50 protein-coding genes, 1 tRNA gene and 1 CRISPR repeat array (1 of these 52 running past the window's edge) are annotated in these 56651 nt (G+C 62.5%); of the genes, 13 read left to right on the forward strand and 38 right to left on the reverse strand.

All coding sequences use genetic code 11. From position 1 onward, the window contains the following. The first annotated feature begins 32 nt into the window (after nucleotides 1–32). Nucleotides 33–785: direct repeats of the CRISPR family, unit length 37 nt; unit sequence GTTTCAATCCACGCCCCCCGTTGCTGGGGGGCGAATG. Nucleotides 786–966: 181 nt separating this feature from the next. The 3 genes from cas2 to cas4 are packed head-to-tail and all read right to left on the reverse strand — an operon-like array spanning nucleotide 967 to nucleotide 2928. Then, nucleotides 967–1257: a CRISPR-associated endonuclease Cas2 gene (gene cas2, locus WBH99_RS06425; RefSeq protein ID WP_424219277.1), complete on the reverse strand. Its 291-nt coding sequence runs from the start codon at nucleotides 1255–1257 to the stop codon at nucleotides 967–969. Next, entirely contained in the window at nucleotides 1257–2285 is a 1029-nt protein-coding gene (gene cas1c / locus WBH99_RS06430; RefSeq protein ID WP_424219278.1) for a type I-C CRISPR-associated endonuclease Cas1c, read from the reverse strand. The genes cas2 and cas1c overlap by 1 nt, the downstream gene beginning before the upstream one ends. Nucleotide 2286: 1 nt before the next feature. Continuing rightward, the gene (cas4, locus tag WBH99_RS06435) at nucleotides 2287–2928 is read right to left on the reverse strand and encodes a CRISPR-associated protein Cas4 (protein WP_424219279.1); all 642 of its coding nucleotides are present in this window, start codon (nucleotides 2926–2928) and stop codon (nucleotides 2287–2289) included. A gap of 72 nt (nucleotides 2929–3000) precedes the next feature. Between cas4 and WBH99_RS06440 the strand changes: the two genes are divergently transcribed. Beyond that, on the forward strand, nucleotides 3001–3243 hold the full coding sequence (locus WBH99_RS06440) for an addiction module protein (RefSeq protein ID WP_424219280.1): 243 nt from the start codon (nucleotides 3001–3003) through the stop codon (nucleotides 3241–3243). Next, the gene (locus WBH99_RS06445) at nucleotides 3240–3533 is read left to right on the forward strand and encodes a type II toxin-antitoxin system RelE/ParE family toxin (protein ID WP_424219281.1); all 294 of its coding nucleotides are present in this window, start codon (nucleotides 3240–3242) and stop codon (nucleotides 3531–3533) included. The genes WBH99_RS06440 and WBH99_RS06445 overlap by 4 nt, the downstream gene beginning before the upstream one ends. Before the next feature lie 6 nt (nucleotides 3534–3539). Here the strand turns inward: WBH99_RS06445 and cas7c are convergent, their stop codons facing one another. From cas7c to WBH99_RS06475, 6 genes are all read right to left on the reverse strand, one after another. Next, nucleotides 3540–4421, reverse strand: a complete 882-nt coding sequence (gene cas7c, locus WBH99_RS06450; RefSeq protein WP_424219282.1) for a type I-C CRISPR-associated protein Cas7/Csd2 — start codon at nucleotides 4419–4421, stop codon at nucleotides 3540–3542. Next, the gene (gene cas8c, locus WBH99_RS06455) at nucleotides 4418–6166 is read right to left on the reverse strand and encodes a type I-C CRISPR-associated protein Cas8c/Csd1 (RefSeq protein WP_424219283.1); all 1749 of its coding nucleotides are present in this window, start codon (nucleotides 6164–6166) and stop codon (nucleotides 4418–4420) included. The genes cas7c and cas8c overlap by 4 nt, the downstream gene beginning before the upstream one ends. Beyond that, nucleotides 6163–6891, reverse strand: a complete 729-nt coding sequence (gene cas5c, locus WBH99_RS06460; RefSeq protein WP_424219284.1) for a type I-C CRISPR-associated protein Cas5c — start codon at nucleotides 6889–6891, stop codon at nucleotides 6163–6165. Before cas5c ends, cas8c begins: the two co-directional genes overlap by 4 nt. Continuing rightward, nucleotides 6881–9268 carry a CRISPR-associated endonuclease Cas3'' gene (locus WBH99_RS06465; RefSeq protein WP_424219285.1) on the reverse strand — a complete coding sequence of 796 codons (2388 nt, stop codon included), beginning with the start codon at nucleotides 9266–9268 and terminating at the stop codon, nucleotides 6881–6883. The genes cas5c and WBH99_RS06465 overlap by 11 nt, the downstream gene beginning before the upstream one ends. A gap of 133 nt (nucleotides 9269–9401) precedes the next feature. After that, a complete protein-coding gene (locus WBH99_RS06470) occupies nucleotides 9402–10364 on the reverse strand; it encodes a helix-turn-helix transcriptional regulator (protein WP_424219286.1) in 963 nt (320 codons plus the stop codon). Nucleotides 10365–10418: 54 nt separating this feature from the next. Beyond that, nucleotides 10419–11513, reverse strand: coding sequence for a patatin-like phospholipase family protein (locus WBH99_RS06475; RefSeq protein ID WP_424219287.1), 1095 nt, complete (start codon nucleotides 11511–11513; stop codon nucleotides 10419–10421). Nucleotides 11514–11622: 109 nt separating this feature from the next. Between WBH99_RS06475 and gpmI the strand changes: the two genes are divergently transcribed. Beyond that, a complete protein-coding gene (gpmI, locus tag WBH99_RS06480; protein WP_424219288.1) occupies nucleotides 11623–13263 on the forward strand; it encodes a 2,3-bisphosphoglycerate-independent phosphoglycerate mutase in 1641 nt (546 codons plus the stop codon). 86 nt (nucleotides 13264–13349) lie between these two features. Here the strand turns inward: gpmI and WBH99_RS06485 are convergent, their stop codons facing one another. The 12 genes from WBH99_RS06485 to WBH99_RS06540 form a co-directional block, all read right to left on the reverse strand. After that, on the reverse strand, nucleotides 13350–13952 hold the full coding sequence (locus tag WBH99_RS06485; protein ID WP_424219289.1) for an NUDIX domain-containing protein: 603 nt from the start codon (nucleotides 13950–13952) through the stop codon (nucleotides 13350–13352). 101 nt (nucleotides 13953–14053) lie between these two features. Continuing rightward, nucleotides 14054–14707, reverse strand: a complete 654-nt coding sequence (locus WBH99_RS06490) for a hypothetical protein (RefSeq protein WP_424219290.1) — start codon at nucleotides 14705–14707, stop codon at nucleotides 14054–14056. Between the two features lie 130 nt (nucleotides 14708–14837). After that, nucleotides 14838–16262: a dihydrolipoyl dehydrogenase gene (gene lpdA / locus WBH99_RS06495; RefSeq protein WP_424219291.1), complete on the reverse strand. Its 1425-nt coding sequence runs from the start codon at nucleotides 16260–16262 to the stop codon at nucleotides 14838–14840. 80 nt (nucleotides 16263–16342) lie between these two features. Continuing rightward, nucleotides 16343–17557 (reverse strand): 2-oxoglutarate dehydrogenase complex dihydrolipoyllysine-residue succinyltransferase, encoded by a 1215-nt coding sequence (odhB, locus tag WBH99_RS06500; protein WP_424219292.1) that lies wholly within the window; start codon nucleotides 17555–17557, stop codon nucleotides 16343–16345. A gap of 21 nt (nucleotides 17558–17578) precedes the next feature. Next, nucleotides 17579–20407 (reverse strand): 2-oxoglutarate dehydrogenase E1 component, encoded by a 2829-nt coding sequence (locus tag WBH99_RS06505; RefSeq protein WP_424219293.1) that lies wholly within the window; start codon nucleotides 20405–20407, stop codon nucleotides 17579–17581. Nucleotides 20408–20508: 101 nt separating this feature from the next. Continuing rightward, nucleotides 20509–21804: a citrate synthase gene (gene gltA / locus WBH99_RS06510; protein ID WP_424219294.1), complete on the reverse strand. Its 1296-nt coding sequence runs from the start codon at nucleotides 21802–21804 to the stop codon at nucleotides 20509–20511. A gap of 78 nt (nucleotides 21805–21882) precedes the next feature. Beyond that, entirely contained in the window at nucleotides 21883–22125 is a 243-nt protein-coding gene (locus WBH99_RS06515; RefSeq protein ID WP_424219295.1) for a succinate dehydrogenase assembly factor 2, read from the reverse strand. Continuing rightward, complete coding sequence (locus WBH99_RS06520) at nucleotides 22125–22835, reverse strand: succinate dehydrogenase iron-sulfur subunit (RefSeq protein WP_424219296.1); 711 nt, start codon at nucleotides 22833–22835, stop codon at nucleotides 22125–22127. Before WBH99_RS06520 ends, WBH99_RS06515 begins: the two co-directional genes overlap by 1 nt. 12 nt (nucleotides 22836–22847) lie before the next feature. Further along, complete coding sequence (gene sdhA / locus WBH99_RS06525) at nucleotides 22848–24632, reverse strand: succinate dehydrogenase flavoprotein subunit (protein ID WP_424219297.1); 1785 nt, start codon at nucleotides 24630–24632, stop codon at nucleotides 22848–22850. Nucleotides 24633–24634: 2 nt separating this feature from the next. Then, nucleotides 24635–24982 (reverse strand): succinate dehydrogenase, hydrophobic membrane anchor protein, encoded by a 348-nt coding sequence (gene sdhD, locus WBH99_RS06530; RefSeq protein WP_424219298.1) that lies wholly within the window; start codon nucleotides 24980–24982, stop codon nucleotides 24635–24637. Beyond that, the gene (gene sdhC / locus WBH99_RS06535; protein ID WP_424219299.1) at nucleotides 24976–25365 is read right to left on the reverse strand and encodes a succinate dehydrogenase, cytochrome b556 subunit; all 390 of its coding nucleotides are present in this window, start codon (nucleotides 25363–25365) and stop codon (nucleotides 24976–24978) included. The genes sdhD and sdhC overlap by 7 nt, the downstream gene beginning before the upstream one ends. A 128-nt stretch (nucleotides 25366–25493) precedes the next feature. Further along, nucleotides 25494–26270: a GntR family transcriptional regulator gene (locus WBH99_RS06540; protein ID WP_424219300.1), complete on the reverse strand. Its 777-nt coding sequence runs from the start codon at nucleotides 26268–26270 to the stop codon at nucleotides 25494–25496. A 198-nt stretch (nucleotides 26271–26468) separates the two neighbouring features. On the opposite strand from WBH99_RS06540, the gene WBH99_RS06545 reads away from it, so the two are divergent. The 3 genes from WBH99_RS06545 (at nucleotide 26469) to WBH99_RS06555 (ending at nucleotide 30290) form a co-directional block, all read left to right on the forward strand. Next, nucleotides 26469–27461, forward strand: coding sequence for a malate dehydrogenase (locus WBH99_RS06545; protein WP_424219301.1), 993 nt, complete (start codon nucleotides 26469–26471; stop codon nucleotides 27459–27461). 158 nt (nucleotides 27462–27619) lie between these two features. Further along, on the forward strand, nucleotides 27620–29275 hold the full coding sequence (locus WBH99_RS06550) for an NAD(P)/FAD-dependent oxidoreductase (protein WP_424219302.1): 1656 nt from the start codon (nucleotides 27620–27622) through the stop codon (nucleotides 29273–29275). A gap of 22 nt (nucleotides 29276–29297) precedes the next feature. Beyond that, the gene (locus WBH99_RS06555) at nucleotides 29298–30290 is read left to right on the forward strand and encodes an HpcH/HpaI aldolase/citrate lyase family protein (protein WP_424219303.1); all 993 of its coding nucleotides are present in this window, start codon (nucleotides 29298–29300) and stop codon (nucleotides 30288–30290) included. Between the two features lie 170 nt (nucleotides 30291–30460). Here the strand turns inward: WBH99_RS06555 and WBH99_RS06560 are convergent, their stop codons facing one another. Then, nucleotides 30461–31327, reverse strand: coding sequence for a DNA ligase (locus WBH99_RS06560; RefSeq protein ID WP_424219304.1), 867 nt, complete (start codon nucleotides 31325–31327; stop codon nucleotides 30461–30463). A gap of 138 nt (nucleotides 31328–31465) precedes the next feature. On the opposite strand from WBH99_RS06560, the gene WBH99_RS06565 reads away from it, so the two are divergent. Continuing rightward, a complete protein-coding gene (locus WBH99_RS06565) occupies nucleotides 31466–32098 on the forward strand; it encodes a DUF1415 domain-containing protein (RefSeq protein ID WP_424219305.1) in 633 nt (210 codons plus the stop codon). 113 nt (nucleotides 32099–32211) lie between these two features. Then, nucleotides 32212–32553 carry a zinc ribbon domain-containing protein YjdM gene (locus tag WBH99_RS06570; protein WP_424219306.1) on the forward strand — a complete coding sequence of 114 codons (342 nt, stop codon included), beginning with the start codon at nucleotides 32212–32214 and terminating at the stop codon, nucleotides 32551–32553. 69 nt (nucleotides 32554–32622) lie between these two features. Here WBH99_RS06570 and WBH99_RS06575 read toward each other — a convergent pair whose 3' ends face one another. Continuing rightward, nucleotides 32623–32982 (reverse strand): hypothetical protein, encoded by a 360-nt coding sequence (locus WBH99_RS06575; protein ID WP_424219307.1) that lies wholly within the window; start codon nucleotides 32980–32982, stop codon nucleotides 32623–32625. A 160-nt stretch (nucleotides 32983–33142) separates the two neighbouring features. Further along, nucleotides 33143–35752, reverse strand: a complete 2610-nt coding sequence (gene acnB, locus WBH99_RS06580) for a bifunctional aconitate hydratase 2/2-methylisocitrate dehydratase (RefSeq protein WP_424219308.1) — start codon at nucleotides 35750–35752, stop codon at nucleotides 33143–33145. A gap of 187 nt (nucleotides 35753–35939) precedes the next feature. Between acnB and WBH99_RS06585 the strand changes: the two genes are divergently transcribed. Further along, nucleotides 35940–37151 (forward strand): alkaline phosphatase family protein, encoded by a 1212-nt coding sequence (locus tag WBH99_RS06585; protein WP_424219309.1) that lies wholly within the window; start codon nucleotides 35940–35942, stop codon nucleotides 37149–37151. Between the two features lie 314 nt (nucleotides 37152–37465). On the opposite strand, the gene WBH99_RS06590 is transcribed toward WBH99_RS06585, so the two are convergent. Further along, on the reverse strand, nucleotides 37466–37684 hold the full coding sequence (locus WBH99_RS06590; protein ID WP_424219310.1) for an RNA-binding S4 domain-containing protein: 219 nt from the start codon (nucleotides 37682–37684) through the stop codon (nucleotides 37466–37468). A gap of 152 nt (nucleotides 37685–37836) precedes the next feature. On the opposite strand from WBH99_RS06590, the gene tal reads away from it, so the two are divergent. Further along, complete coding sequence (tal, locus tag WBH99_RS06595) at nucleotides 37837–38874, forward strand: transaldolase (protein ID WP_424219311.1); 1038 nt, start codon at nucleotides 37837–37839, stop codon at nucleotides 38872–38874. Between the two features lie 309 nt (nucleotides 38875–39183). On the opposite strand, the gene WBH99_RS06600 is transcribed toward tal, so the two are convergent. Continuing rightward, nucleotides 39184–39423: a hypothetical protein gene (locus tag WBH99_RS06600; protein WP_424219312.1), complete on the reverse strand. Its 240-nt coding sequence runs from the start codon at nucleotides 39421–39423 to the stop codon at nucleotides 39184–39186. A 401-nt stretch (nucleotides 39424–39824) separates the two neighbouring features. Between WBH99_RS06600 and WBH99_RS06605 the strand changes: the two genes are divergently transcribed. Then, complete coding sequence (locus tag WBH99_RS06605) at nucleotides 39825–40190, forward strand: hypothetical protein (protein WP_424219314.1); 366 nt, start codon at nucleotides 39825–39827, stop codon at nucleotides 40188–40190. A 191-nt stretch (nucleotides 40191–40381) separates the two neighbouring features. On the opposite strand, the gene WBH99_RS06610 is transcribed toward WBH99_RS06605, so the two are convergent. The 11 genes from WBH99_RS06610 to WBH99_RS06660 form a co-directional block, all read right to left on the reverse strand. Beyond that, a tRNA-Pro gene (locus WBH99_RS06610) sits at nucleotides 40382–40458 on the reverse strand. Nucleotides 40459–40535: 77 nt separating this feature from the next. Continuing rightward, complete coding sequence (locus tag WBH99_RS06615) at nucleotides 40536–42842, reverse strand: VC_2705 family sodium/solute symporter (RefSeq protein WP_424219315.1); 2307 nt, start codon at nucleotides 42840–42842, stop codon at nucleotides 40536–40538. After that, nucleotides 42843–43478, reverse strand: a complete 636-nt coding sequence (locus WBH99_RS06620) for a hypothetical protein (RefSeq protein ID WP_424219316.1) — start codon at nucleotides 43476–43478, stop codon at nucleotides 42843–42845. A 3-nt stretch (nucleotides 43479–43481) separates the two neighbouring features. After that, on the reverse strand, nucleotides 43482–45371 hold the full coding sequence (locus WBH99_RS06625) for a DUF294 nucleotidyltransferase-like domain-containing protein (protein ID WP_424219346.1): 1890 nt from the start codon (nucleotides 45369–45371) through the stop codon (nucleotides 43482–43484). Nucleotides 45372–45521: 150 nt separating this feature from the next. Continuing rightward, a complete protein-coding gene (locus WBH99_RS06630) occupies nucleotides 45522–47693 on the reverse strand; it encodes an exonuclease domain-containing protein (protein ID WP_424219317.1) in 2172 nt (723 codons plus the stop codon). 3 nt (nucleotides 47694–47696) lie between these two features. Beyond that, nucleotides 47697–48068, reverse strand: a complete 372-nt coding sequence (locus tag WBH99_RS06635) for a response regulator transcription factor (protein WP_424219318.1) — start codon at nucleotides 48066–48068, stop codon at nucleotides 47697–47699. A gap of 30 nt (nucleotides 48069–48098) precedes the next feature. Then, nucleotides 48099–50792, reverse strand: a complete 2694-nt coding sequence (locus WBH99_RS06640) for an ATP-binding protein (RefSeq protein ID WP_424219319.1) — start codon at nucleotides 50790–50792, stop codon at nucleotides 48099–48101. A gap of 6 nt (nucleotides 50793–50798) precedes the next feature. After that, nucleotides 50799–50987: a hypothetical protein gene (locus WBH99_RS06645; protein WP_424219320.1), complete on the reverse strand. Its 189-nt coding sequence runs from the start codon at nucleotides 50985–50987 to the stop codon at nucleotides 50799–50801. Next, nucleotides 50987–51112: a hypothetical protein gene (locus tag WBH99_RS06650; RefSeq protein ID WP_424219321.1), complete on the reverse strand. Its 126-nt coding sequence runs from the start codon at nucleotides 51110–51112 to the stop codon at nucleotides 50987–50989. The genes WBH99_RS06645 and WBH99_RS06650 overlap by 1 nt, the downstream gene beginning before the upstream one ends. Before the next feature lie 182 nt (nucleotides 51113–51294). Further along, complete coding sequence (acs, locus tag WBH99_RS06655) at nucleotides 51295–53256, reverse strand: acetate--CoA ligase (protein WP_424219322.1); 1962 nt, start codon at nucleotides 53254–53256, stop codon at nucleotides 51295–51297. 108 nt (nucleotides 53257–53364) lie between these two features. Beyond that, on the reverse strand, nucleotides 53365–53523 hold the full coding sequence (locus tag WBH99_RS06660) for a hypothetical protein (protein WP_424219323.1): 159 nt from the start codon (nucleotides 53521–53523) through the stop codon (nucleotides 53365–53367). Here WBH99_RS06660 and WBH99_RS06665 point away from each other — a divergent pair. Together WBH99_RS06665 and WBH99_RS06670 are read left to right on the forward strand one after the other, a co-directional pair. Continuing rightward, entirely contained in the window at nucleotides 53510–54013 is a 504-nt protein-coding gene (locus WBH99_RS06665) for a TIGR00645 family protein (protein WP_424219324.1), read from the forward strand. The two genes, WBH99_RS06660 and WBH99_RS06665, sit on opposite strands and share 14 nt — an antisense overlap. Nucleotides 54014–54051: 38 nt before the next feature. Next, nucleotides 54052–55596, forward strand: a complete 1545-nt coding sequence (locus tag WBH99_RS06670) for a fumarate hydratase (RefSeq protein ID WP_424219325.1) — start codon at nucleotides 54052–54054, stop codon at nucleotides 55594–55596. 112 nt (nucleotides 55597–55708) lie between these two features. Here the strand turns inward: WBH99_RS06670 and WBH99_RS06675 are convergent, their stop codons facing one another. After that, on the reverse strand, nucleotides 55709–56651 hold the 3' portion of the coding sequence (locus WBH99_RS06675; protein WP_424219326.1) for a diguanylate cyclase domain-containing protein. The gene runs 68 nt beyond the window's last position; only the last 943 of its 1011 coding nucleotides appear in the window; its start codon lies off the right edge, out of view; the stop codon is at nucleotides 55709–55711.

Genomic DNA, 56651 nt, shown 5'->3' on the forward strand with positions numbered 1-56651 from the left:
TGCCGGCGGATCGCGTCACCGCCACCGGTCACGTTTCAATCCACGCCCCCCGTTGCTGGGGGGCGAATGCATGGTCCGCATGGGGGCGAGCGCGGTGACGGATGTTTCAATCCACGCCCCCCGTTGCTGGGGGGCGAATGCCCGGCGGCGGTAATATTGGGATCAGCCTTGAGAGTTTCAATCCACGCCCCCCGTTGCTGGGGGGCGAATGGTTCAATGACGGAACGTTCCAACGCATTGATGGTGTTTCAATCCACGCCCCCCGTTGCTGGGGGGCGAATGGCGCGGACCGGCACAAATTGAAGGATGAATAGGTCGTTTCAATCCACGCCCCCCGTTGCTGGGGGGCGAATGCCCACACAAAAGCGGTGCTGGCGCGCCTGCAGGACGTTTCAATCCACGCCCCCCGTTGCTGGGGGGCGAATGTATAAATTGGACTAAATCGTTGTGGGAGTTGGCTGTTTCAATCCACGCCCCCCGTTGCTGGGGGGCGAATGACTCACCTCCATGGCCATCCACCCCTGGATGGTCAAGTTTCAATCCACGCCCCCCGTTGCTGGGGGGCGAATGAGCCCGGTGCGGGTGCCTTGTTTGTCAATGGTGAGGTTTCAATCCACGCCCCCCGTTGCTGGGGGGCGAATGAGCGTGGCACGAGCTTCGCAACCGGAAAGCCGGTGTTTCAATCCACGCCCCCCGTTGCTGGGGGGCGAATGGGTACGTCTGCGAGCATTGCGGCGCCCAGATCGACGTTTCAATCCACGCCCCCCGTTGCTGGGGGGCGAATGTCTTCCTTTCTAACCTCCGGAAGGCAAAGCGCAATCGGGTTGCGTTGCGCGAACCTCGTGTTTTTGCGCAGCGGGTATCTTACATCAATCCGGAATCCTGGAATTACCGTCGACAAATCAATGTGTTGCCGACTGCGCGAAGCTGCCGGGTGAAAGTTGCGTACTTGGGGTTCGCGGGCCATCACAGCACGAGGGGGGCATCGAAGTCGGTGGCGCGAAAACAGCCGTATTCTTTTACTTCGTAGCCGCGCAATTCGGCAATGCGGTAAAAGCGCAGGTTGTCTTCCTTGGGGTCGATTTCGGCGACCAGATCACGTTCGAGCGCTTCAAACTGCATCCGGTCGATCTGGCATTCGAAGACCGATTTTTGCACCCGCTGGCCGATGCCTTCGCACAGTTTGGCGACGCGGCGCAGGCGGCGCCGGCCTGCGCGGGTTTCGGTGTTGACGTCGTAGCAGACGATGACCAGCATCAGCGCACCAGATAGGGCAGGTATGCGTCGGTGTCGCCGCGCAGGGTACGCGCCAGCAAGCGGGCCTGGACATGCGGCAGCAGGCCGAAGGGCAGGCTTTCGGCCAACAGGGGGTGCGAGGTCACTTCCTGCTTGCGCTCCTGGTAGGCCACCAGCACGGCCTTGCGGGCATCGCCTTCGAGCAGGACCGCCCCGCCTTCACGCTCGACGAAATCATCGGCCCCGAGCTGACCGCGATTGATCAGCGATAGCGCCAGGCGGTCGGCATAGAAACGGAATTCCTCCATCAGGTCGAGGGCGAGCGCCGCCCGCCCCGGACGCAGGGCATGCAGGAAACCGACTTGCGGATCGAGCCCGGCGGCTTCGATGGCCGAGCGGCAATCATTCATCAAGAGCGCATAGAGGAAGGAGAGCAAGGCATTGACCCGGTCGCGGGGCGGTCGCCGGCTGCGCCCCTCCATGCGGAAAACGGCGCGGGCGGCGGGGCGGATGAGATGGTTGAGGGCGGCAAAATACTGGCGCGCCGCCTCGCCCTCGATGCCGCGCAGGGTGTCGAGATCCGCCGCCGCCGGCAGGGCGCGCAAGGCAGCCGCGAGATCAGCGGCGCCCCGCGCCAAAATCGCGGCATCTTCGTTCGCCTTGCTCTCCCGCGCGCCGCGCAGCAGCACCTGGCGGCAGTTTCTCACCTTGCCGGCAATGGCGTTGCGTGCCTGGCGAACGCTAAAGGCGGGATCTTCCGCCGCCCGATACTGTGCCCGCCGGAGCAGGACGTTGCCCGAAACCGGGCCTTCCAACCGGGCCTTGAAGCGTCCGTTGGCATCGAGCAGGATGAGCGCCACCCCCTCTTCCGCCAGGCGATGCATCAATGGCAGCGAAACCGTGACGTGCCCGAAGCAGACCACGGCGCCCAGGTGATGCAAGGGTACCCTTAGCCGGGTTTCGTGTTCGATCTCGAGACGCACGGTGTTGTTGTCGAGGTGCACATAACTTTCCGGCGTCGTCACATACAAGGTGTTGAGCAGTTGCATATCAGTCCTCCGGCTCGAACAGATGGGCGAGCGCGGCCGCGCGCGCCGGGTTGTCGCGCACCACCGCACCGGGTTGGCACAGGTCATGCAGCGAACAGGCGCGGCAATGCTCGTCGGCCCGGGGCGGCGGCGTGATGCCGCGGGCCAGCAGATCGCGCACCCCGGCCAGGGCGGCCAGGGTTTTGGCCCGCAAACCGGCGTCGATCGCAACCTTGCGCCGCCGGCGTGAGCTGGCGTAATACAAGGCGCCTTCCGGCACCGGCTTGTCGAACATTTCTTCCAGGCAGAGCGCCTGCGCCGCCAGTTGTACGTCGTCGCAGGCGGCAATGTCGGCCCGTTTGTGCCGGGCGCCGTGCTTGTACTCCACCGGGTAAGGGGTGCCATCGGGCAGGAATTCCACCACATCGGCCTTGCCCACAAGCCCGAGCCGGTCGCTAAAGAGCGGCAAGGCGCGCTCGATGCGCAAGCCATCGCGTAGCTCGAAACCCGGGTCATCCACCCGCTTGTGCAGGGCCTGGCCGCGCTGGGTGAACAGGTTGTCCTCGAACACCTGCTCGATGTGGATCAAGGCGCACTGGCGCGGGCAGTAGCACCAATGCTGGAGGGCGGAAAGGGGAATGGGTTCAAAAGGTTCGTCGCTCATCGCGCCCCCTCGCCAATGGCTTTGGCAACTTCCTTGCGGTAGCATTGCCCAAGAATCGAAGGAGGCCGCACCATGACCAACTCTCCCCTTGAAGACATCGAAGCCGCCGCGCTGCAACTGGCGAGCAGCGACCGCGCTAAATTGGCCGAACGCCTGCTGATCAGCCTGGAAGAAGACGACGAAATCCTCGCCTCCTGGGTCGAAGAAGCCGAACGGCGGGGCGAAGCGTACGAGCGCGGGGAAACTGAGGCCATCGACTTCGATGAGGCGATTGCCCAGGCGCGGGCGCGGATCACCAATCGCCGGGTGGCATGAAAGCGATATTCCTCAAGGCGGCCCAGGCCGAGTTGAACACCGCTATCGATTACTACACCGACCACGCGAGCGAACGAGTTGCCGAAGCCTTCCTGCAGGATGTGCTGCACACACGCCAGCGGCTGATCGACCACCCGGAACTCGGTAAATTTGTCTCCAAACGCCTGCGTGCCCTGGCTCTCAAGCATTTTCCCTATTTCCTGATTTACCGTTTTTCCAGCGACACCATCAGCATCCCTGCCGTCGCCCACCAACGCCGCCGGCCTGGGTATTGGGGCGGGCGGCGCTGAAGACACTTACACCCGCTTGATCAGCGTCACGCCGCTAGGCAAGTTCGCTTCGTCAATGCTCACCTCGTAGTCGGCAAAGCTGCGCGCCACCTCCACATCTGCCTTGCGTGCCACCTTGATGCGGTCGAACAGCGCATGCGCGTGGGCGTTGCCCAGTTCCGAATCGTGCTTGAAGACATACAGCCCGCGCGTCGCCATTTCGCCACGGGCGGCGGAGCGGTCGTGCTCGAACATGTTTTCCAGGGCCTGCCAGAGCAGTTCCAGATCGTCTTCGTCAAAGCCCGTCTGTTTGGCAAGGAAAGCCGACACGAAGCCGTGTGCCACATAAACGCCGTAAGGCACGGTGTGCTTGCGGCCCATGGTGCGGTTGTCGCCCTGCTGCTTCTCGGCCTCGGCTTCCGTCGCCACCGCCATACGGGTAATCGAATGTTCCTGGGCGATGATCGGATCGACTGAACGGGCAAAGGTCAGTTGCACCGGGCCGCGCACCTGGCCGCAATTGACGCCAATCGCCATCACCGCGCCGAAGGTGCGCACGTCGAAGAAGTTGGCGCACATCCACTGCCGCGCCTTGTCCACGGTATCGCCGCTGCCCTTGCGCTTCTTGTCGCCCTTGAGTTCTTCTTCGGCGCCAACGGCAACATAGGCCCTCTCGTGCGTCTGGTTGAGGACCGCCTTTTCCTTCACATAGATGTCGAAGAACGGCGTTTCGCCCTTCACCAGCCCGACGAAATTGCGCACCTTGCGCTTGAGCGACACATCGGTCACCAGCCCATGGCCGGATTCGGCATCCAGACGCGGCAGATTGCCGGCATCGGGGTCGCCGTTGGGGTTGCCGTCGCGCACATCGAAAACGAGAACGAAGTCATAGCGGTTGTTCAGGCTCATTGGGTTTCTCCCTGGGTGGATTCTTCGGATGGGGTGGGTTTGCGGAAAAAGTCCTGGCGTTGATGATAGTAGCCAAGGCAGAAGCGGCCTTGGTCGGGCAGGCTGAGGTGCCGGGGAAAATCGGCGATGCCATCGAGGATTTCGCCGAGCAGGCGTTCGAAATTCACCGCCCGGCCGCGATGGGTAAGCTTGGCCAGATGGTGGTTCTTCAAGCGCAAAAGCGTGGTGAAAACCGCCACTGGCGTACTCGACGCCGCGCCGTAGTAGCGTTCGCGGATGGTGGCGTTGAGGCCGGGGTTGGCTTCTTCCTGGATCTTTTCCAAGACCGCAAAAAGACGCCCCAGGCGATAAGCCGGATTGGGATTGGCTAGGTCGAGCATGTCGGAAAACTCCTGAACGAAAGAGGAATCGGAAGAACGGCGGGAACGGTTGAGGCAAGCCTTGATCGCCGCCGCCCGCAGGTAGGTGACGTTCTGCTCGGCACGGCAGCGTTGCACCGCCGCGTTGAGCCAGGTGGCCGGAAAGGGGCTCCCGGAGAGCATCGCCCGCATGATGTCGCCGCCGAGATTGGGCGGGATGTTGTCGGCCTTGCCCTGCCCGGCACAGGCCGCCAGCAGGCGGAACAGGCTGGGAAATTCCGGGTCCTTGCCGCCGCGCACCATCTTCAGATCCGCGAACCACTGGCGGATGCGCTGGGCGACTTCATGCAAGGGCGCGGCGTACCAGAAACGAACCGAAATCCGTGCGGCATTCGGCGCCAGTCCAAGGACATAGAAGCGGTTCTCGCCGCGCCCGCCATCGAACTGACCGGACTGGACGGCGCTCAGGACAGCGCGCACCCGTTCGATACGGGCATCCGGATCGTCCTGCTGTTCGCCGAAAACCGCAGCAAAGACCGACTCGGCCTCGGCGTCTTCCTTCTGTGCCCAGAACACCGTCGAGGTATCGCCCACCTGAAAGCGCTGCCGCGAATTGCGGTCGAGCAGGTGGTTCAGGGCGGTGGTGTAGGCAAAGGCGGCAAAGGGGCTGACCGGGGCGTTATCGCCTTGCTCCTTGTTGAACGAGGAAAAAGCATCGAGATTGAAGGAAACCAGCGTCGCGCCGGAACTCTGCGCCCCCCAGACACCCTTGATGACCGTGTGCAGCCGCTCCGTTGGCGCCGGCTCGCCAGTGACCAGGCAGATGGATTTCGCCGCCCCGGCCGTTTCGTCGCCGCGACACGCGCAGACGACGGCAGGCCGCTGGCAGATCAGGTCGACTTCGTCGTGCAAGCGAAAGGTCAGGACGGGATTACCTTCGAGAATGTCTGGCCAAAGCGGGTCACGGCGCAGTTCCGCCACCCCGCCGTTGGCGTAGAAACGCTCGATGGCCTGGATGCCCGCATCCTGCCGCGCCGATTCCGGCAAATCGGCAATGCGCTGGCGAAAGGCGGCATGTTGCTCGGCCACCCGCGCCGGCTTGCCACGCGTATCGACACCCAGCACATACTCGGCGCTATCCCACAGCAGGTTGGCCGCCACACCAGAAGATCGCTTGACCCCCATGGGCACCCGATAGCGCTGCCCCACTTTCTTCTTGCCTTCTCCTTGCCGGGTATCGACGATGCCCAAAGGTCTGCCATCTGCGGCCAGCTCGATGATGAAGGGGATTTCCTTCTCTTCCAGGCCAAAGGCTGGCAGGCGCCGGCCTGGATCAGGATCGGCTACCTTGCGCTGGTAGTAGTCATAGAGCGCTTGCAGGATCATCCCATCACCTGCGCGGTGGCAAGGTCGATCACCCCGCGCTGCATTGCGGCGCGGAAAAAGCGCGGCTTGGGGCCGCCCGCCGCAGTGAAGTCCAGGTCGAACAGCATCCAGCCGAGATCGCGGGTTTCGTCGATGGCCGGCGCCTCGTCGGCGGGCCGGTCGACCCGCCGGAAGCGGGCCGCGAATTCCCGGCAGCCGAGGTAGGGCTGATTGACGCATTGCCCCTTTTCCGCCCGGCGCTCGAACATCTCACGGTACTTGGCCGGGTTACCGAGGGCATCGTCGCCGACCGGCACCAGTTCGGCATGAATGCGGTAGGCCACATCGCGCAGGAACAGGCCGGCGCGCTGCTGCCGGTCTTCCTCCACGAACAAGGCGAGCTTGCCCTTGCCGGCGCCCATCGCCGTCTGGGCATTGCGCACCGATACCTTGGATGCCACCTCATTGCGCCGCACGCTGATCCAGCGGATCGGCTTGAGCACCTCGATGCGCTTCACCTCCCAGCGGATAGCCGGCTTCCACAAAATGGCCTCGAACACCGAGCGCGCGGCAGAAGGCGTCATCACATCATAGGAAACCCGCTCGACCTTCATCTCCGGGCGGGTAAAGCAGGCGAAATCACCTGCGACTTCGAGACAAAAACTTGCCATCATTCCTCCTTTGGCAGGGTCAGAGTTTGCTTGACGAAAAGTCTTACTGACTATCCTTATCAGCTCAAAAAACAAGCTCTCCCGGGTCCCCCGGCACACCATCGACATCGATCCCCAGCACCGGGTCGTAAAGCACATCATTGTTCGCCGACTGCACGTACAAGCCCGGGAAGTCGCCGCCCAGGGCTTCGATGTCGCCTTGCTTGAGCAGGCGCTGTAGGTCGCTGTTGTAGAGGGTCACGCCGTAGCGTTGCAGCTTGCGCAGCAGCCAGCGCTCCGGGCCGTTCTTCTTGAGGGTGTTCAAGCACATGCCGATGCGATCGTCGTCCGGATCGCGCCGGTAGCGGACGAAGACAGTAGCGCCGTCCTGTTCGTCGATCAGCCGGAAACGCTCGGCGGCAGTGCGGAACATCACGTCGGCCTCACGACCTACGCGCAGCAGCCGGCAGATGTCTTTTTCATCGAGCCGCGCATCGCCATAGAGCCTGCGGAAGAACTCGCCGAAGCGCTCGACGCCCATCGGCTCGGCTGTCGCCGGAAGGCCGCCCCAGAGCATCCGGGTCGCCTGTTCCGCCAGGCGCAGCAGGCCCGGCGGGGCCGGCTTGGGCGGCACGAAGACATGCACCTCGCCACATTCCAGCCGCCCTTCGCGGTTACAGCGCCCGGCGGCCTGGGCGATGGAATCGAGTCCGGCCAGCGCCCGGAAGACCACGGGAAAGTCGATGTCGACGCCAGCTTCCACCAGTTGCGTGCTGACCACCCGGATCGGTTTGGCCGCCTCTCCCGCGTTCAAAGCCCGCCGCCGTTCGGCCAGTTCGGCCTTGATCGCCTGGAGGGTGTCGCTGCGATGCTCGGCGCACATCAGGCCGGACAGGTGCCAGAGCCCTTCGGGGTTTTCCATCTTGAGTTGCCGGTAGAGATCGCGGGCATCGGCGCGGCGGCCGACGATGGCGAGCACGGCCTCATGGCGGGCGATTTCCGATGCCAGATCGTCCCAGCTGCGCGTCGCGTTCAGATCGGCAGGGAGATGTACCCGCACCCGCTTTAGATCGGCATAAAGGCCGGGCACGTCGTCGACGATCTCGCGCACCTCGCCGGCCGTAAAGCCGCGCAAGGCCCTGGCCTGATCGAAGCCGGTTCGGCTTTCCAGGGTCGGCTGGGTGGCGGTGCACAACAGCAGCGTGACGCCGTAATCCTTGACCAGCAGGCGCAACACGTCGACCACCGGCTGCAGGTAGGCAAGCGGCAGCAACTGCGCTTCGTCGAGGACGATGACGCTACCGACCAGGTTGTGCAGCTTGCGGCAGCGCGAGGTGCGATGGGCAAACAGGCTTTCCAGCAATTGCACGTTGGTGGTGACGACCAAGGGCGCATCCCAGTTCTCACAGGCCAGTCGCGAGCGGGCGGTTTCCTGGGTTGCGTCGACTTCGACGTTGCTGTGGTGCTCGATGACGTTCTCGTCGCCAAAAATGTCCCGGAAGATTCCGGCCGTCTGCTCGATGATGCTGGTGTAGGGAATGGCATAGACGATGCGCCGCTGGCCATGGCAAACCGCGTGGCGCAGCGCAAACGCCAGGCTGGAGAGCGTCTTGCCGCCGCCGGTCGGCACCGTCAGGCTGAACACGCCGGGCGCCAGTTCCGCCTTGGCAAGGCAGGCGCGCAGGACTTCGGCACGCTTGCGATTGACCTTGCTGTCGGCTTCGCCGCGCAGGGCGACAGCCTCAGCCATTTTTTCCAGATGGGCGGCCAGGCGGCCTTGCAGCGCGTCGAGGCCGGGAAAGCCTTGCCGCGCCTCGTTCTTGCCCGGCGACATGAAGGCTTCGGTATCGAGGAAATCGGCATCCACCAGGCAGGAAAAAAGCATACGCACCCAGAGCGCGAAGCGGCCGGGAATGGGATCGTCCTTGTCGTCGTCGCGGTGGCGCAACAGGTCTGCCATGTCGGGCAAGGGAGCGGCGGGTTTGAGAAGGTATTCGGGAATCGGGGCGGCGCAAGCCGTCGCCAGTTCCCTTTGGGCGTCTTCGGAAGCCAAGCGGTACTCGAGGCTTTTGTTTTCCCCGGCCCAATCCGAGAGTCCGGCGTGGTGCCCGGCAATGAGGTAGGAGAGCACGCGAGCGACGACTGGGCCCGAGCGTTTATCCACTTCTTTTAGATAGCGCTCTGCCCACAGGGCGCCGGCCGCCGAATGGGTTTTGTCGGTTCCGGCAACGCGCCCCTCGATATGGGCATCCGGGTCGCCGCATTGGCGGATGTAGCGCTGAAAGCCTTCGCGGAATTTGCCCAGGTCGTGCCAGAGTCCGGCCAGGGCGGCCCAGGGGGCCGACTGGAAAGTCGCCGCGAACTCGCCCGCCAGCCGGGCGACCGCCACTGCATGGTGCGACAGGGGATGCGCCAGCAGCCGCTCCCCATCCTTCCGGATATGGGCAATGAACTCGCAGGCGGCGAGGTCCATTGCATCACCTGCCCCGCTTTCCATTCTGTCCATGAGCGTCAATGCCTTCGATTCCTCCATGCCGTCCTCCCGAGTTTGTTGCCAAGCCTACCTTCCCACGGTCTCAAAACCTGAGACTGAGCCAGGAGAGCGTTCAGTATTTTTCGAGGCTCTGTTTCAGGAGACGGATCACCTTGGCACGCAACTCCGGGGGAGCGACGACCTGACAGTCGGGACCGTGTTTGAGGATGTCCAGGATGAGCCCCGTATCCTGGCTATAGGGCAGGCGCAGTTGATAACTGCCATCGGCCAGGAACTGTCCCTCCTGGGCCGGGTGCCATTGCTCGGTGGCAACCCAGCGGGCCTGCCTTGCACTGAAAACCAGGGTGGCCCAGGTGAGCTGCTGACCGGCAAAGATTCCGTAACCCGCGCCGAGAAAATCATCCAGCACTTCCTCGGCCAGTTCCCGGGCCTGAACATCCGTGGGTTGGGTCTCGAGGATGGCGTCTACGGCAAAGCTGCGCAGGGCATCCTTCTGGTGACACCAGGCATCCAGATACCAGTTGCCCCGGTAATGGACCAGCCGTTGCGGCGACACCTCGCGTTGGCTGAGTTCGCCACTGCTCCGGGCCTGATAGCGGATCAACAGCCGCTGACGTTCCATGACTGCCGCCGCAAGGGTCTGGAAATGCCTTGGGGTGCAACTGCGGCTGGCCACCTGGAGAATGCGGACCCGGCGCGCCACCTCCCCGGCCGGGCTGGCGGCGCTACCCAGCATCTTGAGCAGACGTTCCCGCAACGGTTCGATGTGTTCTGCCAGCACGCCTCCTGTGTCCATGGCGCGGAGCAATGCCTTTAGGCTCAAGAGCGCATGGATTTCCCGGGGGGAAAACCAGAGCCCGGGTAGTTCCTGGCACTCAGCCGTGCGATCCAGACGATATTGCCGGGTTTCCTCATCCTTGATCAGAGGCAGCCCCAGGCGCTCCTGGGCCACGGCCAGATCGCGATACAAGGTTGCCCGGGAAACCTCCAGACGCTCCATGAGCTCACTGAAACTGACGCTGCGGCGACTACGCAGCATGCGCTCGATGATGTGGATCCGCTCGGTCCTCTGCATGGCTGCCTCCGTAAAACCAGAAGCATAATCCATGCGGCATCGAAGCCGATACGGCTACATCCCGAACCGGCCGGTCAGGTCGAAGGAGGTTTCCTTGCCCACCTGGGGGCCATGGGCGGCGAGCCAGCGGCCGGCTTCTTCGTAGCCGATGTCGTGAAGCTTTTTCAGAAAGGGCCAGTCGGCGGCCACCTTGGTGGCGCTGCCGAACAGGCGCTGCAGGTCATGGGCTTCGATCAGGTGGAAGCGGGTTTCCAGCATGTGCCGCTCGAAGCCCGAGGGTTCATGCCGGGCGCGGCCCAGAAGGCGCTTCAGGCTGAGGCGGCCCAGCCAGCCTTGGGCGGCTTCCCCGGCATGGCCGCGGCTGTAGTCGATGACGTTGGCAAAGAGCAGCATCTCCCGCAGCAGGCTGGTGTTGAAGGCCAGCTCCAGGGTGCGGGCACGGATTTCCTCCGCCGTGCGGGGGGTCTCCCCATATACCGGCGGGGCAAGCAGGATCAGCAGGATGTCCCGGGCACTGCATTCGTAGAACAGGGGAAAGACCGCCGGGTTGGCCGCGTAGCCGCCATCCCAGTAGGGTTCCCCGTCGATCACGATGGCGTGGTGCAGCATCGGCAGGCAGGCCGAGGCGAGCACGGCGTCCACGCTCAGCTCTTTGTTGCGGAACAGGCGCAGCTTGCCGGTATTGGCGTTGGTGGCAGCCAGGAACAGGCGCAGCGGGCTGTGGCGGGCCAGGCCGACAAAATCCACTCGTTCTTCGAGCAGTTTTCGCAGCGGATTGAAGTTGAAAGGATTGAGTTGATAGGGAGAGAGGTACTGAGTCCAGTTGAGCATGAAGCGGGTGGCGGGCAGCAGGGCCACGCCCTCGCCTCCGGCCACGGGTACCGAAAGGTCCTGGGGAATACTGTCGGCAATGGCGCGCCAGAACTCGGCCAGGGCCTGCCGGGCGCCGTCCCGGCCGCCGCGCATCAGGCCGTCGGCCAGGACCACGCCGTTCATGGCGCCGGCACTGGTGCCGCTGATGCCTTCAAAATCGAACCGTCCATCTTCGAGCAGGCGGTCCAGAACGCCCCAGCTGTAGGCGCCATGGGCACCGCCGCCCTGGAGTCCGAGGTTGATCACGGGTTTTGTGGCGGATGTGGCATGACTCATGGAATCCCTCCTTGCGTTGACGGCAGCACCTTGCGGCTAGGATACTTCGCCCGGCCTGGAATCCTGCAAGGGATTTCCAGGATTTTCTGCATTTCCTCAGGATTACCGCATGCTGCCAAAGCTTTCTACCTTCCCCGGGGTGCCCGGCCCCGTGGTCATCATCGTCCTGGACGGCTATGGCCTGCCCAGGACCGACCTGGGCAGCGCCATCGCCGCCGCCCGGAAACCCACCCTGGACAAGCTCTTCGCCCAGTATCCCAACATCCGCCTGAAGGCGCATGGCACCGCCGTCGGGATGCCTTCCGACGACGACATGGGCAATTCCGAGGTGGGCCACAACGCCATCGGCGCAGGGCAAGTCTATTCCCAGGGGGCTGCCCTGGTGGCGGATGCCATCGAATCGGGCCGCATCTGGCAGGGCGAGGCCTGGCGGCAGATCGTGGCAGGGGCCAAGGCCGGACGCGGGGTGATCCACTTTCTCGGGCTCTTTTCCGACGGCAATGTGCATAGCCACATCGACCACCTGAAAGCCATGATCGTCCAGGCCAAGGCCGAGGGGGTGAAGAAGGTGCGCATCCACGCCCTCCTCGATGGCCGGGACGTGCCCGAGACCAGCGCCCTGGATTACCTTTTGCCCTTCGAGGCTTTTCTGAAGGAGGTCTCAGATGCCACTTTCGATGCCCGGATCGCCTCGGGCGGTGGCCGCCAGGTCATCACCATGGACCGCTACGAAGCCAACTGGGCCATGGTGGAAGCAGGCTGGAAGACCCATGTACTCGGCCAGGGCCAGCCCTTTCCGAGCGCCGTGGCAGCCGTGAATGCCCTGCGCGCCGCCCAGCCCGGAACCATCGATCAGGACTTGCCCCCGTTCGTGATCGTGGAAAACGGCGAGCCCGTCGGCACCATCGAAGATGGCGATGCGGTGGTGTTCTTCAATTTCCGCGGTGACCGGGCGATCGAGATCAGCCGCGCCTTTGAAGACAGCGATTTCGACAAGTTCGACCGGCGGCGCGTGCCCCAGGTCCGCTATGCCGGCATGTTGCAATATGACGGCGACCTGCAACTCCCGAAGCGTTTCCTGGTGCCGCCCCCGGCCATCCAGAACACGATGGGCGAGTGGTTCGCCAAAACCGGCATCCCTCAATTCGCCTGCTCGGAAACCCAGAAATTCGGCCATGTCACCTATTTCTGGAACGGCAACCGTTCGGGCAGGTTCGAAGGCGAGACCTGGCAGGAGGTGCCCAGCGACGTGGTGCCCTTCGAGCAGCGCCCCTGGATGAAATCCGCCGAGATCGCCGATGCCATGATCGCCGCCATCCAAAGCGGCAAGTACCGGGTGCTGCGGTGCAATTTCGCCAATGGCGACATGGTCGGCCACACCGGCAACTTTCGCGCCACCACCCTGGCCATCGAGGCGGTGGACCTCGCCCTGGAACGCCTGTTGCCGGTAATCGACGCCGCCGGCGGGGTGGCCCTGATCACTGCCGACCACGGCAATGCCGACGAAATGTTCGAGCTCGACAAGAAGACCGGGCAGCCCGCCCCCGACAAGGACGGCGCCTACCAGGCCAAGACCGCCCACACCTTGAACCCGGTGCCCTTGATCCTCTATGACAACGTCAGCGGCGGAAAACTCACCCTGAAGCAGACGGAAAACGCGCGCCTCTCCAACATCGCCGCCACCGTCGCCCACCTGATCGGCCGGGAAAAACACGAGAGCTGGGACGAAAGCCTGCTGATGGTCTGCTGATGGTCTGCTGATGGTCTGCTGATGGTCAGAAAGCCGGCAGATCAAGGCATGCCCCTGGCAAGCAACGAGACCATGCTCCCGCCGTTTCAGACGCTCAGGACAAATCCAGGTGCGGTTGGGTCAAGTGCAGTCAAGTGCAGTTGGGTCATATACAAGGCCGTTATCGTCTTGGCGTCAGTGATTTCACCGTTCAGGATGCCCGCTTGTATCTGCTTCAGGCTGAACGAGAAAATTTCGATGAACTCCCCCTCTTCTTGCATCGGGTCTGAAATTTTCACCAACCCGCGCGCAAGAAATACCTCGATCCGCTCATCCGAGTAACCGATGCAAGGATGCAAGGTGCCCAGATGCGTCCAGGACCCCGCCTCATAGCCGGTTTCTTCACGAAGCTCCCTGATGGCCGTCCTCTCCATACTTTCACCTGCATCTATCTTGCCGGCGGGCAATTCCAGGAAAGTCCGTCCCAGGGGATAGCGGAACTGACGCTCGAACAGCAGTTCGCCGCTTTCCAGAACAGGGACGATCACGACGGCCCCGGGATGCTTGATGTATTCCCGGACCGACTCTTTGCCGTCAGGCAAGCGAACCCGATCCCGCCTGACGTGCAAAAGGTTGCCCTCAAAGATGAGCTCGGAATCCAGCTGCTGTTCATCCAATCCTTGCGAAGGTTTCCACTCCGGTTCGCTCACAACGCTTCACTCCTTATCGGTCAAGTGCTGCGCCCGGCCGGGCGCAGCAAAGAAAACCGGCCCAACAGGGCCGGCGAAGGTGTACGGACGGCAAAACACTGTCAGAGGGAAAGCACGCCCTGATAGGCCGCCACGCCGCCTTGAGCCAGGACGGGACTGACATCCTGACGAGCCTGGGCCTGCACATCCTGGCGCACCCGGGACGCCTGCGCCGCCCCCTCGGCCTGACTATCCGGCATGGGAGCCCCAACCGACACCCGAGCCATGGGGTCCGCTGCAACAGCGGGACGTGCCATGGGATCCGCCGGGGTCACGGCAGTGGGCGCTGCTGCCATCCGTTCCGGCTGCGGCCTCGGGGTTGCTGCGCCGGTGGGCTGAGTCACGCTGGCCTGCTGCAGGGGAAGGGATTGGGCAGCCATGCCGGCCGGTGCTGCTGTAGTGAAGCCTGGGGCTTCGTTACGGACAGGTCTGGTTTGCGCCGCATTCTGCACCGGTACGTTCTGCGGGGCCGATGCCGATTGCTGGGCAGCCGCACGAGCCAGCTCCGGGTTTTGTTGTTCGGTTGCCAGCATGGATTGCCCCGCTGCACTCAAACTGACCTTGGTACTGGAAGGAGGCTGGCTGGCGGCATTCCCTGCATCGACACCCGCAGGACCACGACCTGCCGGCGCACTGACACCCGCTGCCGCGCCGGCAGGAGATGAAGCGGGGACTGAACCATACAGCGCCTGCAGCCCTGAACGATTGATTTCCATGATGTGACCTCTCGTGAAAATACCGACTTACGGTTTCATCCTAGCCCAAAGTCTGGATTTCCAACAGCCCTGCAATGTAAAAGGCGAGGTCTCCCGCCTTTGTTCGATCTGCCTGACCAAGCCGGCGTCATCAGAAATGCAGGGCTCGCTTGTCGCAGGACAGGGCCGCTTCGTGCACCACTTCCGACAGGGTCGGGTGAGCGTGGCAGATGCGGGCCAGGTCTTCGGAAGCTCCCCCGAATTCCATGGCCACCACGGCTTCGGCGATCAACTCGGAAGCCCCGGCGCCGATGATGTGCACGCCCAGGATGCGGTCGGTCCTGGCATCGGCCAGCATCTTCACGAAGCCTTCGGGAGCGCCCATGCCCAGGGCGCGGCCATTGGCGAGGAAGGGAATCTTGCCGACCTTGTAGGCGACGCCTTCGGCCTTGAGCTGCTGCTCGGTCTTGCCGACCCAGGCCATTTCGGGGCTGGTGTAGATGACGAAGGGAATCGTGTCGAAATTGCAGTGGCCTGCCTGCCCCGCGATCAGTTCGGCCACCATCACGCCCTCTTCCATGGCCTTGTGGGCCAGCATGGGACCACGCACCACGTCGCCCACGGCCCAGATGCCGGCCACATTGGTCTTGCAGTGCTCATCCACCTCGATCATGCCGCGCTCGTCGAGCTTGAGACCCACGGCTTCGGCATCGAGGCCGTCGGTGTTGGGGATGCGGCCGACGGAGACGATCAGGCGATCCGCATCGAGCTTGTGTTCCTTGCCTTCCTTGTCGACATAGGCGATGGAAACCCCCTTCTTGCTGGTCTTCACTTCGCCGATCCTGACGCCCATGTTGAGCGACAGACCTTGCTTGGTGAGCAGCTTCAGGGCTTCCCTGGACAGATCCACGTCGGCTGCCGCGAGGAAGTCGGGAGCGGCTTCGAGGATGGTCACTTCGGAGCCCAGACGGCGCCAGACGGACCCCATTTCCAGACCGATGACGCCGGCGCCGATGATGGCCAGCTTCCTGGGCACGGCGTCGATGTCGAGCGCGCCGATGTTGTCGCAAATCAGCTTGTTGTCCACGGCGATGCCGGGCAGGTGACGGGCCTTGGAGCCGGTGGCGACGATGACCTGCCTGGCCTCGACCACTTCCTCGCCGACCTTGACCTGCCAACCGGCAGCGCCCTGGCCCACGAAGGCGCCGTGACCCTTCAGCAGGGTGACGTTGTTCTTCTTGAACAGGCCCTTGATGCCGGCCGTCAGCTTGTCAACAATCTCGGACTTGCGGCCGATCATCCTGGGCACGTCGATCCTGGGGGTGCCCACGGAAATACCCTGTTCGGCAAAAGCGTGGCCGGCTTCCTCGAACAGATGGGAGGTGTGCAGCAGGGCCTTGGAGGGGATGCAGCCCACGTTCAGGCAGGTGCCGCCCAGGCGGGGTTCGCCCTTGGGATCGGCATAGGGGTTGGATTCACAGCAGGCGGTGTTGAAACCCAGTTGGGCAGCACGAATGGCGGCCACGTAGCCGCCAGGGCCACCGCCGATGACGAGTACGTCGAATTGTTGGGACATAGCGTATCTCCAGTTCAATTTGCAAAAAAAGGGTGAGGCGAAGGCGATGCCTTCGACCCCACCCCTTTCAGTTCAGCGGATCAAACCCCCAGCAGCAGGCGGGTGGGATCTTCCAGGGCTTCCTTCATGGTCACCAGACCCAGCACGGCTTCGCGGCCATCGATGATGCGGTGGTCGTAGGACATGGCCAGGTAGTTGATGGGGCGCACCACCACTTGACCATTTTCGACCACGGCACGGTCCTTGGTGGCATGAATGCCGAGGATCGCGGACTGGGGCGGATTGATGATCGGTGTGGAGAGCATGGAACCGAACACGCCGCCGTTGGAAATGGAGAAGGTGCCGCCGGTCAGGTCTTCGATGGTCAGCTTGCCATCCTTGGCCTTGTTGCCGAATTCACCAATCTTCTTCTCGATGTCGGCGATGGACATTTCGGAGGCATTGCGCAGGATCGGCACCACCAGACCACGAGGGGAACCCACCGCGATACCGATGTCGATGTAGCCGTGGTAGACGATGTCGTTGCCATCGACGGAAGCGTTCAGGATCGGGAACTTTTCCAGGGCGGCGCAGGCGGCCTTGACGAAGAAACCCATGAAGCCCAGACGCACACCGTGGGTCTTCTCGAACTTTTCACCATACTGCTTCCTGAGCGCCATGATCGGGCCCATGTTCACCTCGTTGAACGTGGTCAGGATGGCGTTTTCGTTCTTGGATTGCAGCAGACGCTCGGCGATGCGGGCGCGCAGACGGCTCATGGGCACGCGCTGTTCGACACGCTCACCCAGAGGGATGGCCACGGCGGCGGGGGTGGCGGCAGCAGCAGCAGTGGCAACGGCAGCAGCCTTGGGGGTAGCGGCCACCGCGTCCTCCTTGGTGACTCGCCCGCCACGACCGGAACCGGACAGCTCAGCCGCAGCAATCCCCTTCTCCTCCAGAATCTTGCGGGCGGAGGGGCTGGCGGTACCGGCCGGAGCAGCGGCAGCGGGCGCAGCCGCCGGAGCGGCGGTAACGGCAGGGGCCGCGGTAACGGGAGCCGCGGCGACTGCCGCCTTGGCTTCGGTATCGATTTTGGCAATGACTTCGTCGGAAACCACGCTGTCGCCATCCACCTTGATGATTTCAACCAGCACGCCGGCGTCGGGGGCGGGAACTTCCAGCACCACCTTGTCGGTTTCGATGTCGACCAGGATTTCGTCACGTGCAACGGCGTCGCCCACCTTCTTCTTCCAGGAGGACAGTGTGCCTTCGGCCACGGATTCGGAGAGCTGCGGGACTTTGACTTCGATGATCATATTCACTCCTCGTATCTTGTTTTAGTAGTCGATCTTGCCCATGGCGGACTCGATCAATGCCTTGTGCTGCTCGTTGTGCTTGGCCAGATAGCCGACGGCCGGGGAAGCAGAAGCAGGACGTGAGACCAGCAACAGATGCTGCTTGGGTCCTACGGAACGAACCAGGTGTTGGCGCGAGGCGAACCAGTACCAGGCCCCTTGATTGCGGGGTTCTTCCTGACACCAGACGATCTCGGTGGCCTTGGGATACCTGGCCATTTCGGCGGCAAAGGACTCTTCCGGGAAGGGATAGAGCTGCTCGATCCGCACGATGGCGATGTGGTTGAGTTCCCTTTCCCGGCGCGCAGCGAGCAGATCGTAGTAGATCTTGCCGGCACAGAGCACGACGCGGGTGACCTTCCTGGCGTCGATGGCATCGATTTCGCCGATCACCCGCTGGAATTCGCCATTGGCCAGCTCTTCCATGGTGGAGACGGCGTCCTTGTGGCGCAGCAGGGACTTGGGCGTCATCACCACCAGGGGCTTCCTTTGCTTGCGCACGGCCTGACGGCGCAGCAGGTGGTAGATCTGGGAAGGCGTGGTGGGCACGCAGACTTCCATGTTCATCTCGGCACAGGCCTGCATGTAGCGTTCCAGGCGGGCGGAAGAGTGTTCCGGACCCTGACCTTCGTAGCCATGGGGCAGCAGCATCACCAGACCACAACCACGACCCCACTTGGCCTCACCGGAGGTGATGAACTGGTCGATCACCACCTGGGCACCGTTGGCAAAGTCACCAAACTGGGCTTCCCAGATGATCAGTTCATTGGGCTCTGCAGAGGCATAGCCGTATTCAAAGGCCAGCACGCCCTCTTCAGACAGCACGGAATCAAAACACTGGAAGCGCCCCTGCTTGTCCTGCAGGTGAGCCAGGGGATGGTAGGTCCCCTCGGACCAATGGGTCCGGTTCTGGTCATGGAAGGCGACATGGCGATGGAAGAAGGTCCCGCGCCCCACGTCCTCACCGGACAGGCGCACCCCAAAGCCTTCGGTGAGCAAGGTGGCATAGGCCAGGTTTTCAGCCATGCCCCAGTCGAAGGGCTGCTTGCCCTCACCCATGGCGCGCCGGTCGTCGATGATCTTCTTGACCCGGCTGTGCAGGGCAAAGCCTTCGGGCAGGGTGGTGAGGCGCTCGGACAGGCGCTCGATTTCCTGCACGGGCACCCGGGTGTCGCAGGTCTCGATGTACTTCCTGGTCTGGTAGGGCTTCCAGTCCTGGGCATGGGTGCGCTTGTAGTCGGAGAGCACGGGGTTGTACAGCAGCTCGCCCTTGTCCAGGTGGGCGCGGTAGTCCTGGATCATTTGCTCCGGCTCGTCGGCCGCCAGGGTGCCCTCGGCCACCAGCTTGTCGGCATACACCTTGCGGGTGCCGGGATGAGCCTGCACCTTCTTGTACATCAGGGGCTGGGTCACCATGGGCTCGTCCTGCTCGTTGTGGCCCAGCTTGCGGAAACAGAAAATGTCGATGACCACATCCTTGCCGAACTGCTGACGGTAATCCACGGCCAGCCTCGTCACCAGGGCCACGGCCTCGACATCGTCGCCATTGACGTGGAAGATGGGCGCCTCGGCCATCTTGAAAATTTCGGTACAGTAGTAACCGGAGCGATAGTCGCGCGGATCGGAAGTGGTAAAGCCGATCTGGTTGTTCACCACGATGTGGATCGTGCCGCCCGTGCCATAGCCCCGGGTCTGGGCGAAGTTGAGCATTTCCTGGTTCACGCCCTGGCCGGCCACGGCGGCATCGCCATGGATCAACAGGGGCACGATCTCCTTCTTGCCGTCGGGGCCGTAGCGCAGCTGCCGGGCATAAACGGAGCCCTCGACCACGGGGTTGATGATTTCCAGGTGGGACGGGTTGAAGGCCAGGGCCAGGTGCACCGGACCGCCAGGCGTGCCCACGTCGGAGGAATAGCCCATGTGGTACTTCACGTCGCCAGCCGACAGGTCGGAGGCCTTCTTGCCTTCGAATTCGGCAAACAGCAGGGAGGGCGGCTTGCCCAGGACATTCACCAGCACGTTGAGACGGCCGCGGTGAGCCATGCCGATCACGATTTCCTGCACGCCATGGGCGCCGGCGACGCGGATCAGCTCATCCATCGAGGCAATCAGGGATTCGCCGCCTTCGAGGGAGAAGCGCTTCTGGCCCACATACCTGGTGTGCAGGTAGCGTTCCAGGGTCTCCGCAGCCGTGACCCGCTCCAGCAGGCGCTGCTTGTCTTCCTTGCTGTAGCTGCCATGGGCACGAATCGGCTCCAGGCGTTCCTGCAGCCAGCGTTTTTCCTGGGTGGAGGTCAGGTACATGTACTCCACACCGATGGAACCACAGTAGGTTTCCCTGGCGGCTTCGATGATCCTGGCCAGGGGCGCGTGATCGGTCCCCATGCGAAAGGAACCGGTGTTGAAACTGCGGTTCAGATCCGCAGGGGTGAGGTCGTAGTGGGCAAGTTCGAGCTCGGGCACCACGGTCGGCTCCTGACGCTTCAGCGGGTCCAGGTCGGCCTTGCGGTTGCCCAGGAAGCGGTAGGCATTGATCAGTTGCAACACCGCCACCTGTTTGCCGTCATCGACCGCGGCCGGGGCAGCCTGGCGGAACCCGCCCTGCCTGGCCTGTTCGGCAAAGGCGGCAATGACCGGCGCATGGGGAACATCTTTGGCGACATAACCGGGTTGCTGAGCCAACTTGTCGAAGTAGGCGCGCCACTCGTCCGGCACGGCGGCGGGATCTTCCAGATAGTTTTCGTAAAGTTCTTCGACAAAAGGTGCGTTGCCGCCAAAGAACAGGGAGTTTTCTTGCTTCTGCATCATCATCCTAGCGTCCCCTTTTGGGATGGGTTCTCTGTTTTATGATTTCGGCCTGTAGCCGGTTATATTGAAAAAAAGGCGGCGCAGGCGCCGCCTTTTGCTGCCGCTCAGCGCTTGTCCAACGGCACCACATCGCGCTTGGCTGCGCCGATGTAAAGCTGGCGGGGACGACCGATCTTGTATTCGGGATCGGTGATCATTTCTTCCCACTGAGTCATCCAGCCCACGGTGCGTGCCAGGGCGAAGATGCAGGTGAACATGGAGGTGGGAATGCCGATCGCCTTTTGCACGATGCCGGAATAGAAGTCCACATTCGGGTAGAGCTTCTTCTCGACGAAGTATTCGTCTTCCAGGGCGATCTTCTCCAGTTCCCGCGCCAGTTTGAACAGGCGGTCGTTTTCCAGGCCCAGCTCCTTCAGCACGTCGTCACAGACCTTGCGCATCAGCTTGGCGCGGGGATCGAAGTTCTTGTAGACGCGGTGGCCGAAACCCATCAGCTTGAAGGGGTCGTTTTTGTCCTTGGCACGGGCGATGTACTCGGGCACGCGGGACACGTCACCGATTTCTTCGAGCATTTCCAGACAGGCTTCGTTGGCACCGCCGTGCGCGGGGCCCCACAGACAGGCGATACCGGCAGCGATACAGGCGAAGGGATTGGCGCCGGAGGAACCGGCGAGCCGCACGGTGGAGGTGGAGGCATTTTGCTCATGGTCGGCATGGAGCGTGAAGATCACGTCCAGGGCGCGCACCAGCACGGGGTTGGGCTGGTATTCCTCGCAAGGGGTGCCGAACATCATGTGCATGAAGTTCTCGGTGTAGCTCAGGTCGTTGCGGGGATACATGAAGGGCGCGCCGGTGTTGTACTTGTAAGCCATGGCCACGATGGTCGGCAGCTTGGCAACGATGCGGTTGAAGCTGATGCTGCGATGCTCGGCATCGGAGAAATCGGCGGCATCGTGATAGAAGGCGGACAGGGCGCCGACCACGCCCGTCATCACGGCCATGGGGTGAGCGTCACGACGGAAACCGTTGTAGAAACGGGTCATCTGGTCGTGCACCATCGTGTGCTTCTTGATGATGTTCTCGAAGTCGGTCTTCTGTTTGGCATTGGGAAGTTCGCCGTTCTTGAGCAGGTAGGCGACTTCCAGGAAATTACAGTTCTCGGCCAGTTGCTCGATGGGGTAGCCGCGATACAGCAGCTCGCCCTTGTCGCCGTCGATGAAGGTGATCCTGGACTTGCAGCTGGCAGTCGACAAAAAGCCGGAATCGTAGGTAAAGAGGCCCGTTCTGCTGCCCAGGGTACGGATGTCGATGCATTCGTTACCCAGGGTAGGGGTCATGATCGGAAACTCGACAGGTGCTTGCCCATCGATGCTCAGTGTTGCCTTGCGTTCGGTCGTCATAGTGTCTTCTCTGTTCAGGTATTTGATTGCACTGCCAAATAAAGCAGGCAAACACTCAGGGTAGAGCGTTTGCCTTACTCAACTCTTACGCAACATCGCCACGATCGGTGCCAGGCGCGGGTCTTCGCACACTTCCTGGCCACTGATCAGATGCCACAACTCCAGGTCCTCAAAATCTGCAAGTTCGACAAACGCCTGCTGCTCGGCCGCCGACAGGCTTTGGAACTGTTCGTCCAGAAAGCGGGTCAGGGCAATATCCACCTCCAGCATACCCCGGCGGATACTGCGCCAGCGCAAGCGTTCGTAAGCGGCTCTTTCCATCAGATGGCCCGCTTGACCATCATTTCCTTGATCTTGCCGATGGCCTGGGTGGGATTCAGGCCCTTGGGGCAGACATCGACACAGTTCATGATGGTGTGGCAGCGGAACAGCCGGTATGGATCTTCCAGGTTGTCCAGCCGCTCACTGGTGGCCTGGTCGCGGGTATCGGCCAGGAAACGGTAGGCCGCCAGCAATCCGGCGGGACCCACGAATTTGTCGGGATTCCACCAGAAGGACGGGCAGGAGGTGGAACAGCAGGCACAGAGGATGCACTCATAGAGGCCGTTCAACTCTTCCCGGTCTTCCGGCGACTGCAGCCGCTCCCGCTCGGGCGGAGGATCGTTGTTGATCAGGTAGGGCTTGATGGAGTGATACTGCTTGAAGAACTGGGTCATATCCACGATCAGGTCGCGGATCACCGGCAGACCGGGTAGCGGACGCAGCACGATGGGCTGCTTCAGGCTGTCGATGTCGGTCAGGCAGGCCAGGCCGTTCTTGCCATTGATGTTCATGGCGTCGGAACCACACACCCCTTCGCGGCAGGAACGGCGGTAGGCGATGCTGTCGTCCTTGGCCTTGAGCTTGGTGAGGGCATCCAGAAGCTTGTGATCCGTGGAATCCAGTTCCACGGAGATGTCCTGCATATAAGGACGCTCATCCTTGTCCGGATCGTAGCGGTAAATGCTGAATTGAACCGTGCGTTTCGTCATGCTGGACTCCAATTAGTACGAGCGGGTCTTGAGTTCGACCGACTCAACCGTCAGGGGATTGAGATTGACCGGCTTGTATTCGATCTTGTTGCCTTCACGGTGCCAGAGGGTATGCTTCAACCATTCCTTGTCGTTACGGCCGTTGGGGAATTCGGGGGAATCCACGGCGTCATCCCGCACATGGGCGCCGCGGGATTCCTTGCGGGCCTCGGCGGAGATCATGGTGGCCTTGGCGACTTCGATCAGGTTCTCGGTCTCCAGGGCTTCCATGCGGGCCGTGTTCCAGACCAGGGACTTGTCCTTGATTTCCAGGTTCATGACCTGCTTCTCGACTTCGAGAATCTGGGCAGCTCCCTTTTTCAGCATGTCGGCAAAGCGGAACACGCCGGCGTGATCCTGCATGGTGCGCTGGATGGCCAGACGCGCTTCCGCCACGCTGGAACCGCCCTTGCGGTTGTCGATGGCGGCGACGCGCGACAAGGAATAGTCGGCCGCATCCTTGGGCAGGTCCCGGTGGGCCTTGCTGCCCTTGATGTCTTCCACGGCGGAGTCGCCGGCAGACTTGCCGAACACCAGCAGGTCGAGGAGGGAGTTGGTCCCCAGCCGGTTGGCGCCATGCACGGAGGCGCAGGCGCACTCACCGGCGGCGTAGAGGCCGGGCACCACGGCATTGAAATCGCCGTTCCGGGGCATGACCACCCGGCCATGATAATCGGTGGGGATGCCCCCCATCTGGTAGTGGCAGGTCGGCACGACGGGGATCGGTGCCTTGATGGGATCGACCCCGGCGAACTGGATCGAGATTTCCCGGATGCCGGGCAGGCGCTTCATGATGGTAGCCGGATCGAGGTGGGTGATGTCCAGCAGCACGTAGTCCTTGTTGGGACCGCAGCCGCGGCCTTCCTTGATTTCGGTGGCCATGGCGCGGGACACCACGTCACGGGAGGCGAGATCCTTGGCGTTGGGCGCATAGCGCTCCATGAAGCGTTCCTTGTTGCTGTTGCGCAGGATGCCGCCTTCGCCACGCACGCCTTCGGTGATCAGCACGCCGGCACCGGCCACGCCGGTGGGGTGGAACTGCCAGAATTCCATGTCTTCCAGGGGAATGCCGGCACGGGCGGCCATGCCCAGGCCGTCGCCGGTGTTGATGAAGGCATTGGTGGAAGAGTAGAAGATGCGCCCGGCGCCGCCGGTGGCAAAAATGGTGGCGCGGGTGTGGAAGATCACGACCTGGCCGGTTTCCATTTCCATGGCGGTGACGCCGACCACATGACCTTCGCTGTCACGGATCAGGTCGAGCGCCATCCATTCCACGAAGAACTGGGTATTGGCCTTGACGTTGCGCTGATACATGGCGTGCAGCATGGCGTGGCCGGTGCGGTCGGCGGCGGCACAGGAACGGCGCACGGGCTTCTCGCCGAAGTTGGACATGTGGCCGCCAAAGGGGCGCTGGTAGATCTTGCCACTATCGGTGCGGTCAAAGGGCATGCCGTAGTGTTCGAGTTCCACGACCACTTCCACGGCCTTCTTGCACATGAATTCGATGGCGTCCTGGTCGCCGAGCCAGTCGGAACCCTTGACGGTATCGTACATGTGCCAGCGCCAGTGATCCTCCTCGGAGTTGCCCAGGGAAGCAGCGACACCGCCCTGCGCCGCCACGGTATGGGAGCGGGTGGGAAAGACCTTGGAGAGCACGGCGGTCTTGAGGCCGGCTTCGGACAATTGAATGGCGGAACGCAGGCCGGCGCCGCCGGCACCCACGATCACCGCATCAAACTTGAGGACAGGGATATTCACGCTTACAGTCTCCAGAGAATCGAGGCAGCCCAGCCGGTGTAACCCACCAGCGCCAGGATGGTCAGCACATGCAGGGTCAGGCGCACGCCGGTGGGCTGAACATAGTCCATCCACAGGTCACGCATGCCGATCCAGGCGTGATAGAAGAGGCTGACGACAAACAGGAAGGTGGCGAACTTGATGAAGCCGTGGGCAAACACGCCACGCCAGGCTTCGAAATCACCGGGACGAACCAGCAGCAGCACGGCTGCCATCAGGATGGAATAAACCGCCATCACCACCGCCGTAGCACGCTGGGCGATCCAATCCTTGAGGCCGTAATGGGCCCCGACCACGATACGATTCACCACAGCAGCACCCCCCACAGAACGACGGTCAGGGTCAGACTCACTGCGAACACGATCACAGCAGACTGACGGGCAGACGGAAGATCGACTCCCACATGCATGTCCAGCAGCAGATAACGGATGCCGGCGCAAAAATGGTGCATGTAAGCCCAGATCAGACCCGCCAGAATCAGCTTCACCACGGGATGTCCGAGCGCCGCCTGGAAGGTGGCGAAGGTTTCGGGAGAGGTCACGCTGGCCTGAAAAATCCAGAGCAACAGGGGCAACATGAGAAAAATACCGACGCCGCTGACGCGGTGGAGAATGGAAAGCTTGCCCGGCAGGGGCAATTTGATGCTGGCGATGTCCAGATTTTTTGGACGCTTCTTGATGCTCATCTCTGCCATGAATGTCATCCTTGGAGATTGTGGAACAGGCGGTAAACCGCCAAGAGTGGTACAAAAAAGAGCCGTAATTATACATTCAAAGAATCCGGAAAGCGGCGCCCATCTTGTGATTTACCCGTGATTCCCCCCTAACCGAGCTCATTGAAATAGTGATATTGCGCCGTGGCATAACGGCCGCGGCGCCATTCCACCGGCCGGTCGCCATAGGTGTAGGTCACCCGCTCCACCAGCAGCAAAGGGGTGCCTTCGGGCACCTCCAGCAGACTCGAAGCCCGGGCATCCGCCGCCACGGCACGCAAGCGCTCCTCGGCACGGATCATGCGGACGCCGAACTGGGACTCGAAAACGCTGTACAGGGAACGATCGGAATGCTTGAGCATGTCCAGCGTGAGGGTGCCGAAGATGTCGGCCGGCAGGATGATTTCATCGAGCACCACCGGATCGCCACTGAAACGCAACAGGCGCTCCAGCACGACCACGGCATCACCCGCCTGAATCTGCAACACCCGCGCCACCGCTTCATCGGCCTCATCGGCCCGGCAACCGAGGGGTTCGCTACGGGCCTGGCGCACTTTGCCATCATCGGGCGTAAGCCGCAAAAAGCGATAAAAGGAACGCGGATCATTGTGAGAAGCAACGAAAGTCCCCTTGCCCTGGCGCCGCACCAGCAGATTCTCTGCCGCCATTTCGTCGATGGCCTTGCGCACCGTGCCCTGGCTGACGCCAAAGCGCACCGCCAGTTCCGATTCACTGGGGATGGCCGCGCCAGGCGCCCACTCCCCTGCCCCCAGGGCGCGCACCATCAATTCCTTGATCTGGCGATACAAGGGGCTGAAGGCCGGCGCAACCAACGCCTGCCGCGAAGATGGGCGCAAGGGAGTCTTCTTGAGGGTGGAGCGGGACATGGGCGACGATTTCATCACAATTCCCGGGCGCCGTCCAATCATTGCTATCTTATATAAGACAGCTGATCGTGCATTGACACTCCCCGGGCGAACTTCTACCATGGCCGGCTTGCGCCCATGGGCTTTAGCCTGAGGTTCGAGCGCACCCACGATCCCCGGGATCATTCGAACAAAACCTTGTCTCTACAGGAGTGTTACATGTCCAAAGCCCCCATGCGCGTTGCCGTGACCGGTGCCGCCGGCCAAATCGGCTACAGCCTGCTGTTCCGTATCGCTTCCGGCGAAATGCTGGGTAAAGACCAGCCGGTGATCCTGCAACTCCTCGACCTGCCCCAGGCCCAGAAGGCCGTGCAGGGCGTGATGATGGAACTGGACGACTGCGCCTTTCCCCTGCTCGCCGGCATGGTTGCGACGGACGACCCCAATGTGGCCTTCAAGGATGCCGACATCTGCCTGCTGGTGGGTGCCCGTCCCCGTGGCCCCGGCATGGAACGGGCCGATCTGCTGACCGCCAACGGCGCCATCTTCACCGTGCAGGGCAAGGCCATCGCCGAGAATGCCAAGGAAGACGTGAAGGTTCTGGTGGTGGGCAACCCCTGCAACACCAATGCCTACATCGCCCGTTCCGCCGCCCTCAAGGTGGGCCGCACCAACCCTGCCAACTACCACGGCATGCTGCGCCTGGACCATAATCGTGCCCTGACCCAGTTGGCCCAGAAGATCGGCCGTCCTGTTTCCTCCCTGAAGCAGCTGGTGGTCTGGGGCAACCACTCTCCCAGCATGTATGCCGACTACCGTTTTTGCACCTCCAACGGCGAAAGCGTCAAGGATCTGATCAACGATCCCGTCTGGAACAACGACGTGTTCCTGCCCACCGTGGGCAAGCGCGGCGCCGCCATCATCGAGGCCCGCGGCCTGTCTTCTGCTGCTTCCGCCGCCAATGCCGCCATCGACCACATCCGCGACTGGCACCTCGGTTCCACCGAGTGGGTCACCATGGGCATCCCCGCGCCGGCCGACAATGGCTACGGCATCCCCGAAGGCCTGGTGTTCGGCCTGCCCTGCGAGTGCAAGAACGGCTCCTACTCCCTGATCAAGGGCTTGGAGATCGACGAGTATTCCAGGGGCAAGATCGCCATCACCTTGAAGGAACTGGAAGACGAGCGCGCCGCCGTTGCTGCCATGCTGTAATCTGGCCCGGTACTGATCCGATACTGATCCGATACTGATCCGATACCGGCTCGGTACCCTCTCGAAAGCCGCAGCTTGCTGCGGCTTTTTTCATACGGCCGGTTTCCCCTCGCGCCTGGCGTAAAATAGGCGCCCCCGAAAGATCACGGATTTCCCCCATGCTGCGCCTCACCGAAGTCAAGCTCCCCCTCGACCATCCCGAAAGCGGGCTCCAGGCGGCCATCCTCGCCAAACTGGGTATCCCGGCCGAGGAACTGCTGGGCTTTACCGTCTTTCGCCGCGCCTGCGACGCCCGCAAATCTTCCAGCATTTTCCTGATTTACAGCCTGGATGTGCAGGTCGCCAACGAGGCGGCAGTGCTCGAGCGCTTTGCCGGCAATCCCCAGGTCAGCCTGGCGCCCGATACCACCTACCACTTCGTGGCCCAGGCTGCGGTTACGGAAACCCGCCGCCCCATCGTCATCGGCACCGGCCCCTGTGGCCTCTTTGCCGGCCTGCTGCTGGCTCAGATGGGCTTTCGGCCGATCCTCCTCGAGCGCGGCAAGGCGGTGCGGGAGCGCACCAAGGACACCTGGGGCCTGTGGCGTCAGGGCCGGCTCGACCCCAATTCCAACGTCCAGTTCGGCGAGGGCGGCGCCGGCACCTTCTCGGACGGCAAGCTCTACAGCCAGATCAAGGACCCACGCCATCTCGCCCGCAAGGTGCTGACCGAGTTCGTTACCGCCGGCGCCCCGGAAGAAATCCTCTACGTCAGCAAGCCCCACATCGGCACCTTCCGCCTCGTGAAAATGGTCGAGAACATGCGCGCCACCATGCAGGCCCTGGGCGCGGAATTCCGCTTTCAGAGCAAGGTGGAGAAAATCCTGGTGGAGACCGATGCCAGCGGCCAACGCCAGGTGAAAGGCGTGCAGCTTGACAACGGCGAGACCCTCCATGGCGAACAGGTGATCCTGGCCGTAGGTCACAGCGCCCGGGATACCTTCCAGATGCTGTTCGATCAGGGCGTCTTCATGAAGGCCAAGCCCTTTTCCATCGGCGTGCGCATCGAGCACCCGCAAACCCTGATCGACAAGGCCCGCTTCGGCCGCTTCGCCGGCCATCCCCTGTTGGGCGCCGCCGACTACAAACTCGTGCATCACGCCGATAACGGCCGCACCGCCTATAGTTTTTGCATGTGCCCCGGCGGCCAGGTGGTGGCCGCCACCTCCGAGCCGGGCCGGGTGGTCACCAACGGCATGAGCCAGTATTCCCGCGCCGAGCGCAACGCCAACAGCGCCCTGGTGGTGGATGTGTCGCCCGAACGGGATTTCCCCGGCCACCCCCTGGCCGGCATCGAATTCCAGCGTTACTGGGAAGCAAAAGCCTTTGCAGCCGGTGGCGGCAGCTATGCGGCGCCCGCCCAGTTGCTCGGCGATTTCCTGGCCGGCCGGCCTTCCACCGCCTTTGGCAGCGTCTTACCCTCCTACCAGCCCGGGGTGCACCTCACCGACCTCTCCCTCTGCCTGCCGGAGTTCGTGGTCGACACCCTGCGCCAGGCTTTGCCCGCCTTCGGCCGCAAGATTCGCGGCTTCGACATGGCCGATGCGATCCTGACCGGAGTGGAAACCCGCACCTCCTCGCCGGTGCGCATCGAGCGCAAGCCGGACGATCTGCAGAGCATCAACACCCGCGGCCTGTATCCGGCCGGCGAGGGTGCCGGTTACGCCGGCGGCATTCTTTCCGCCGCGATCGACGGCATCGAGGTGGCCGAAGCCGTGGCCCTGAACATGACCACAGGCATGACCACTGGCATGACCCAGCCCCGAACTCGTTAACAACCATTACCGGAGACTCTCCATGCGCCATCCCGACGACGTACTGTTTGCCGGCGAAAAACCCTTTCCCAGCCTGCCCGTGGTGGATCACTACGCCGGCTCGGAAAAGCTGATCAGCAAGGCCCTGGCCCTGCAGCAGGAACTCGGGCCGGTGTTCGACATCACCTGCGACTGCGAGGATGGGGCCCGCGCCGGGGCCGAGGCCGAACATGCCGAAATGTGCGCCCGTCTGATCATGAGCGAAGCCAACCGCTTTCACCGGGTCGGCGCCCGCATCCATGACATCACCCACCCCCACTGGGAACAGGATCTGGAAATCCTGGTGGGCGGCGCCGGTAGCCGGCTACCCTTCATCACCCTGCCCAAGCCCCGCTCCGCCGAGGATGTGCGCCGCCAGATTCATGTGCTACGCCAGACCGAGACCCTCCACGGCCTCAAACACAGCATTCCCGTACATGTGCTGATCGAGACCCACGGCGCCCTGCGGGAAGTCTGGCAAATCGCCGCTCTGGAGGGGGTGGAAAGCCTCGATTTCGGCCTCATGGATTTCGTCTCCGGCCACCACGGCGCCATCCCCGGCAGCGCCATGAAGAGTCCCGGCCAGTTCGAGCATCCCCTGATCGTCCGCGCCAAGTGCGAGATCGCCGCGGCCGCCCTGGGTTCTGGCGTGGTGCCCAGCCACAATGTCACCACCGAACTCAATGACCCGGACATCATCCGCAGCGACGCCAGCCGGGCCCGGCTGGAATTCGGTTTCCTGCGCATGTGGAGCATCCACCCCCGGCAGATCGAACCCATTCTCGCCGCCATGCGCCCGGACTTCTCCGAAATCGAGACCGCCGGGGAAATCCTCTGCGCCGCCCAGGAGGCGGACTGGGGCCCGATCCAGCACGCCGGCAAGCTACACGACCGGGCTTCCTACCGCTATTACTGGGAATCTCTCAAGCGGGCCGCCGCCACCGGCATGAGCCTGCCTCCTGATCTACGCCAGCGCTTCTTCGCCGGATGCCCTTGACTGAACCTGCGGCGGGCGCCGGCATCAGCCCCGCCGCCCTCTGCCGCACATCGCCCACCCCATCATCGGCGCTGCCACCCACGGCAAGGGCATCCATGACCGCTTCTTCGAGCCGCAGTTCAATCGCCACCGCCCGCTCCTGACCGCGGCCTGGCCGCCGGCTTCCGGGGCTACAGCGGCTGATAGCGCCGCAAGTAGCGGGCAAAGCGTGGCACTCCGTCCCGGCTGAGTTCCCGGTAACGATAGGTGATCACGCTTCCCAATGGAGGCGGCTGGCGCCGCTCGGCATGACTGAAGCCGCTGCCTATCCTGAACACCCGGCCCTCGGGAGTTTTGACCTGTAGAGCCCCCAACATGCCGGCGAACCTCCCCTTGCCCGGCAGATGTCCGATCACGGTGGCTTCCGCATCCCGTTCCGGCGTCACCTTCAACAGCACCTCGCTGCGCCCCGTCACATAAGGCGCATCCGCCCGATGCAGCATCAACCCCTCTCCGCCGCCGGCCAGGACTTCACGCAAACGTTTTTTCAAGGCCACCGCATCGGCGACCCGGAACTGGGGGGCCACCTGCAGCCAGGGCTGTCCAATCCGGTGCGCGATGCCACGCAAGGCCTCCAGCCGCATGGTGAAACTGCCGGCCCCGCCCGGCAGCTCGAACAGCATGTAACGCACCTGGCGCCACTCGGCATCCACGGGCTGCTCCTTGCGCACAATCCCCAGCAGCTTTTGAAATTGACCGCGCCCCAGCCATAACTCCCCATCCAGAGGCTGATTCGGCAAGGCCGCGGTCAGCCAGGCCGGCGCCGCGACCACCCGCCCACTGCGAAACCGCAGTTGCCGGCCATCCCAATAAGCCCTGACTCCATCATATTTTTCACTGACCCAGTAGCCCGGCAAATCCAGCTTGCCTTTACCTTTGCCTTCACCTTCACCTTCACCTTCATACACCTGCGCCAGCAACAACGCCGGCCCCTCCGCTTGCGCCAGCGCCAGCCCCATCCACACACTCAATACCACCCAGCACAACCACTTTTGCATGGGCTCCCCCTGTTCAATCACTCCAGCGGATATATTAACGTCATGAAGCCTGAAGGCTGCGGCATTTACCAAAAAAAAGCAGCGAGATGGGATAGAATCCAGCGCCATACCACCCTCCCTGCTCTCCTCGAACACCCCATGAACGACACGACCTCCCAGGATGCCAGGATCATCGACGCCACCCGCCAGTGGCTGGAAAAGGCCGTCATCGGTCTCAACCTCTGTCCGTTTGCCAAGTCCGTCTATGTCAAACATCAGGTGCGCCTGCGGGTCAGCCATGCCCGGCATCTGGATGCCTTTCTCGAACAACTGGACGAGGAACTGGAATTTCTCGCCGCCGCCGACCCGGACGCCGTCGACACCACCTTGCTCATCCACCCCACCCTGTTCCCGGATTTCGAACCCTTTTACGACATGGTGGGCATGGCCGAAGAGGCGGTGCGAGAACACGACCTCGAAGGCGTGCTGCAGGTGGCGAGTTTCCACCCCCGCTTCCAGTTCGAGGGCACCCAGCCCGACGACATCGGCAACTACACCAACCGCGCGCCCTACCCCACCTTGCACCTGATCCGCGAAGCCAGCCTGGAAAAGGCCCTGGCCACCTACCCGGACCCGGAAGCCATCTACGAGCGCAACATCGAGACCCTGGAAAAAATGGGCCGGGAAGGCTGGCAGGCCCTCGGCATCCCCAGCGCCGAGGGGAGGCCCGAAGACAGCCCCAAAGACAGCCCCGAAGACAGCCCCAAAGACAGCCCCGAATCTGGCCAATGAGCGGGCCCATGAGCGGGCCGATCATCAAGACAAGAGGCATCGGCCGCGACGCAGGATAGCCGGATCGGTTATCCTCTCGCCTTTTCCGAACCCTTGAAACGAGAGCGCCGATCATGCCCGCCTATCCTGCCTGTCCCCAATGCACCCTGGAAAACACCTACCCGGATGGCGACAACTACGTTTGTGCTGACTGTGGTTTCGAGTGGCCCCAGGCCGAAAACGCCACAACCGACGAGGACGACGGCGCAGTGGTAAAGGACGCCAACGGCAATGTGCTGACGAATGGAGATTCGGTGGTGCTGATCAAGGACCTGAAGGTGAAAGGCTCCTCCATCACCCTCAAGGTAGGCACCAAGGTCAAGAGCATCCGCCTCGTGGGCGGCGATCATGAAGTCGACTGCAAAATGGATGCCGGCCAGTTCATGCTCAAGGCCTGTTACCTGAAAAAGGTCTGATCCTCCGGCTCCCGCGCGCGGGCGGAGCCGAAGCTCGTTCCGGCCTCAGTCTCAATCTCAGCCTCAGCCTCAGTTCCGGCCCAGCGCCCACTTCCCCGCCCCGCCCAGGGCAGCGGCAAAAGCCACCAGCAACAGGAAAAGGCCGTGCAGCTCGCCCAGTACCGGCGCCCCGTTCAGCCAGCTCAGGATCAACGGCCCGCCGATGATGAGGGCCAGGATGAAACTGGCCACCGGCATCCACAGCCCCAGCACCATCAGCACGCCGCACAATGTCTCGGTCAAATTCAGCCCCCAGACCATGGCCTGATTCAAATTACCTGGAAAAGCCAGGTGCCGCAGTACCGCGAACCCCTCCAGAAAAGCCATGCCCCCCACCGCCAACCGCAGCAACAGCAAGGCCCAGTCGATACGTGCTTTGGAAACCGCCATGAGAATCGGACCCCCGGAAAAGAAAAGTGCGGCAGTATGTTGATTACATGGCCTGCCAGTCAAGCAGCGCACCGGGAATCCCCCATGGAAAAAATCCCCTGCCGGTTTCCCGACAGGGGATTTTTGCACTCGACCGGTAACACCGGCTGATTTTCGCAGCTTACATCTCGACCGTTTCCGCCTTTTCCACAAACTCCGGAATCTGGTCGAAGTTCATGTAGCGATAGACTTCACCGGCCCTGGCGTTCACCCGCTTGATCTGCTCCATGTATTCCTCGACGGTCACGATGCGGCCGACCAGGGCGCACATGGCGGCCAATTCGGCAGAGCCGAGATAAACCTGGGTGTCGATGCCGAGGCGATTCGGGAAGTTGCGGGTCGAGGTGGAGATCGCCGTGGAACCCTTGCGGATCTGGGCCTGGTTACCCATGCACAGCGAGCAGCCCGGCATTTCCATGCGCGCGCCGGTCTTGCCGAGGATGGCGTAATAGCCCTCTTCGGTCAGGATCAGCGCATCCATCTTGGTCGGCGGCGCGATCCACAGACGGGTCGGGATGTCGGACTTGCCTTCGAGGACCTTGCCGGCGGCACGGAAGTGGCCGATGTTGGTCATGCACGAACCGATGAAGACTTCGTCGATCCTGGCACCGGCGACTTCGGACAGGACCTTGACGTCGTCCGGGTCGTTCGGGCAGGCCACGATGGGCTCGGTGATCTCGGCCAGATCGATTTCGATGACCGCCGCGTACCGGGCGCCGGCATCCGCCTTGAGCAGCGTGCCGTTGGCGATCCACTCTTCCATGGCCTTGATGCGGCGCTTCAGGGTGCGGGCATCCTGGTAGCCTTCGGCAATCATCCACTTCATCAGCGTGATGTTCGAACGCATGTACTCGACGATCGGCTCCTTGTTCAGCGCCACCGTACAGGCAGCAGCAGAACGCTCGGCGGAAGCGTCGGTCAGCTCGAAGGCTTGCTCCACCTTCAGGTCGGGCAGCCCTTCGATTTCGAGGATGCGGCCCGAGAAGATGTTCTTCTTGCCCTTCTTCTCGACCGTCAAGAGCCCGGCCTTGATGGCATACAGCGGAATGGCGTTGACCAGATCGCGCAGGGTGATGCCTTCTTGCATCTTGCCCTTGAAGCGGACCAGCACCGATTCCGGCATGTCGAGCGGCATGACGCCGGTGGCAGCGGCAAAGGCAACCAGACCGGAACCGGCGGGGAAGCTGATGCCGATGGGAAAGCGCGTGTGCGAGTCACCACCGGTACCCACGGTATCCGGCAGCAACAGGCGGTTCAGCCAGGAGTGGATGACGCCATCGCCCGGGCGCAGGGAAACCCCGCCGCGAGTCGAGATGAAAGACGGCAGTTCGCGGTGCATCTTCACATCCACCGGCTTCGGATAGGCCGCGGTATGGCAGAAGGACTGCATGACGAGATCGGCGGAAAAGCCGAGGCAGGCCAGATCCTTGAGTTCGTCGCGGGTCATCGGCCCGGTGGTGTCCTGGGAACCGACGGTGGTCATCCTGGGTTCGCAGTAGGTACCGGGCAGGACGCCCTTGCCCTCGGGCAGGCCGCAGGCCTTGCCGACCATCTTCTGGGCCAGCGAGTAGCCCTTGCCATCGTCGACCGGGTTTTGCGGCAGACGGAACAGGGTCGATTGCGGCAGGCCGAGGAATTCGCGCGCCTTGGTGGTCAGGCCGCGACCGATGATCAGGGGAATGCGGCCGCCGGCACGGACTTCGTCGAGGATGACCAGGGTCTTCAGCTGCGACTCGGCGATCACCTCGCCCTTCTTGAGGGCGGTGACCTTGCCGGTGGCGTGGTCGATCTTGAGCTCGATCTCGTCACCCATTTCCATCTGGCTGACATCGATTTCGATGGGCAAGGCACCGGCATCTTCCATGGTATTGAAGAAGATCGGGGCGATCTTGGAACCCAGACAGACGCCGCCAAAGCGCTTGTTGGGTACAAACGGAATGTCCTGGCCCGTGAACCACAGCACCGAGTTGGTGGCGGACTTGCGGGAAGAACCGGTACCGACCACGTCGCCCACATAAGCGATCTGATTGCCTTTCTGGGCCAGGGCTTCGAGCTGCTTGACGGGGCCGCGCACGCCCGGCTCGTCGGGTTCGATGCCGGGACGGGGGTTCTTCAGCATGGCCAGCGCATGCAGCGGGATGTCGGGACGGGACCAGGCATCGGGCGCGGGAGACAGGTCGTCGGTATTGGTCTCGCCGCTCACCTTGAAGACCGTCAGCTTCTGGACGGTAGGCACTTCGGGACGCGAGGTGAACCATTCGGCGTCGGCCCAGGACTGCATCACCGCCTTGGCATTGGCCGCAGCCGTCACATCCGCGCTCTTGACCAGTTCGGCCACGTCGTGGAAGAAGTCGAACACCAGCAAGGTCTTCTTCAGGCCTTCGGCAGCGACAGCCCCGCAGCCGGCGTCGGCGAGCAGCTCGATCAGGGGCTTGACGTTGTAGCCGCCCAGCATGGTGCCCAGCAGTTCGGTAGCCTTGACCTTGGAAATCAGGGCGCAGCTTTCTTCGCCCTTGGCAACCTTGGCCAGAAACTCGGCCTTGACCTTGGCGGCGTCGTCCACACCGGCCGGCACGCGATAAGTCAGCAATTCAACGAGGAAGGCTTCTTCACCCTTGGGGGGATTCTTCAGCAGCGCCACCAGTTCGGTGGTCTGCTGCTTGGACAAAGGCAAAGCAGGGATGCCAAGAGCGGCACGCTCGGCAACGTGGGCACGGTAAGCTTCAAGCACAGGGACTTCCTTTCGTGAAGTTGGCGGGAAGAAATCGGGGGCAAACCCGGCGTCAGGAAAACATGTCATTTTACGACAACGCCAGACCCTTCGGGTTCTGGCGCAAGTCTTATATATTTTATCTTTTATAGCGCTGCCTCCGCCAGATTTTCTTGGCAAGCCCGAACGCAAGGGGCACACTTTCCCCATGCCTTACGCCTCCCCTCCCCTGGCCTCACCGCCCGACGCCCGGATGGGCCTGCCCAACCTGATGCGCAGCCTCGTCGAGGCCCTCGGCGGCCCGGAACTGCCCGCCCCCGCCATTCCCGGCCTGGCAGAACGACTCGCAGGCCGCCAAACCTTGATCCTGCTGGTCGCCGACGGCCTGGGGGAAGCCCAGCTGCGCCGCCACCTGCCCCGGGGGCTGCTGGCCCGGCAGCAGCTGCACCGCCTCGCCTCGGTTTTCCCCAGCACCACCGCCAGCGCGGTGGGCACCCTGCTCACCGGCCTGCCCCCCATCAGCCACGGTCTCAGCGGCTGGCATGTCTGGGCCGAAGAAGTGGGAGACGCCCCGGGAGAATTGCTGGCCATCCTGCCCCTCTCCCGCCGGGGTGGCCCGACGCCCCCGCCGGAAACCCGGATCGCCTGGGCCCGGCAGATTCTCGCCGCGCCGGACCTGCCCCTGCCGCTGGACCTGTCAACCCGGCTCGCGGCCAAGGTCACCCACATCGCGCCCAACGACATCCTGCACTCACCCTTCAATGAGCAACTCAGCCAGGCCGCCATCCGGCTAGGCTACCAGCGCCTGGATGAACTGTTCGCCGGCTTGCGTCAGGCCCTGGAGGCCCGCGATCCGGCCCGACCCCACTTCATCTACGCCTACTGGCCCGATTTCGACAGCCTGGCTCACCACTTCGGCCCTGACAGCCCCGAAGCCGTGGCCGCCCTGAAGGCCTTCCAGCAAGGCCTGGGAAAATTCCTCGCCCCCGGCCTCGAGCAGGCCGCCCTGCTTCTGACCGCCGACCACGGCTTCATCACCGCCCCGCCGGAACGGCTGATCCGCCTCGATCAGCACCCGGACCTGCACCGGCTGCTGCGCCAGCCCCTCTCCGGCGAACGCCGGGCCGCCTACGCCCACATCCAGCCCGGCCAGGTGGAGGAATTCGCCCAACGGGCCAGGGAACGCCTGGGTCACGCCCTCTGGGTCTGCCCCAGCCAGGAACTGCTGGCCGCCGGCTGGTTCGGCCAGGGGCCCCTGCACCCTCGCCTGCTTTCCCGCATCGGCGACCTGACCTTGATCCTGAAAGAAGACTGGACCCTGAAAGACAGCCTGCCCGGAGAACGGGAACACCGGCAGATCGGCATGCACGGAGGGGTCAGCCCCGCCGAGCGTCAGGTCCCCCTATGTCTTTTTACCTGAATCTCTTGACCTGAATCTCTTGACCTGAACCGCCCGGTTTTTGAGCAAGGGGACTTTTTGCTTGCGGCTCCGGCACTTGCCCCAACTATCCCAGGCTTATCCACAGACTTCCCCCCGCCCAACGGGGATAAGTCGCACTTATCCATGGACCGGCCGGCAAAACCCTGCCAGGCAGGGCCAGATCGCCGCTTGTTGCCGTTTTTTCAGGCAAATCCATAAAACCCTTGCATATCATGGAGTTAAATGAACTCTCCCAGACTTGTCCACATGCTTACCCCCGGCCAACGGGGAGAAAACCGGTTTATCAACAAGCCCTATCCTTCTGCCACCAGGACCAGGCTTTCCCCATTGAAATCCACCTGCTGGCCGGGCCGCAACTTGGCCCGCTTGCGGCTCTCCACCTGGCCATCCACCTGCACCATCCCGGCCTCCACGGCCGCATGGGCCTCCCCACCCGAGCCCACCAGCCCCGCCGCCTTCAACAACTGGTCCAGCTGAATGTATTCACCCTGGACGCAAAATTCGCTGCTCATGATCGGTTTTCTCCTGTCTGAAGCGCTGCATTTTCCCAGAAGCCGGCCCCGTGCAAGGAGAAATCCTTCTCCCCACACCCAATCCGATCCATACAAGGCTGGATGCCCGGGCGATAGGCCGCTACACTCATCCTTTTTTGCGCAGCTCCACCATGTCCCGCCTCCAGCAAATTGCACAATACGGTCAGCAGATCTGGCTCGACAATCTTTCCCGCCACCTGCTGGATTCCGGCGAACTGGCTCGCTGGATCCTTGATGACGCCATTGCCGGCGTCACCTCCAACCCGGCCATTTTTTACAACACCATCAAGAATGACGCGGGGTATCAGGCCGACCTGGCCCGCATCAAGAGTGAGGTCGCCGAGCCCGAAGCCCGCTTCGAAGCCTTGGTGCTGCCCGACATCCGGCGCGCCTGCGACATCCTCCGCCCTGTTTATGACGAATCCAGCGGCGAGCGGGGTTTTGTCAGCTTTGAGGTCGCCCCCGCCCTGGCCCATGACGCCACCGCCACCCTGGCCGCTGCCAGACGCCTCTGGGCCGCAATCGACCGGCCCAACGCCATGATCAAGATTCCCGCCACCCAGGCCGGCATGACGGCCATTGCGGCCGCCATTGAAGCGGGCATCAACGTCAATGTGACCCTGATCTTCGGCCCCCGGCAGCTCGCCGCCGTCCACGCCGCCCACCGCCAGGGCCTGGAAGCCCGGGCCGCCAAGGGCCAAGCCGTGGCCGGCATCGCCTCCGTGGCCTCGGTCTTCATCAGCCGCATCGACACCCTGCTCGACCCGCAACTGCCTCCCGAACTGCAGGGCAAGATCGCCATCGCCTCGGCCCGGGCCGCCTATGGCCGCTGGAAGGAACTTCCTCCCCTGCCCGCTGGCGCTGCGCCCCAGAAGCTCCTGTGGGCCTCCACCTCCAGCAAGAACCCGGCTTACCGGGACGTGATCTATGTCGAAGACCTGATCGGCCCCGGCACGGTCAACACCGTGCCCGACGCCACCCTGGCCGCCTTCCGGGACCACGGCAAAGCCGCTGCCACCCTGGAATGCTGCCAGGCGGAAAACCACAGCCTGCTCGCCGCCCTGGCCGCCCGGGGCATCGACATGGACCAGATCGGCGACGAACTCCTGAGCGCCGGTCTCAAGCAATTCGAAGAAGCCTTCGCCAAACTGCTGGAATTGGTGGCCTGAGCCCACCCCGGCAGCAGCTGGCCACCGCCAGCCCTGTGCCGCTGCTGGAATCCGGATATCCGCGCCGGATGCTCGAGGGCTGGCCTGAACTCATTCGCAAAGCAACCGGGAAAGTCCGGCGCGGATGTTCGGGCAACGGATGTTCGGACAACGGATGTTCGGACAGCAAATGTCGCTTACCCCGGCCACTTACCCCGGCCACTTACCCCGGCCACTTACCCCGGCCACTCATCCCGGCCGATAAGCCCAGCCGATAAGCCCAGCCGATAAGCGGCCGGCCCGGGTCGAAGCCGGATCGAGCATTCCCCCTCAATGCTCCGCCGTCACCTTGCTCGTCAACTGGGTCACCATGGGCTCCACCTGCCTCCACACCACGCTGCCGACGCCCACGAAGATCACCAGGCCCAGGACGACCTGGACGGCGAGGAGGCGCAAGTCCCGTTGCTGGCGGCTGATGCTGTGGCCTGGATCGGTGGCACCGCAGCCGGGGCATGCGAGGGCGGAGGTATCGACCTGATGACCACAGGCACGGCAGGGAACGAGGGACATGACGGCTCCAGATAGAAATGACGGGCCGATTATAGGTCCGGCACCGGGCCCGGCGGCAAGCCCTGAAAACACCCGGTTCCATGCTGGAATGAAACCGTAGTCCCTCATCCTCCACCTGGCTGGCGGCAACAAGCCCAACCAAGCCTGAACCTTTAATTCACCGGACATACCGACCTTCATTTCTCATGCTGCAGCGCCGAGCCGCGGACGCCCCCACTTGATCCAGCAAATGAGGCAAGAAACGAATGAGCTCTGCCTCGCTCCGGCACATAAATCACAATCTCTTGATAAATAATTGATTGAATGATATTTTTTGGCGACATACCGCCGTTTTTGAATGACTGCGCAGAGCTCGGGGTAGATACTTTTCGTTGGGCTTTCACATCACAGGGAGTTTTTACATGACCGAAGATCAAAAAAAGAAGTGTCGCGCAATCGTTCATTCTCATGCCGCTGCTGCGGCAGCAGGAAACGCCGTTCCTGTGCCCGGTTTAGGCATCGCCACTGATATGGTCACCATGACATCCATGGCCATGAGCCTTTGCGCCGTTTTCGGAGGTAGCCTCACAGAAGAGGCAGCAAAAGCCCTTGCGATTGCCTCGATCAAAAACACGATGCTCAAACAACCAATCAAAACCCTTTCCAAAGAACTGTCGAAATTTATCCCTTTTCTTGGGCAAATCGTTGCACCGAGCATTTCCGTTGTCATGCTTGAGGCAGCAGGCTGGACGCTTGCGAAAGAACTTGAAGCAAAATTCAGGGCCTGAGCGGCCTGCGGCGGCTCGCACTGCGCTGTCCGCATCCTGGATGCAGAAAGAATTGGTGAGCGGGAATTGGGGGCGGGAATTGGTGCGGGAATTGGGGGACGGCAATGAGGTTGGAAAGTTACAACAGCAAAATTACAACAACAAAAAGGCCAACCCCGAAGGATTGGCCTAACTGCTTGATTCGATTGGTTTGGTCGGGGCGGCGGGATTCGAACTCGCGACCCCTTGCACCCCATGCAAGTGCGCTACCAGGCTGCGCCACGCCCCGACAAGCTACGCATTGTATAGCCCAGAACCCTGCCGCGCAAGCACTTTCTGTGGTGTTTCCCTGTTCTTTTGTGGCATTTAGTCGCTCTGGTCCTCGATTCCGTACTTTTTCTCCATTTGGCGCATCATCAGGGCATAGCCGCCGACCAGCAGCACATAGATGATCAGACTCCCCTGAGCGGCCATGTAGAAGCCCAGGGGGAAGCCGAAGAGGACGATGGTATTGAGGCTGCCCGCCAGGTAACTGGCAACATAGGTCGCCAGAAACCAGACCAGCAGCAGTGCCAGGGTGAGTTGGCAGTTACGCCGCCAGTAACGCTTGTTGCGTTGTTCAAGATCCGGGGTATGCACAGGGCCGGCCGGGTAGCGGACGCTTTCAACGAAATCCTGGATTGCCCTGGAGGGCGGCGAGGTCATCAGGCTGACCACCGGAATCACCAGCATGCCCACGCCTACGCCCCAGACGCCGGCAGCAATCGACCGGATACCAAACCAGGGTTCCATGCGCAGGCCGTGCAGGCCCAGCCCGCCGATGTTGTATTCCACTTCGAGTCGGACGATGTAGAAAATGCACATCAGGACGCCGGCCAGCATGCCGGCAATGGCACCTTGCTGATTGGCCCGCTTCCAGAAGATGCCCAGCACGAGCGCCGGGAAAAAGGCGGAAGCCGCCAGCGAAAAGGCCCAGGCAACCATGTAGAGGATGGTGCCGGGTTTCTGGGCGGCCACCAGCGCAGCCAGTACCGCCACCACCAGGAGCAGGGACTTGGAAATGATCAGGCGCCACTGGGTGGAGGCATCGGGACGAATGATGCGGTAATAAACGTCATGGGAAAGCGCACTGGCGATGGTCAGCAAGAGCCCATCGGCAGTCGACAGCGCCGCGGCCAGGCCACCCGCGGCGACGAGGCCGGAGATGACGTAGGGCATGCCGGCGATTTCCGGTAACGCGAGCACGATTACATCGGGATTCAAGCTCAATTCAGCCAGTTGCAAACGACCGTCGCTGTTGATGTCCTCGCTGGACACCAGGCCGACCCGGCTCCAGGCCGAAAACCAGGCAGGCAGCTTGTCCAGTTCAAGATCAATGAGGTGGGTATAAATCTCGAACTTGGCGAACACCGCATAGGCAGGGGCCGTCAGGTACAGCAGCATGATGAACAGCAGCGACCAGAACACCGATTCCCGCGCCTGAGCGACCGTGGGTGTGGTGTAGTACCGGGTCAGCACATGCGGCAAGGCGGCGGTGCCGATGGTGAGGCAGAACACCAGCGCGATGAAATCGATCCGTGCCTGATCGCGTTCCGCTTCGCTGTTGCCGGGATAGGCCTGGGCGTGCGGCTGGGGAGCCCTGGCTCTGGCTTCGGCTTGCGTCATTTCCGCCAGCCAGTATTCACGCGCCAGTTCCGGCGTGCTGGGCAATTCGCGCTGCTGACGTTCCAGGGCCACGATCTCCCGCGCCTGGGCGTCACGGTTTTTCAGTTCATTGATGCGCCGGGTGATGGCATCCCGCTCCTGCTGCAGGGAAGCGGGCAGACGCTCGATCTTTTCCCGGAAGGCGGCGGCCCGGATACTGAAGAGTTCCCGGGCCTCGGCCTCGGCTGGCCGGGCGAACAATTCCTTTTCGACTTCCCCCACCTCCGCCAGCACCTGGCCGTACATGATCTGGGGCAAGGGAACTCCGGTGTTCTGGTAGGAAAGAAGGGTCACGGGCACCAGATAGGCGACGATCAGGATCATGTACTGGGCCACCTGGGTCCAGGTCACGGCCCGCATGCCGCCCAGAAAGGAACAGACGAGGATGCCCGCCAGGCCGACGAACACCCCCACCTCAAACTGCAAGCCAACGAAACGGCTGGTGATCAGGCCCACCCCATAGATCTGGGCGACGACATACACGAAAGAACAGAGGATGGTCACCGCCACTCCCACCAGGCGGGCGCTATTGCCGCCATAGCGGGCACTCAGGAAATCGGGGATGGTGTATTGGCCAAAGCGGCGCAAGTAGGGAGCTAGCAGGACGGCCACCAGCACGAAGCCGCCGGTCCAGCCCAGCACATAGGCCAGCCCCTGATACCCTGCCAGAAAGAGGGTGCCGGCCAGACCGATGAAGGAGGCGGCGCTCATCCAGTCCGCCCCGGTGGCAATGCCGTTGAAGATCGCGGGCACCTGGCGCCCGGCCACGTAATACTCGGAGATATCGGCAGTGCGGCTCAGAACGCCGATGGCGGCATAGAGAAAGATGGTAAAGAACAAGAAGACATAGCCAATCCAGCGCGACGGCATGCCCTGTCGTTCAAGAAAATACAAGGCGCCGAGTTGCACCAGAAAGCCGGCGGTGTACACGCCGTAGTAACGCCGCAATTGCCGGGCGAGAGGACTCACTCAAGATGCTCCATGCAGCCAGCGATGGGCCCGGGCCAGTTCCTGCAAGGCGGCGGGGGAATCCACCCCCCGGCGCCGCGCGGCGGCCAGCAGACGCTGCAGCAGCCGGGCCTGGAGCAGGGTTTCACCCATCACATCGCGCCGGTCGCCATGATCGAGGGAAAAATAGTCGAGCCAGCCTTCCAGGTCATGACCCGGCTCGCCCGCCTCGCGGAACAGTTCTGGCAGCAACACCGCCAGGTCCAGCCAGCAAAAGCGGGGTTCGAGCCCCAGGTTCAACCGCAGGGCCGGCTCCAGAAAGGCGCGCACAAAGGGCAGCTGAAAGCTCGCCAGCGGCGCCTTGCCGACAAATTCGAGCCAGGCCAGCCAGGCCTCCGGGTCATGGCTGCCGGGTTCGATCCAGAAGGCATCATCGGGATGGATACTGCCGTGACTGACTCCTACCGCGGCGAGCTGCTTGATCCGGTGCTGCTGCGGATCAAGCCCCTCGGTGTGGAGGTGCAGCACCCCATATCGAACCTGGTAATGCGCCTGCCCCAGGGAGGGCGCGGGCAGCTCCTGCCAGGCCCGCAGGCGGGTTTGCAGGGGTTCGGCCAGAACGACCGTCGTGGAGGGGGTAAAAAAACGCAAGGCCATGGTTCAGCCTGCCTGAAAATCGAGGCGCAGCTTTTGCTGCAGTTTCCGGGCCTGGCGAAATGCCTCCTTGAGAATGCGGCGATCAAGTTCGTTGAGGCGATCAGGGTAGATCAGGTTGTGTCCCTGCCCGCCTTCGACCCCATCGAGCTGCTGCTGACGCAGGCGCAATAGCTGGATGTAATTGAAGGCTTCGATGATGCCGTCGATCTCATCTGCATTGAAGGCAAGGCGGGCGCCGGCATGGCGCAGCCGCAAGACGGTGTTGGTCTGATACACCCTGGCCGCCAGGGCATAAACACGGGCGCCATCGACAAACAGGCGGGTGCCGTATTTCTTCAGGTCGATGGCGCCGGGATGACCGGCCTCCAGGTCCGTGACAAAATCGCGGATCTTGCCCAGCGGCGGCTGCACCGCCAGACCATTGACCGCCATGGAGCGCAGGAAAATGGGATTGTCCGCCGCATGATCGAGCAGCCTGTGGCGCAGCCGGTCCGCCAGATGGCTTTGCCCGTACAAGGGACGAAAGTCGAAGAAGATGGAGGCATTTAGCAACGCCTCGGGTTGCGGACGGCGGATCCACTCCTCGAACAGTTCCTGCCACTCCTCCAGCGTCAGACACCACTGCGGGTTGCTGGCCATGATGTTGCCTTTGCACAAGGAAAAGCCGCAGCGGTCCAGATCGGCATTCACGGCCCGGGCAAATTCCAGCAGGCGCATCTTCAGCATTTCCTTGTCGCTAAAGTCATTGCAGACAAAGATGATGCCGTTATCCTGGTCGGTGCTGAAGGTCTGCTCGTTCCGGCCCTCGGAACCGAAGGCCAGCCAGCACCAGTCGATACCATACAAATCGTGATGTTCCAGATTCTGTTCAAGAATCCGATGCGTCAGGGCGTCGTTGAGCGTGGAGATGAACTGGGTCAATTGCTCCGCTCCCACCCCCTGGGCCAGCAGGTTGAAAGCCAGTTGGCGAATATCCCGGGCGGCCTGCTGCAGGTTGCCGATATCCGGCGCCTGTTCGATAGCCTGACGAATCCGGGTCAGGCCGATGCGCTGCAACGCAAACAGATCCCGCTCGGACACCACTCCGCTCAAGCGCCCTTCTCCATCCACCACCAGCACATGGCGAATACCATGCGCGGCCATCGCCAGCATGGCATCGTAAGCACTGGCGTGTTCGGTCAGGCAATACGGCGAGCCGCTCATGACCTCGGCAATGGGCGTATCCAGTGCAACTTCGGCCAGCACCACCCGGTCGAGCAGATCCGCCCGGGTCAGAATACCCACCGGCTTTTGCGCCGCATCCACCACGGCCACGGAGCCGACATGCGCCCGGGACATGATTTCCAGCGCCTGACGCAGCGGGGTATCGCGGCTCACCTGGATCGGGTTACGGGAACCCACCTGGAACAGCGGTGAGCTCAAGCTCTGCTGGTCGCTCGCCTGCTGGGCAAACAGCAATTGCAACTGTTCGCGGGATTGATTCAGCAAGGTGGCAATGTACCGGGTGCAAAAGGCATTGAATTCGGGGCTCATCTCCATCAGGGTGAGCACATCCGCCGCCGCCACGACGAAGCAGGCGACATCGCTGGCCGCCACATAGCGGTTGGTGGAGGGCCGCTGGGCGGTCACCGCCCCGATGGGAAAGCACTCCCCGACCCCCAGGGCCAGCACCGAGTGGCCGGTCACGGCCACATCGCCCACCTGCAAGGACTGCACCTTGCCCTGTTCGATGATGTAGAAATGGCGAGCCACCCCGTCTCCGGGCCCGATGATTTCCGCCCCCTTGGGATAGAACACGGCGGCCGCCCGTTCGGCCAGATAATCCAGCGCCCGGGCTTCCATGCGCTGGAATGGCAGATGGCGTGTCAGGAAATCCCGGGTGATCCTGGCCACCCGTTGTTGTCCCTGAATGCCGGGCCCTGCCGGCGAGCCCTGCGGTTCCACGATCAAGATGATTCTCCTGGTGAATTAAAGCATTGCGGCTTCATTTTATGGGCTGGCGGAACCGGCAAGGCAGGCGCCCCCAGCCGCGCCGGCTCAGTATCAGTACTTGACCCGGGCAAAGTAGGTTTTCTGCGACGCATCCAGGGCCTGGCGCAGGGTGTGGATACCTTTTTCAGCAAGTAGCGGCAACATCTTCAGGAAGATCTCGCCGGTAGCAATGGCATCCCCCAGCGCGTTGTGGCGCCCGACAATCTGGACGCCCAGGCGTTCGGCAATCACTTCGAGCCTGTGGGATTCCTGGTTGGGATGGATCACGGCGGAAAGCAGCAAGGTATCGAGTACCGGCTGATGAAAATGAATGCCCGTGCTGGCTTCCTTGATCTGCAGGAAACGCAGGTCGAAGGCGGCGTTGTGCGCCACCAGCACGGTGTCGGCACAAAAGGCCTGGAAGGCGGGCAGGACCGCGCCGATGACGGGCTGGCCACGGACCATTTCTTCAGTGATGCCGTGGATGGGAATGCCTTCGGGCCGCAGCGGGCGCTGCGGGTCCACCAGCTGGTCGAAGGATTCCTGGCGCAGCAGACGGCCATTGACGATGCGCACCGCGCCGATCTGGATGATTTCGTCGCCGTTGGCCGGCTCCAGCCCGGTGGTCTCGGTATCGAAGACGGTATAGGACATTTCCATCAGATTACGATCGAGATCCACCCCGGTGTCCTGGAATTTGAACAGATCAAAATCGTAATACTCGGGCCGCCCCTGGCCGGCATCAAGGGGGAGTGGCGCCCTTTCCTGCGCCGCCTGAACCACTGGCAGCACGAAGCGGAAATAGGCCCGGTGGGCGGCCCTCTCGCGCTGATACCAGACTTCTCCCCCGTGCCGATCCAGGACTTCGCGCAGGGACATCGGCGCAACCTCCTCACCCACCTGCAGGTTTTCCTGCTCCCAGGTGTAGAAGGTTTCAGAGGACATGACCTGGCCGGACCAGAGCAGATCCAGGTAAGCGAGCCGGCCCTCGGAAAGCACCCGGAAGCGCAGTTCGCGGATTTGATAATGCTCGACCAGCCGCCCGGCCAGAAAAGTCATGGCAAAGGTCAGGGAAAAACTGTCGGCGCGGACCCAGAGGTTATCTTCCATCACCTCGATCTTGCTGGGCAGGTTGAAGCGCGCCTCGATGCGTCGCTGGGCGGCCTTGACCAGATCTTCGGTGGAAACTTCTTCCAGCGGCCAGCGTATCCGGATGGCGTCGGCAAACCGCTGGACCGTGCTTTCCAGCTGCCGGCTCATGCGCCCGACTTCCTCGGCGATCACCCGCACAAAACGCTCCCGCTCCGCTGGCTCCATGTCCGGATAGTCATGCAAGGTTTCCACGGCGGCCCGCACATTGCCCAGGGCGCCCCGGTTGCCTTCGGTCAGATCGACCAGGGCGTGGTTGCGGACGCGCTCTTGTTCCATGCTGCGGGTGATGTTTTCCACGGTGAGCACATAGCCGGACATGATGCGCGCCTCTCCCGTCTGATCGCCGGGCGCCAGGACCGGCACCATCTGCACCCGCAGGAACTGCCCACTGGCGGTGGTGGTGATGAAATTGGCAACATTGGCCGTCAGCCCCCGCGCCAGCCGCTGGCGGATGGCCTCTTCCGCGTGGGCGATGCGGCTTTTGTCGATGATCGAAAAAATGGACCGCCCCAGGCCGATCAGGGCACCGGAAGCGACAAAGGTGGGGCCCTGAGCCAGGGCATGGAATTCGAGCCGGGCGCGATTGTTGTAGAGCAGGATGCGCCCATCGAGATTACAGACCACCACCGCCTGGGCCAGTTCGGACATGAGCGCGGCGAGCCGGTTTTTCTCCTCCTCCACCGAGGCCTTGGCTCGGGCGATCTGCGCCTCGACATCGGCCATCAAGGCGTCGCGTTGCTGGGCCAGGTCGTTGATGGCGCGCGCCACCTGCCGGACTTCGGGCGGCCCCGTTTCGGTGGTGATGCGGAAATTGCGGTTGGCGCCCAACATCAGGCGCAAATGCTCGGCCATCTGCAGCAGGCCCTGCACATATTGACGGAAAAGGGTACGCACCACGACCAGGCCCAGACCAAAGCCCATGGCGGTGAGCAGGGCCCCCAAGGGCAGATGCGGCACGATCAGCGCTTTGAGCAAAGCCCGCTGGCTGCCATCCATTTTCATCCATACCAGGGTGGAGGTCAGGAGAAAAGGCCCCGTCACCAGGGCTCCCAGCACCAGTACCGCCAGGGCAAAACGATAGCGGGCCTGCATGGCTCAGACGCCCTCGAGCAACTGCTTGATCTGACTGACCAGTTCCTTGTTGGAAAAAGGCTTGGTCACATAGGCATCGGCTCCCAGGCCCAGGCCCTTGGCAACTTCCGTATCCCGCCCCTTGGCCGTAAGCATGACGATTCTGGTGGCACTCCTGGCCGGGTCGGCACGCAACAGTTCACATACTTCGTAGCCAGACTTCTTCGGCATCATCACGTCCAGAAGGATCAGGTCGGGATGAAAGGCTTCGACCTGCTCCAGGGCCGCCTCGCCATCGGACGCGACCGCCACCTGAAACCCCTCGCGCTTCAAGAGGAATTCCAGGGACAGGACGATGTTGGGCTCATCATCCACAATCAGGATCTTGTGGGACATGGGGTATCTCCTCCCGTTGTCATGTCGGGTTTATTCGATGCGCTGGCAAGGCAGTTCAAAGATGAATTCCGAGCCCTGACCGGGTTCGCTCTCCACCCACAGATGACCACCAAAGTATTCGACAATCTGCCGGCTGATGGGTAGGCCCAGGCCAGTTCCCTTGGGCTTGTCGGTCAGGGCATTGCCGCCCTGACGGAAACGCTCAAAGATGAAATCCTTCTCTTCCGCCCCCATCCCCGGGCCATTATCGCGCACCGCAACCCGCACCCGGTCTGCCATGCAGGTCAAGTTCACTTCCACCCGCCCCTGGCCGGCGGGCGCGAATTTCACTGCATTCGAGAGCAGATTGATCATCACCTGGGTGAGCCGGTCCTGGTCCGCCATCACCAGAACCGGCGTCACGGGACAATTCAGTGCAAGGCCCACGCCCTTGTCGCGGAAAAGTTGTTCCAGAGCCGCAGCGGCATCGCGCACCAAGCCGACCAGATCGACCTGGTGCGCGGTCCAGTCCGCCCGCCCCGACTCCAGCTTGGCCAGATCGAGAATCTGGTTGATCAAGCGGGTCAGACGCTCCGTCTCGGTCACGATGATACCGAGAAAACGCTGACGGTCCGACAACGCCATATCCGGGTGATCCGCCAGCAATTCGGAAAAAGCCCGGATCGAGGTCAAGGGTGTGCGCAGTTCATGGGTCACGGTGGAGACGAAATCATCCTTGAGCCGATCCAGTTCGCGCAACTGCGCATTCACCGCCTGCAGTTCCTGGGTGGCGGCCTCCAATTCACGGGACTTCTTCTCCAGTTCCTGGCTATGGGCGCGTACTAGGGACGCCTCATCGAGAATATCGAGCACTTCGTCCAGACCCAGTTCCTCCTCCTCCACTACCGAGGCCAGCACGACCCGGGCACTGGCAGAACCGATGGCCCCCGCCAGCAGGCCTTCGGCAAAGCGGGCCAGTTCTGCATCCACTTCGCGGCTTTCCAGGTTGGTCAGCCCCCGTTTGCGGGCATAGGAGCGCAATTGCTGGCGCGCCCGCTCCGCGCCCAGGAAACGCTCGAGCAAGCCGGCCAAGGCCGGGTAGGAGGCCTTGCCTCGCCACAGCAACGGGTTGGCCTCGATGTCACGACGACGCAGGATATCGACAAACCGATTGGCCTGACCGGCTTCCACCGCATCGGGCCGGATGCTGAGGGACAGCAACACATACAAGCCGGTATTCAGGAACAGGCTCCAGAACAGGCAATGAGAAATCTCGTCCAGGCCCTCCAGACCAAACAGGGCATGTGCCTTGAGCCCGTTGATGCCCCACAGGCCCTGGCTGACAAAATCACCGGGAATCCAGCCGGACTTGGCGAAGGACGGCAGCAGCAGGGTGTAGCCCCAGACCAAAAAGCCGGCGAACAGCCCGGCCAGGGCACCGGCCCCATTGCCTTGCTTCCAGTACATGCCGCCAAACAGGGCGGGAGCGAACTGGGCCACGGCCGAGAACGAGATCAGGCCGATCCCGACCAGGGCATGAGCCTCCCCGGCGGCACGGAAATAGCCGTAACCCAGGAGCAAGATGAGGGCGATGGCCACCCGGCGAATGTAAAGCAGCAGGCGGGAGAGGTCCGGACGCCGTTCCAGCCTCAGCCTCCCGGAGCGCAGCAGGGCGGGCATGACCAGATCGTTGCAGACCATGGTAGAGAGGGCGATGGTCTCGACGATGACCATGCCGGTGGTGGCCGAAAGACCTCCGAGGAAAGCCAGCAAGGCCAGGGTTTCCTGGCCCTGGGAGAGGGGCAGGCTGAGGACAAAGGTATCGCCGTTACCAGGCATCCCCAGCAGCAACCCCGCCAGCGCAATCGGCAGCACAAATACATTGATCAGGAGCAGGTACAAGGGAAAGAGCCAGACCGCACGGCGCAGATGACTTTCATCGACATTTTCCACGACCATGATCTGGAACTGGCGCGGCAACAACACAATCGCCAGCGCCGAGAGCAACACCAGGGGCATCCAGTTACCCAGACTGAGATCCAGACTGAGCCGCCGGCTCAGCTCGGGAAGCGCTTCCGCCTGCTGAAAAATATCCGTAAACCCGTCGAACAAGCCATAGGTGACAAACACCCCAACGGCCAGGAAAGCCAGCAGTTTGACAATGGATTCGAAGGCGATGGCCGCCACCATGCCTTCGTGCCGTTCCGTGGCATCCAGATGCCGGGTGCCGAACAGGATGGAAAACACCGCCAGCGCAATCGCAATCAACGCGGTGGCATCAAGCCCCAGCAAGGCAACCGTCCCTTTACCCGGGAAAAGCACATCGAGGCTGGCGGCAACCGCTTTTAATTGCAGGGCGATATAGGGCACGATGCCAATCACCGCAATCACCGTCACCAGCCCCGCCAGGGATTGCCGCTTGCCATAACGGGCCGCCATGAAATCGGCAATGGAAATCAGGCGCTCCTGTTTGCTGATGCGGATCATCTTCAGGATGACGGGGGCCAGCATCAACATCAGCGTAGGGCCCAGGTAAATGGTGAGAAACCCCATGCCGCCCGATGCAGCCCGCCCGACACTGCCAAAAAAGGTCCACGAGGTGCAGTAAACCGCCAGGGAAAGGCCATGGACATTGGCCGAAATGATGGAGCGCCCCTGATCCGCGCGCCGATCACCAAAGCGGGCAATGGCAAACAGCAACGCCAGATAAGCCACGGCCAGGAAGGAAACACCCCAGGGATTCATGCGTGCTTATGCCTTGTGCGCCTCTATAATCCAGGCCGCCAGAGCAATCAGCACGGCCCAGACCCCGAACAGGTAGAGGTAGGCGGCCAGACCCGAACCCCCCGCCTGAGTATTGAGCAAGGGGGGATTGAGCAACACCAACCCCAGCAGCGCCAGGGCCACCAGGCGTTGACGCCTCATATCAAAACGCTGCATCAGACACCCTCCAGAAAAAGCCAGACGAAAACGGCCGACGCGTAAACAAACGCGCCGGCCGCCTCGGGCGCCACGCTTGCCGTGGCTGCCAGTTTGGGACACCCGCACAACAGATAGGCGCCCATGTCTCTCTCCTGCCTCCTTATAGTGTGTTTTCAGACGGACATGGGCAGAATGCCCGCCTGGATTGCGCTTCCTCCGGGGAAGCAGGAACCCCTCTGGGGATTCCGGATACAACGCCGGCAAGCCGGCGGCCGGAAGCTGCCCGGAGGCAAATCCGGCCTGAGGCCATCACCCCATCACCCCATCACCCCTTCAACTGCTCCAGGATGGCCGGGTTTTCCAGAGTGGAAGTGTCTTGCGTGACTTCCTCGCCCTTGGCCAGGGAACGCAGCAGACGGCGCATGATCTTGCCGGAACGGGTCTTGGGCAGGTTCTCGCCGAAGCGGATATCCTTGGGCTTGGCGATGGGACCAATTTCCTTGCCCACCCAGTCCTGCAGTTCCTTGATCACCTTCCTGGCCTCGTCCCCGGTGGGACGGGAACCCTTCAGGACGACGAAGGCGACGATGGCCTCCCCGGTCAGGTCATCCGGACGCCCCACCACGGCGGCTTCGGCCACGAGTTCGTGGGCCACCAGGGCGGATTCGATTTCCATGGTGCCCATGCGGTGGCCGGAGACGTTCAGCACATCGTCGATCCGGCCGGTGATGGTGAAGTAGCCGGTATTGGCATCACGGATGGCGCCGTCGCCGGCGAGGTAGAGACGACCGCCCAGGTCTTCAGGGTAGTAGGACTTCTTGAAGCGCTCGGGATCGCCCCAGATGGTGCGGATCATCGAAGGCCAGGGTTTCTTCACCACCAGGATGCCGCCCTGCCCCCAGGGTAGCTCGGCACCGGTCTCGTCCACCACGGCGACCTGGATGCCGGGGAACGGCAGGGTGCAGGAGCCGGGAACCAGAGGGGTGGCGCCGGGCATGGGGGTGATCATGTGCCCCCCGGTCTCGGTCTGCCAGAAGGTATCGACAATGGGGCAACGGCCGCCACCGATGTGCTCGTAGTACCACTCCCAGGCGGCGGGGTTGATGGGTTCGCCCACGGAGCCGAGCAGACGCAGGCTCGAAAGGTCGTAGTTTTTCGGATGCACGGCGGGGTTGTTATCGGCAGCCTTGATCAGGGAACGGATCGCGGTGGGGGCAGTGTAGAAGATGGTGGCCTTGTGGTCCTGGATCATCTTCCAGAAACGGCCGGCGTCGGGATAGGTGGGCACGCCTTCGAACACGATCTCGGTCGCGCCGCTGGCCAGGGGACCATAGGTGATGTAGGTGTGGCCGGTGACCCAGCCGATGTCGGCGGTACACCAGAAGACATCGGTCGGCTTGATGTCGAAGGTGTACTTCATGGTCAGGATGGCATGCACCAGGTAGCCGCCGGAAGAATGCTGCACGCCCTTGGGCTTGCCGGTGGAGCCGGAGGTGTAAAGCAGGAACAGCGGATGCTCGGCCTCGACCCACTCGGGTTCGCAGGTTTCGGGTTGGTTGGCGAGCCCCTCGTGCAGCCATTCGTCCCGCCCGGCGACCATGTTCACTTCGGCGCCGGTGCGCTTGAAGACGATCACATTCCTGGCAGATTCGCAGCCGCCCATGGCAAAGGCCTCATCGGCGATGGGCTTCAAGGGAATGGCCTTGCCGCCGCGGAACTGGCCGTCGGAAGTGATCAGCATCACAGCGCCGGCATCCTGGATGCGGTCGCGCAGGGACAGGGCGGAGAAGCCACCGAACACCACGGAATGGATGGCGCCGATGCGGGCACAGGCCTGCATGGCGACGATGCCTTCGATGGTCATGGGCATGTAAATGACGACGCGGTCGCCCTTCCTGACGCCCTTGGACTTGAGCAGATTGGCCATCTTGCAGACCCGGACCAGCAGTTCCTGGTAGGTAACCCTGGTGACCTGACCGTCGTCGGCCTCGAAAATGATGGCAGTCTTGTCGCCGAGACCGGCTTCGACGTTGCGATCCAGGCAGTTGTAGGAGACGTTCAGCTTGCCATCGGTGAACCACTTGTAGAAAGGAGCGTCGGATTCATCCAGCACCTTGGTAAAAGGGGTCTGCCAACTCACCAGTTCCCGGGCATGACGCGCCCAGTAAGCTTCGTAATCCTGTTCGGCTTCCGCGCACAGCGCCTTATAGGCATCCATTCCGGAAACCGCTGCGTTCTTTACAAAATCCGGGGATGGGTAATAGAACTGCACGGATTCATTTGACATAAACCTTCTCCTCTGCGATCGGGGTATCGAGTGACATTCTGGGTGGGCGGTACAAACCGTTACTGGCACCGCATTAGACGCGGATAATCTTACAAACCGCTTACACTTTCACGCTGCAGCGCAGCATCGGCGCGGCCTGCGGCCCACCCGGAACCCCATCGGGGTCCGCAGCAGCCCGATCCGGTCGTGATAAACTCCGGCTTCCTTTTCTGCCTCATTTTTCATCACGCCCATGAAATCCTCTGAATCCTTGATGGAAAAATTCATTTTCGCGAGCCGCTGGCTGCAGGCTCCGCTGTACCTGGGTCTGATCGCGGCTCAAGGCGTCTATGTCTACCATTTCTTCCATGAACTCACCCACCTGGTCGTCAATGCGGGCACCCTTTCCGAAGCGGACGTGATGCTCATCGTCCTGGGCCTGATCGACGTGGTGATGATCGCCAACCTGCTCATCATGGTGATCATCGGCGGCTACGAGACCTTCGTCTCCCGCCTCAACCTGGACCTGCATCCGGATCAACCCGAGTGGCTCTCCCACATCAATGCGGGGGTGCTCAAGATCAAGCTGTCCACCGCGATCATCGGCATTTCGGCGATCCACCTGCTAAAGACCTTCATCAATGCCGGAAACCTGCCCGAGCACACCATCAAATGGCAGGTCATCATCCACCTGACCTTCATCATTTCCGCCCTGGCCATGGCTTACACGGACAAGATCATGAATCAGTCCCTGAACCTGGTCAAAAGCAACCACTGAATACGCCACCCACGCTACGCCACCCACGGAGAAACCCCATGACGAGCATCCGCCAGGAAGACCTGATCCAGTCCATCGCCGACGCTTTCCAGTACATCAGCTACTACCACCCCCTGGACTACATCAAGTCCCTCGGCGAAGCCTATGAGCGTGAACAATCTCCCGCCGCCAAGGACGCCATTGCCCAGATCCTGACCAACTCCCGCATGGCCGCCGAAGGCCATCGCCCGATTTGCCAGGACACCGGCATCTGCGTGGTCTTCCTCAAGGTCGGCATGAACGTGCGCTGGGACGACGCCACCCTGAGCCTGCAGGACATGGTCGATGAAGGCGTGCGCCGCGCCTACATGAACCCGGACAATCCCCTGCGCGCCTCGATACTGGCCGACCCGGCCGGCGCCCGCAAGAACACCAGGGACAACACCCCGGCCGTGGTGCACTTCGAAATCGTCCCCGGCGACCACGTGGAAGTGATCTGTGCCGCCAAGGGTGGCGGCTCCGAAGCCAAGTCCAAGTTCGCCATGCTCAACCCCTCCGACAACCTGGTGGACTGGGTCTTGCAGAAGATTCCGGAAATGGGCGCCGGCTGGTGTCCTCCCGGCATCATCGGCATCGGCATCGGCGGCACCCCGGAAAAGGCCATGCTGCTGGCCAAGGAATCGATCATGGCGCCGGTGGACATCCACGAACTGAAAGCCAAGGCGGCTGAATACGCAAAAACGGGCGCCAAGCTGAGCCGCGCCGAAGAACTGCGCCTCGAACTGATGGAAAAGATCAACGCCCTGGGCGTCGGAGCCCAAGGTCTGGGCGGCCTCACCACGGTGCTCGACGTCAAGGTGCTGGACTACCCCTGCCACGCCGCCAACCTGCCGGTGGCCCTGGTGCCCAACTGCGCCGCCACCCGCCACGTGCACTTCCACCTGGATGGCTCCGGCCCCGCCCAGCTGGAAGTGCCCAAGCTGGAAGACTGGCCCGCCGTGACCTGGAGCCCGGACCTGAAGACCGCCACCCAGGTCGATCTCGACACCCTGACCAAGGCAGAGGTTGCTTCCTGGAAGCCAGGCCAGAAGCTGCTCCTGAACGGCAAGATGCTGACCGGCCGCGATGCCGCCCACAAGCGCATTGCCGACATGCTGGCCAAGGGCGAGCCGCTGCCGGTGGACTTCACCAACCGGGTCATCTACTACGTCGGCCCGGTGGACCCGGTGCGCGACGAAGTGGTCGGCCCCGCCGGCCCCACCACCGCCACCCGCATGGACAAATTCACCCGCATGATGCTCGAACAAACCGGCCTGATCGCGATGATCGGCAAGGCCGAGCGCGGCCCCGTCGCCATCGAGGCGATCAAGGACAACAAGTCGGCCTACCTGATGGCCGTGGGCGGCGCCGCCTACCTGGTGGCCAAGGCCATCAAGTCCGCCAGGGTGGCAGGCTTCGAGGACCTGGGCATGGAAGCGATCTATGAGTTCGACGTGCAGAACATGCCCGTCACCGTGGCCGTGGACTCCGCCGGCACCAGCGTGCATGAGACCGGCCCCAGGGAATGGCAGATCAAGATCGGCAAGATTCCGGTCAAGGCCTGATTACCCACGCAATTTCCCGCAAACAAGAAGGCCCGTCACTGGCACGAAGACTTGCCCGGACGGGCCTTTTGGCATCGAGCCCACTGCCCTCGGGCCACCCCAAAAGCCCGAATCAAGAACCCCGGGGTTGCCGCGCTTTCCCGAGCGCCTCCCCTTCCCCATGCACCACGACCCGCCCGCCACCTTCGGCCATCGCCTGCTCCATGCGCGCCAATGCCAGGCCCAGCAAGGCCTCGCCAGAAACATTTCCATCTTCAGGACGGCTGGCGGCGCCGGAACTGATGGAGAGTGACACTTGCCGCCCCTGCACTGCAATTCTGGCGGCAGCAACACTCTTGATCACCCGGCCGGCAAAGGCCGCACATTGCTCCAGACGACTGCTCCGCGTCACGATCGCAAAACAGCCAGGCCGGTAGTGCCCGATGAAATCCGAACCGCCCAATTTGCCCTGGATCAAGCGTGCGATTTTCTCGGCAATGCGACTGGCCGCGGCTTTGCCCACGCCATCCTCCAGCGCTCCATAAGCATCCACACCAAACAACAAGATTGCCCCGTGCCCCCCCTGCCCAGAAAAAGTCCGCTCTATCCCGGCCTCCAGCAAGGTGCGGGAAAGCAGGCCCGCATCACGGAAATTCGCCCCGCCTCTGGTCGCAGCAGGCGCTGATGCAGGCACTGATGCAGGCACTGATGTCGGCGTTGATGCAGGCGCTGATGCAGGCTGTTTGCGCGGCGGATCGAGCGGGGCCTGCAAGCCTGCCTTGTGGGGTTGCAACATCGCGAGAATCCCGGACTTTCCCATGCCATCCAGGATGAACCCGGTCACGCCGATTTTTTCTGCCTCACCGGCAATTTCCGCAATCCTGTTTTCCGAGCCCACCAGATAAAAAGGAATACGCCGCAACCGTTGTAACCTGTTGTGGCGCAAGCGGTCCAGCAAATCCATGCCATTCAGTTTGGCGATATCCGGGGCGGCGATGACGGCCACCACATCATGGTCGAGCACCAGAGTCTGCCAGGCCGACTCACCATCCGCCGCCTCGACGATATGAAAATCC

The sequence above is a fragment of the Azovibrio sp. genome, assembly GCF_049658005.1.
Taxonomy (GTDB): domain Bacteria; phylum Pseudomonadota; class Gammaproteobacteria; order Burkholderiales; family Rhodocyclaceae; genus Azovibrio.

Excerpts from the sequence above, each read along its gene's own strand:
- cas2 (WP_424219277.1), bottom strand. The coding sequence starts at position 1,257 with ATGCTGGTCATCGTCTGCTACGACGTCAACACCGAAACCCGCGCAGGC.
- cas1c (WP_424219278.1), bottom strand. The coding sequence starts at position 2,285 with ATGCAACTGCTCAACACCTTGTATGTGACGACGCCGGAAAGTTATGTG.
- cas4 (WP_424219279.1), bottom strand. The coding sequence starts at position 2,928 with ATGAGCGACGAACCTTTTGAACCCATTCCCCTTTCCGCCCTCCAGCAT.
- WBH99_RS06440 (WP_424219280.1), top strand. The coding sequence starts at position 3,001 with ATGACCAACTCTCCCCTTGAAGACATCGAAGCCGCCGCGCTGCAACTG.
- WBH99_RS06445 (WP_424219281.1), top strand. The coding sequence starts at position 3,240 with ATGAAAGCGATATTCCTCAAGGCGGCCCAGGCCGAGTTGAACACCGCT.
- cas7c (WP_424219282.1), bottom strand. The coding sequence starts at position 4,421 with ATGAGCCTGAACAACCGCTATGACTTCGTTCTCGTTTTCGATGTGCGC.
- cas8c (WP_424219283.1), bottom strand. The coding sequence starts at position 6,166 with ATGATCCTGCAAGCGCTCTATGACTACTACCAGCGCAAGGTAGCCGAT.
- WBH99_RS06465 (WP_424219285.1), bottom strand. The coding sequence starts at position 9,268 with ATGGACCTCGCCGCCTGCGAGTTCATTGCCCATATCCGGAAGGATGGG.
- WBH99_RS06470 (WP_424219286.1), bottom strand. The coding sequence starts at position 10,364 with ATGCAGAGGACCGAGCGGATCCACATCATCGAGCGCATGCTGCGTAGT.
- WBH99_RS06475 (WP_424219287.1), bottom strand. The coding sequence starts at position 11,513 with ATGAGTCATGCCACATCCGCCACAAAACCCGTGATCAACCTCGGACTC.
- gpmI (WP_424219288.1), top strand. The coding sequence starts at position 11,623 with ATGCTGCCAAAGCTTTCTACCTTCCCCGGGGTGCCCGGCCCCGTGGTC.
- WBH99_RS06490 (WP_424219290.1), bottom strand. The coding sequence starts at position 14,707 with ATGGAAATCAATCGTTCAGGGCTGCAGGCGCTGTATGGTTCAGTCCCC.
- lpdA (WP_424219291.1), bottom strand. The coding sequence starts at position 16,262 with ATGTCCCAACAATTCGACGTACTCGTCATCGGCGGTGGCCCTGGCGGC.
- odhB (WP_424219292.1), bottom strand. The coding sequence starts at position 17,557 with ATGATCATCGAAGTCAAAGTCCCGCAGCTCTCCGAATCCGTGGCCGAA.
- WBH99_RS06505 (WP_424219293.1), bottom strand. The coding sequence starts at position 20,407 with ATGATGATGCAGAAGCAAGAAAACTCCCTGTTCTTTGGCGGCAACGCA.
- gltA (WP_424219294.1), bottom strand. The coding sequence starts at position 21,804 with ATGACGACCGAACGCAAGGCAACACTGAGCATCGATGGGCAAGCACCT.
- WBH99_RS06515 (WP_424219295.1), bottom strand. The coding sequence starts at position 22,125 with ATGGAAAGAGCCGCTTACGAACGCTTGCGCTGGCGCAGTATCCGCCGG.
- WBH99_RS06520 (WP_424219296.1), bottom strand. The coding sequence starts at position 22,835 with ATGACGAAACGCACGGTTCAATTCAGCATTTACCGCTACGATCCGGAC.
- sdhC (WP_424219299.1), bottom strand. The coding sequence starts at position 25,365 with ATGGCAGAGATGAGCATCAAGAAGCGTCCAAAAAATCTGGACATCGCC.
- WBH99_RS06540 (WP_424219300.1), bottom strand. The coding sequence starts at position 26,270 with ATGTCCCGCTCCACCCTCAAGAAGACTCCCTTGCGCCCATCTTCGCGG.
- WBH99_RS06545 (WP_424219301.1), top strand. The coding sequence starts at position 26,469 with ATGTCCAAAGCCCCCATGCGCGTTGCCGTGACCGGTGCCGCCGGCCAA.
- WBH99_RS06550 (WP_424219302.1), top strand. The coding sequence starts at position 27,620 with ATGCTGCGCCTCACCGAAGTCAAGCTCCCCCTCGACCATCCCGAAAGC.
- WBH99_RS06555 (WP_424219303.1), top strand. The coding sequence starts at position 29,298 with ATGCGCCATCCCGACGACGTACTGTTTGCCGGCGAAAAACCCTTTCCC.
- WBH99_RS06560 (WP_424219304.1), bottom strand. The coding sequence starts at position 31,327 with ATGCAAAAGTGGTTGTGCTGGGTGGTATTGAGTGTGTGGATGGGGCTG.
- WBH99_RS06565 (WP_424219305.1), top strand. The coding sequence starts at position 31,466 with ATGAACGACACGACCTCCCAGGATGCCAGGATCATCGACGCCACCCGC.
- WBH99_RS06570 (WP_424219306.1), top strand. The coding sequence starts at position 32,212 with ATGCCCGCCTATCCTGCCTGTCCCCAATGCACCCTGGAAAACACCTAC.
- WBH99_RS06575 (WP_424219307.1), bottom strand. The coding sequence starts at position 32,982 with ATGGCGGTTTCCAAAGCACGTATCGACTGGGCCTTGCTGTTGCTGCGG.
- WBH99_RS06585 (WP_424219309.1), top strand. The coding sequence starts at position 35,940 with ATGCCTTACGCCTCCCCTCCCCTGGCCTCACCGCCCGACGCCCGGATG.
- WBH99_RS06590 (WP_424219310.1), bottom strand. The coding sequence starts at position 37,684 with ATGAGCAGCGAATTTTGCGTCCAGGGTGAATACATTCAGCTGGACCAG.
- tal (WP_424219311.1), top strand. The coding sequence starts at position 37,837 with ATGTCCCGCCTCCAGCAAATTGCACAATACGGTCAGCAGATCTGGCTC.
- WBH99_RS06600 (WP_424219312.1), bottom strand. The coding sequence starts at position 39,423 with ATGTCCCTCGTTCCCTGCCGTGCCTGTGGTCATCAGGTCGATACCTCC.
- WBH99_RS06605 (WP_424219314.1), top strand. The coding sequence starts at position 39,825 with ATGACCGAAGATCAAAAAAAGAAGTGTCGCGCAATCGTTCATTCTCAT.
- WBH99_RS06620 (WP_424219316.1), bottom strand. The coding sequence starts at position 43,478 with ATGGCCTTGCGTTTTTTTACCCCCTCCACGACGGTCGTTCTGGCCGAA.
- WBH99_RS06630 (WP_424219317.1), bottom strand. The coding sequence starts at position 47,693 with ATGCAGGCCCGCTATCGTTTTGCCCTGGCGGTACTGGTGCTGGGAGCC.
- WBH99_RS06635 (WP_424219318.1), bottom strand. The coding sequence starts at position 48,068 with ATGTCCCACAAGATCCTGATTGTGGATGATGAGCCCAACATCGTCCTG.
- WBH99_RS06640 (WP_424219319.1), bottom strand. The coding sequence starts at position 50,792 with ATGAATCCCTGGGGTGTTTCCTTCCTGGCCGTGGCTTATCTGGCGTTG.
- WBH99_RS06645 (WP_424219320.1), bottom strand. The coding sequence starts at position 50,987 with ATGCAGCGTTTTGATATGAGGCGTCAACGCCTGGTGGCCCTGGCGCTG.
- WBH99_RS06650 (WP_424219321.1), bottom strand. The coding sequence starts at position 51,112 with ATGGGCGCCTATCTGTTGTGCGGGTGTCCCAAACTGGCAGCCACGGCA.
- acs (WP_424219322.1), bottom strand. The coding sequence starts at position 53,256 with ATGTCAAATGAATCCGTGCAGTTCTATTACCCATCCCCGGATTTTGTA.
- WBH99_RS06665 (WP_424219324.1), top strand. The coding sequence starts at position 53,510 with ATGGAAAAATTCATTTTCGCGAGCCGCTGGCTGCAGGCTCCGCTGTAC.
- WBH99_RS06660 (WP_424219323.1), bottom strand. The coding sequence starts at position 53,523 with ATGAATTTTTCCATCAAGGATTCAGAGGATTTCATGGGCGTGATGAAA.
- WBH99_RS06670 (WP_424219325.1), top strand. The coding sequence starts at position 54,052 with ATGACGAGCATCCGCCAGGAAGACCTGATCCAGTCCATCGCCGACGCT.